This window comes from Rathayibacter sp. AY1D9, assembly GCF_002932395.1.
In the GTDB taxonomy this organism is placed as follows: domain Bacteria; phylum Actinomycetota; class Actinomycetes; order Actinomycetales; family Microbacteriaceae; genus Rathayibacter.
Window position 1 is genome coordinate 1 of the sequence record NZ_PSVQ01000018.1, and the last position, 54,832, is coordinate 54,832.

The window sequence follows — 54,832 nt, forward strand, 5'->3', positions numbered from 1 at the left end:
CGCGAACAGGTCGGCCTGCGTGGTGCCGGGCAGCAGCCCGAGGCTCGGCGGAGGAGTCACGAGCTCCCCGCCCGTCAGCAGCACGAGGTTCGAGGGCGGGGGGTTCCGAGTGTATCGACGCGGGCCGGGCGCCCGGTGGGAGCGCGCACCGCGTCGGCTCGGAACGCGCCGAGCGCCCAGCGGGGGAACGGGCGCCCGGCGGGGGTCAGTGCGCGAGCAGCTCGCGCACCCGCGGGATGACCTGCGTGCCGTAGAGCTCGATGTTGCGCATGATCGCCGGGTGCGGCAACGTCCCGGCGCTGTACTTGAGGTCGAAGCGGTCGATGCCCAGGGCCTCGACCGTTCGCGCGATCTTCCGGGCGACCGTCTCGGGCGAGCCGAGGTGGATGGCGCCGTCGGGGCCGGCCTCCTCCTCGAAGCGCTCGCGGGTCATCGGGGACCAGCCGCGCTCGCGGCCGATGGCGTCCATCATCGCCTTGTGGTGCGGGAAGTACAGCTCGCGCGCCTCCTCGTCGGTGTCGGCGACGAAGCCGGGCGAGTGCACGGCGACCGGGAGGCGGGGCTGCTCGAGCTGGTCGAGCGCGCGGCCGAAGAGGTCGACGTAGGGGCGGAAGCGGGCCGGCGAGCCGCCGATGATCGCCAGGACGAGCGGGAAGCCGTACCGGGCGGCGCGGACGACCGACTCGGGGCTGCCGCCGACGCCGATCCAGGTGCGGAGGGTGCCGTTGTCGAGGGTCGGGTAGACGCTCTGCTCGGTGAGCGCGGGGCGGGTCGTGCCCTGCCAGGTGACCGGGCCGCCCTGGATCAGGGCGTGGAAGAGGTCGAGCTTCTCCTCGAAGAGGACCTCGTACTGCGCGAGGTCGTAGCCGAAGAGCGGGAAGGACTCGGTGAAGGAGCCGCGGCCGAGGATGACCTCGGCCCGGCCGCCGGAGAGTCCGTCGAGGGTGGCGAAGCGCTGGTAGACGCGCACCGGGTCGTCCGAGGAGAGGACCGTCACGGCGGAGCCGAGGTGGATGCGCTCGGTGCGGGCCGCGATGGCGGCGAGCACGACATCCGGTGCGCTCACGGCGAAGTCGGCGCGGTGGTGCTCGCCGATCCCGAAGAAGTCGATGCCGACCCGGTCGGCCAGGACTCCCTCCTCGACCACGTCGCGGAGGACCTGGCCGTGCGGCAGCGGGGCGCCGTCGGGGCCGGCGGTGACGTCGCCGAACGTGTCGACGCCGAACTTGACTTCATGCATACTCATGGACTTCTGCAACCTCCGGGGGTCGACGGCTATTCCTGCGGGCGGGGTCCGACGTCCCCGGGCAGGAGCGCGTCGGAAGAGACGATCCCCGCCTCGAGCGCCGGCTCGCGGTAGGCGCGCCCGAGCGAGGCGACGGTGTCGTGCGCGTTCAGGCCGCTCGGGTTCGGCAGCACCCAGAGCGGCGCGCCCGCCACGTCCTCCTCCTGCCTGCCCTGCACCGCCCTGCGGCGTCCGAACGCGATCCGGTAGGCGGTGATGCCGACGACCGCGACGGCCCGGGGCCGCACCCGCTCCACGGTGGCGACCAGCCGCTGAGCGCCCTCGCGCAGCTCCTCCGCGGTCAGCTCGTCGGCGCGGGCGGTCGCCCGGGAGGCGAGATTGGTGATGCCGACGCCGCGGGAGACGAGCTCCGCGCGGTCCGCGGCGCTCATCCCCTCGGACACGCGCGGCGCGCGCTCGAGGATCCCGGCCGCGACGAGCGCCGGGTAGAAGCGGTTGCCGGGGTGGGCGAAGTGCGCGCCGGTGGCGGCGGTCCACAGTCCCGGGTTGATGCCGACGAAGAGGAGCCGGACGTCGTCGCCCAGCAGGTCCTCGACGGTGCGGTCCTGGAACGCTGCGAGCTCGGCGCGGGTGAACGGCATGCGACCATCCTGCCGCGGCGCAAGTCCTCTCGGCACGGGGTCGCCGGTGCCAGCATGGAGGCATGACAAACGCATCCCAGGACCACCCGATCCAGCACGGCAGCGACGACGCGCAGCTCGACGAGAAGCTGCGCGGCGTGCTGCTGCAGGTCGCCGGCGACGCCGAGCTGCGACCGGAGGAGGACGTCGAGACCCTGCTGCGCCAGCGCCTGCGCGACACGCGGATCTCGATCTCGGACGAGGCGATCCCGGGGCTCGCCAAGCGCATCCCCGGACTCATGCAGCGCGGGGGCGGCGACGTGAACCCCGGGGCGCACTAGCCCCGAGGGACGGGCGCGGGCCGAGCGGCCGCTCGGGCCGCGCCTCCTCGCGCTACTCGGGGACCGCCGGGCCCTTGCGGTGGTGGTCGAACACCAGGCTCGTGCGCGTCGAGGCCACCGCCGGGTTCGCCGAGAGGTTCGAGACCACGAAGTCCCGCACGTCGCTGGAGTCGCGGACCGCGACGTGGATGATGAAGTCCTCCGAGCCGCCGAGGAAGAACACCTGCACCACCTCGGGCAGCGCGCGGATCTCCTCCGCGAAGCGCGTGATCGCCTGGCGCTGGCCGACGCGGATGCTGACGCTGATCAGCGCCTGCAGGGTCAGGCCGAGCGCCGCCGGGTCGAGCTCGGCGGTGAAGCCGGTGATGACGCCGCGCTCGACGAGGCCCCGGACGCGTGCGACGCAGGTCGACGGGGCGATGCCGGCGCGCTCGGCGAGCCGGCTGTTGGGCGTCCGCGCGTCTGCGCGGAGGAGGCGCACCAGGGTCCGGTCGACCGGATCCAGGTCGTCGAGGTCGTGCAGATCCTTCGGTGGCATGCGCCCGCTCCCCCACTCCGCCGACGAACCTTCGGCCCGTGCGGTGACTTCCGACCGATTATGCGGAATTCCTCCGCCCCGGGCACGATCTTCGCACGATGGGGGCAGAGCCGGTGCAGGATCGGCGCCCACCGCCCGCCCCGCGGGCCGCAGCGAAGGAGCCGCCGTGCGCGTCGGGATCCCCACCGAGATCAAGAACAACGAGAACCGGGTCGCCGCCACTCCGGCCGGCGTCCACGAGCTGGTGCGCCGCGGCCACGAGGTCCTCGTCGAGGCCGGCGCGGGCCTGGGCTCGCGCGTGTCGGACGACGACTTCCGCCGCGCCGGCGCCCTCGTCGTCGACGGGCCCGACGAGGTCTGGGGCGAGTCCGAGCTGGTCCTCAAGGTCAAGGAGCCGATCGAGGCCGAGTACCCGCGGATGCGCCGCGACCAGGTGCTCTTCACCTACCTCCACCTCGCCGCCTCCCGCCCGTGCACCGATGCGCTGCTCGCGGCGGGGACGACCTCCATCGCCTACGAGACGGTCCAGCTGGACGACCGGCGGCTGCCGCTGCTCTCGCCGATGAGCGAGGTCGCCGGGCGCCTGTCGATCACGGTCGGCGCCTACCACCTCATGAGTGCCGTCGGCGGACGGGGCACGCTACTCGGCGGGGTCCCCGGCACTCCGAAGGCGAAGGTCGTCGTGATCGGCGGCGGCACGGCCGGCGAGCACGCCGCGGCGAACGCCCTCGGCATGGGGGCCGACGTCACGATCGTCGACCTCTCGCTCCCCCGCCTCGCGCAGCTCGAGAACCGCTTCCAGGGCGCGATCCAGACCCGTGCCTCCTCGGCCTACGAGATCGCCGCGCAGCTGGCCGACGCCGACCTCGTGATCGGATCCGTCCTCATCCCGGGCGCCAAGGCGCCCAAGCTGGTGACCGACGAGATGGTCGCCACGATGAAGCCAGGCTCGGTGCTGGTCGACATCGCGATCGACCAGGGCGGCTGCTTCGAGGGCTCGCGTCCGACCACGCACGACGACCCGGTGTTCCCCGTGCACCGGAGCGTCTACTACTGCGTCGCGAACATGCCCGGCGCCGTCCCCGAGACCTCGACCCGCGCGCTCACCAACGCGACGCTCCCCTACGCGCTCGCGCTGGCCGACCGCGGGTGGCGGGCCGCCCTGGCCGCCGACCCGGCGCTCGCCCGCGGCCTGAGCACCCACGACGGTCGGGTGACGAACACCGCCGTCGCCGCGGCCTTCGACCTCCCGGCCGTGCCGGTGGAGTCGCTGCTGCTCTAGGCGCCCGCGGGCGCGAGGCCGAGCCCCCCGAGGATCTCGGCGATCTCCTCCTCCGGAGCGCCGCCCACGTCGACCGTGACGTGGAGCTCGTCGTCGCCGAGGGGCTCGAGCGCCTCGAACTGCGAGTCGAGCAGCGTGGTCGGCATGAAGTGGCCGACCCGCGAGGCTAGCCGCCCGGCGATACGGTCCCTCGATCCCGCGAGGTGCGCGAAGACGAGGTCGTCGCGGCGCAGGACGTCGCGGTAGCGGCGGCGCAGAGCAGAGCAGGTCACGACGACCGAGCCGCCCGCGGCGATCCGCTGGTCCACCACGCGGGCGATCTCGGCCAGCCAGGGCGCCCGGTCCTCGTCGGTCAGCGGGATGCCGGCGTGCATCTTGTCGACATTCGCCTGCGGGTGCAGGTCGTCCCCCTCGAGGAACTCCCAGCCCAGTCGGCGCGCCAGGAGCGACGCGACGGTCGACTTGCCGCTGCCGGAGACGCCCATGACGACGACGGCGCGGACGGGGACGGTGGGAAGAGCGGTCATCAGATACCTCCTACGAAGAGACCGATCAGGAGGACCCCGGCGAGCCCGGTCACCGAGACCAGGCACTCCATCACGGTCCAGGTCTTGAGCGTCTGGCCGATGCTGAGCCCGAGGTACTCCTTCACCAGCCAGAACCCGGCGTCGTTGACGTGCGACAGGAACACCGAGCCGGCGCCGATCGCGAGCACCATGAGGGCGACCATCGGCCCGTCCATGGTCTCGGTCAGCGGCTGGAGGATCCCTGCGGCGGTCACGGTGGCGACGGTCGCGGAGCCGGTGGCGACGCGGATCACGACGGCCACGAGCCAGGCGAGCAGCAGCGCCGAGGCGCCGCTCCCTTCCGCGAGCTGGGCGACCACCCCGCCGATCCCGGTGTCGACGAGGACCTGCTTGAAACCGCCGCCCGCGCCGACGATGAGCAGGATGCCCGCGATCGGCGGCAGCGAGCTCGAGAGCGAGGCCTGCAGCTCGGTGCGGTTCATCCGGCCGCCGCGGCCGAGCAGGACCAGACCGGCCAGGAGCGCGATCCCCAGCGCGATGGTCGGCGTGCCGAGGAAGTCGAGGGCGCCCTTCCAGGCGTCCGTGGAGCCCGGGGCCGCGATGTCGGCGATCGCCTTGCCCAGCATCAGCACGACCGGCAGCAGGATGCTCGCGACGGCGGCGGCGAAGCCCGGGCGGTGCTCGCGCGTCTCGCCCGCGCCCTCGCCGAAGAGCGGCGGCGTCTCCACCGGCGCCCAGCGGGCGGCGACCCGGCCGAAGAGCGGGCCGGCGACGACGACGGTGGGGATCGCGACCAGGACGCCGAACGCGAGGGTCACGCCGAGGTTCGCGCCGAGTGCGTCGATCGCGACCAGCGGTCCGGGGTGGGGCGGGACGAGGCCGTGCATCACCGAGAGGCCGGCGAGCGTCGGGATCGCCACCTTCATCAGCGGCAGACCGCTCCGGCGGGCGACCAGGATCACGACCGGGATCAGCAGCACGAGCCCGACCTCGAAGAACATCGGCAGCCCGATCAGCGCGCCGACGAAGCCCATCATCCAGGGCAGCGCGCGAGTGCTCGAGCGGGCGATGAGGGTGTCCACGATGCGGTCCGCGCCGCCCGAGTCGGCGAGGAGCTTGCCGTACATCGCGCCGAGGCCGATGAGGATGCCGACGCCGCCCATGGTGTTGCCGAACCCCAGCGCGAAGCTGGCGACCGCGTCCGCCGCCGCCAGCCCCGCGATCAGGCCCGTCGTCAGCGCTCCGATCAGCAGGGAGACGAAGGGGTGCAGCTTCAGCCAGGTGATCAGCACGACGATCACGGCGATGCCGACGACGGCGGCGAGGATCAGCTGCCCCTGCCCGGCGGTGGTGGCGGGGGCGTCCCCGGCGGCGGCGCGGAGGGCGGGGAGGAGGGTCGGTGTCATGAGCGTCCTTGGTCGAGCCGACGGCCAGCGGCCGGCTTTTGTCCGACATAACCTGCGTGTGTCCCGATCATGCCCGAAGATCGGCCGGGACGCGACTCCGGCGATGGCAGGATGACCGCATGCCCGCGCCGACGCCCTCGCTGCACCACTCGGTGCTGGACGAGCTCGGCTCGCAGATCGTGCGCGGCGAGCTCGCGCCGGGCACCACCTTCAGCGCCGACGAGCGTGCGGAACGGCGCGGGGTCTCCCGCTCGGTGATGCGGGAGGCGGTGCGCGTCCTCGAGACGCTCGGGCTCGTGACGTCCCGCCGCCGCGCGGGGACGCGGGTCCAGCCTCCGGAGTGCTGGAACGCCCTGGACACGCGGGTCGTCGCGTGGGGACTGGACGGCCCGGACCGGCGGCGCCAGCTGCACCAGCTCAGCGAGCTCCGACTCGGGGTGGAGCCGCTCGCCGCCCGGCTCGCCGCGGCGAACGCGACCGAGGAGCAGCGGCGGGCGCTCACGGAGGCGGGCGACGCCCTCTCCACCCACTCCCGTGCAGCCGACCAGTCCGCCTACCTCGCCGCCGACACCGCCTTCCACCGCTCCCTCCTGGCCGCGTCCGGCAACCTGATGCTCGCGCAGCTGGGCGATCTGGTCGCCGAGGTCCTCGCCGGCCGCACCCGCAACGCGCTCATGCCGCGCGAGGCCGACTCCACCGCGGTGCGGCTGCACCGGGCGGTGGCCGCCGCCGTCGCCTCGGGCGACGCGGACGCTGCGGAGGCCGCGATGCGGGCGATCGTCGAGGAGTCGGACCGGGCGGTCCAGGAGAGCTGACGGGGTTGCACGCCCGCAGCGCCGCGCGCACAGTGGAGCGCATGGTCGAGGGATACACGTCCGCGCAGGTGCGGGCCGCCGAGGCTCCGCACCTGGCCCGGCGGGAGCCGCTGATGCAGCGCGCCGCCGACGGCCTCGCCCGCGAGCTTCGCCTCGTGCTCGCCGGGCGCTCCGACCGCTCCCGTCCGGGCTCGGTGCTCGTCCTGGTCGGTCCGGGCGACAACGGCGGTGACGCGCTCTACGCGGCCGCCGAGCTCTCCTCCTCCGGAACCGACGTCGTCCTCGTCCTCACGGCCGAGCGGGTGCACCGCCGGGGCCTCGCCGTGGCGCTCGACGAGGGCTGCGGGCAGGTGCCGGCCGACGACGCGCCCGGCCTCGCCGCGGCGGTGGCGCGGGCGGATGTCCTGGTCGACGGGATCCTCGGCATCGGAGCGACGGAGCCCGCGCTGCGGGGGCGGCCGCGCGTCGTCGTTGAGGCGGTGCTCGACGCGCTGGAGCGGCGGGCCGAGCGCCCGGTGGTCGTCGCGGTCGACCTGCCTAGCGGAATCCATCCCGACGACGGGTCGGTCCCCGATCCCACCGTGCTGCGCGCCGATGTGACGGTCGCCTTCGGCGCGATCAAGGCCGGTCTGCTGCTGCCTCCGGGCGACTCCTACGCGGGCCGTCTGCGCCTGGTCGACATCGGCCTCGGCCCGGACCTGGCCGGAGTGGAGCCCGCGGTCCGCGAGTGAGCGAGCGGCTCAGGAGGGAGCGAGGAGGTGCGCCTTCTCGGGGTGCTGCTCGAACCACTGCCCGACGTACCAGCACATCGGCACGACGCTCCGCCCGCCGGCGGCCTCGATGTCGTCGACGGCGAAGGAGACGAGCTCCCCTGCGAGCCCGCGGCCGCGGAAGGGCGGGGTCGTGAAGGAGCGGACGAGGGAGACGCTGCCGGGCGCCTCGCGGTAGTCGAGGACGCCCACCAGGGCGCCGTCGAGGTGGAGCTCGTAGCGCGACGCGTCGTCCGCCCGGCGGAAGTCCTTGGCCATGCCTCCAGAGTAGGACGGCCCGGACGGATCAGGCCTCGTCGCCGAGCATCTCGCCGTCGACGTAGAGCCAGCGCCCGTCCTCGCGCAGGAAGCGGCTGCGCTCGTGTACGAGGCCGGGGCCGGCGGGCGAGCGGTAGGAGGCGCGGAACTCGACCAGGCCCTCCTCGTCGCCCTCCCCGCCGAACGAGATGTCGACGATCTGGAGCCGGCGCCACTGGACGTCGGGATCGAGGTCGATGCGGCGCGGCCGGGTCGAGGGGTGCCAGCTCGCGAGCAGGTAGGGGGCGCTGCCGAGGACGTTCGCGCTGTAGCGGCTGCGCATCAGGCGCTCCGCCGTCGGCGAGGGCTCCTCGCCGAGGTGGGCGGGGCGGCAGCAGTCGGCGTAGTGGCGGCGGCTTCCGCAGGGGCAGGAGTCGGCGGGATGCATCCGGCCAGTGTGGCAGGCGATGCGGCGCCCCCGGCCCGGCGAGGCTCCGGCGAGCGCCGTGACTCCCCGGACCGTCCAGGTGTGCATCCCCTCCATATCCGCTCCGTCGCCTTGAGGGTGCCGCCGGATCCCGGCAACGTGGCCCCCTCATCGACCACGGACGGAAGGAACGACCCGATGCTCACGCTCACCGACAACGCCAGCACCGTCGTCAAGACCATCACCGGGCAGACCGAGACCCCCGTCGAGGGAGGCCTGCGCATCAGCGGCACCGATCTCGACGCCCGCAACTTCGCTGTCGCGGTCGCCGCGGCCCCCGAGACGACGGACGCCGTCGTGGAGCAGGACGGAGCGCGCGTGTTCCTCGACGTCGCCGCCTCCGTCGCTCTCGGCGACAAGGTCCTCGACGCGCAGGTGGACGAGGGCGGCTCCATCAGCTTCGGGATCGCTCCCCAGGGCTGACCCCGTCGACATCGGAGGCCGCCCCCACCGCAGTGCGGGAGGGCGGCCTCCGTCGTCCCAGGATCAGGAGAGGATGTCGCGGGTGGTGAAGCGGCCGATCGCGAGCGACCCGAACACGGCGACGTAGGCGAGCTGGAGCAGCGCGTTCTCGCCGAAGGAGCTCCACGCGATCGGGTCGCGCAGGAGGTCGGCGAAGTCGAACCACCGGTCGGTCAGCAGGAACGGGTGGAGGGCGTCCAGCTGCGAGAGCGAGCCGACGATCTGCGCCGCGATGGAGACGACGACGGTGGCCGCCATGGCGCCGACCGGCACATCGGTCAGCGTCGAGATGAAGAGGCCGATCGCCGAGAGCCCGACCAGCGAGAGCGCCGCGTACACGGCGATCGCCAGGGCGCGGCCGATCGCGTCGCCGAGCGGGACGGTGCTGCCGGAGAGCAGCGTCACCGGTCCCGCCGGGAAGAGTGCCAGGCCGATCAGGATCCCGACCACCATGACGGTGAGTGCTGCGGCGAGGCAGAAGGCGAGGGAGGCGGCGAACTTCACCGCGAGCAGCCGCACGCGGCCGACGGGGCTGACCAGCAGGTAGCGCAGCGTCCCGAGCGAGGCCTCGCCCGCGGTCGCGTCGCCGGCAACGACCCCGACCGTGAGCGGGAGGAACAGCGGGACGGCGACCGTGATGGCCGCGAAGCCGGTGAAGAGGCCGTTGCCGGCGATCGCGCCCACGAAAGAGGGCCCGCCTCCGTCCCCGCCCGAGAGCCGCACTGCGACGGCGAGCAGGATCGGGATGGCGGCCAGGGCCGCGAGCAGCGCCCAGGTGCGGCGCCGGCGGAAGAGCAGGGCGAGCTCGGAGGCGAGCAGGGACCCGATCCCTGCGCGGCGGACGGTCGCGTCAGCGCTCGACATCGAAGCCCTCCCCGGTCAGCTCGACGAAGCGCTCCTCGAGCGAGGGGCGGCGGACGGCGAACCCGCGGACGCGGACGTCGGCCCGCACGAGGTCGGCGACCAGCGCCTCGGCCGCGAGCCCGGGCGGCAGAGCGGCGACGACCAGCGGCGGATCGGCGGGGTGCGGGCCCGGCGCGGTGCGCGGCTCCAGACCCCGGGTGTGCAGGGCCACGATCGCGCGCTCGCGGTCGGGCGTCAGCAGCTCGACCGAGGCGGCGTCCCCGCGCAGCTCGTCCAGCCCGCCCTGGGCGACGAGGCGCCCGGTGCGCATGACGGCGGCGTGGGTGCAGAGCTGCTCGATCTCGGCGAGGAGGTGGCTGGAGACGAGGACGGTCGTGCCGTCCTGGTTCAGTCCGCGCACGAGAGCGCGGACCTCGCGGGTGCCCTGCGGATCGAGGCCGTTCGTGGGCTCGTCCAGCACGATCAGGTCGCGCGGCGAGAGCAGGGCGACCGCGATGCCGAGCCGCTGCTTCATGCCCAGGGAGTAGGAGCCGACCTTCTTGCGCGCCGCGGCCGAGAGACCGACGCGGGCGAGGGCCTCCTTCGCACGGGTGTCGCGGGTGCGGGACGAGGTGCCCGCCTCCGCGGCGTCGAAGCGCCGGAGGTTGGCCGCTCCGGAGAGGAACGGGTAGAAGCCCGGCCCCTCGACCAGCGCCCCCACCCGGGGCAGGACCTCGGCCGCGCGCCGGGGCATGGCCTGCCCGAGGACGGTGATGCTGCCCGCGGTCGGCGCGGCGAGGGCGAGCAGCATCCGGATCGTCGTGGTCTTGCCCGAGCCGTTCGGGCCGAGGAAGCCGAAGACGGCGCCGCGGGGAACGGCGAGGTCGAGACCGGAGACCGCCTCCTGGCGCCCGAAGCGTTTGGTGAGGCCCCGCGTCTCGACTGCGAGCTCGCCCGCCGTCACCGAGCGGAGGCCGCGTCGCGGAGCGTCTCGGCCGGGACCGCTCCGGCGAGGACGCGTCCGTCGTCGGTGACGAGGACGGTCAGCAGGGCGGAGGAGAGGATGCGGCCGCCGTCGACCGGCGTGGTGACAGCGTCGAGCGAGGAGAGCGCGTCGGCGTCACCGGCGGGCAGCTCGACGACGCTCGTCCAGCCGGAGCCCGTGGTGACGACGTCGGAGTGCTCGGCCGTGCCCGCGGCGGGCGCGTCGGAGGAGTCCGCCGCGTCGTCGACCGGAGCGGCCTGCTCCGTCACCTCGGCGCCGGCCGGGGGCGTGAAGGAGAAGAGGGACGCGTCGGGCGTCGAGAAGTCGATGCTCGTGTACGCGACGCTGAACGCGGGCGCGGTGCCCCCGCGGGCGGTCACGGCTACCCCGAGCGGGAGGCCCGTCTCGCCGTCGACCGAGACGGTCACGGAGCCCACGAGGGTGCCGCCGTCGCGGGGCGTGAGCACGAGCTCGTACGCGTCGCGCCCGGCGACGCTGACGTCCGAGCCGACCGCGACCGTGGTCGTCGGGTCGATCGCGGCGAGCAGCTGCTCGGCGGCGGACGACGGCGTGACGACCTGATCGCCCGGCGAGGCCTCGGGGGCTCCGCCCGCGGGAGGCACGAGGTGGGTGGCGGTGTTCGCGCTCGAGTCGTAGATCCAGACTCCGTCGGTCGTCGAGGCGACGACGTCGCGCTCGGCCAGCCGGTCGAGCACCTGGAGGCGCGCGCCCTTCTCGGCGTCGACGTACACGCGCGCCTGGTGCGAGCCCGTGGCGAGCTCGACGAGGGAGTCGGCGGGGTCGGCGGACGCCGAGCCGGCCGAGCCGCCGAGCGCCGAGAGGTCGGGCAGGCCGAGGTCCGAGGTCTGCCGGATCTCGCCGGAGAACGCCGTGGTGTCGCTCTCGGCGACGAAGGCGAGGAGGTCGGCGGCGGACTTCTCGGGGAGGTCTCCCGCGGCGCTCGCCGAGAGGGGGAGGGCGACGGCCGCGGCGACGACGACCGCGGGGACGACGGCGACGGGCGTCCAGCGCTTCCAGTCAATGCTCATGCCGGGAACGCTACGCCTCGAACCTCCGCGGCGGGCCGGGAACGTCCCGGTCCACAGCCTTCCGGAAGGGGGTGCGGTCCGAGACCGCGGCCCCTTCCGGAAGGGGGTGCGGTCCGAGACCGCGGCCGGGATGATCAGGGCATGGACCTCCCGTTCGCGCTCCCCGTCGCCCCGATGCTCGCCAAGGCCGTTCCTGCGGTGCCGGAGCAGACCGCCGTCGCGGGCGGATACTCCTACGAGCCGAAGTGGGACGGGTTCCGCGCGATCGTCTCGGTCTCCGGCGGGGAGTGCGAGATCGGGAGCCGCGGCTCCAAGCCGCTGACCCGGTACTTCCCCGAGCTCGTCGAGGCCTTCCTCCGGCTGCTCCCCGACGGCTGCGTGCTCGACGGCGAGATCGTCCTGGCGACCGGCGAGCCGGGTGCCCAGCGGCTCGACTGGGACCTGCTCTCGCAGCGCATCCATCCGGCCGCGAGCCGCGTGAGGATGCTGGCGGAGACCACCCCGGCGATGCTCGTCGCCTTCGACCTGCTCGCCGTGGACGGGCGCAGCATGCTCGAGGAGCCGTACTCGGCGCGGCGGGAGGCGCTCGCCGCGGTGATGGCCGGCGTCCCGCATCCGCTGCACCTCGGCCGCGCCACCGACGACGAGGCCCTGGCGCGCGACTGGCTGGAGCGCTTCGAGGGCGCAGGACTGGACGGCGTCGTGGCGAAGCCCCTGGCCGCGCCCTACTCCCCCGGGAAGCGCGCCGTGCTCAAGGTCAAGCACCACCGCACGGCCGACGTGATCGCGATCGGGTACCGCGAGCACGCCTCCAAGCCGGGCGTGGGCTCGATCCTGCTCGGCCTGCACGGCGACGACGGAGAGGTCCGCCAGGTCGGCGGGGCCTCGGCCTTCAGCGACGAGCGTCGCGTGCAGCTGCTGGAGGAGCTCGCACCCGCGGTCGAGCGCGACGCGGAGGGAGCACCGGTGCGCGGCGAGGGCGAGCGGAGCCGGTTCTCGAGCGGCCGCGACACCTCCTTCGTGCGTCTGCGTCCCGAGCTCGTGCTCGAGGTCCGCTACGACCAGCGCGAGGGCGACCGCTTCCGGCACACCGTGCAGTTCGAGCGCTGGCGCCCGGACCGCGACGCCGCCTCCTGCACCATGGAGCAGCTGGAGCAGCCGACCGCGTACGACCTCGGCGACGTCCTCGGCTAGGCCTTCTTCGCGCGGCTGGGCTGCACGCGGGGCGGCTCGCCCGGCATCTTGGGGAAGTCGGGCGGGAACGGCAGCTCGCCGAGGCCGGCGGCGATATCGCGCTCCCACCAGCCGAGCAGGGCGTCGAGGCGGCCGGGGGCGTCGTGCATCCGTGCCCACGGATCACCGCGCTCGGCGAGGCGCGCCGGGACCGTGCGGATCGTGAAGGCCCGCGGGTCGACGCCGTCGAGCTCGTCCCAGTCCAGCGGAGTGGAGACGGGAGCGTGCGCGAGTGGCCGCGGGCTGTAGGCACCGGCGATCGTCCGGTCGCGGTTGGCCTGGTTGAAGTCGACGAAGATCCGCTCGCCGCGCTCCTCCTTCCACCACGCCGTCGTGACCTGCTCGGGCATCCGCCGCTCCAGCTCGCGCGCCGCGGCGATCACCGCGTGGCGGACGTCGAGGAACTCGTGCTCGGCGACGATCGGCGCGAAGACGTGCAGGCCGCGGTTGCCGGACGTCTTCACGAACGGGTCGAGGCCGGCCTCCCGCAGGACCTCCCGCAGCGCGTGCGCGGCGACGACCGCGTCGGCGACGTCGGTGCCGGGCTGCGGGTCGAGGTCGATCCGGAGCTGGTCGGGCAGGTCGGGCGCATCGGCGCGGGACGCCCACGGGTGGAAGACGACGGTGTTCATCTGCGCCGCCCAGACGGCGGCCGCGGGCTCGTCGATCACGAGCTGCGGATGCACCCGCCCGCTCGGGTACGTCACCGGGACCGACCGGACGTACTCGGGCGCGCCCTTGGGCGGATTCTTCGAGAAGAACTGCTCGCCCTCGATCCCGGAGGAGAAGCGCTGCAGCGAGACGGGGCGGCCGCCGTTCGCCGCGACGAACGGCTCGCCGACGGCGATCAGGTACTCCGCGACCTCGCGTTTGGTGATGCCCGGCTCCGGGAAGAGCACTCGCTCAGGGCTCGAGATCCGCACCTCCCGGTCGCCGTGCGGTCCGGGGACGGTGAGGACGACGGCGTCGCTGCTGGGCATCTGCTGAGGCTAGCCCGCGGCGCCGCCCGGCGACAGGGGTCCGCCGGGGCGTCGCCGCAGCCGGATCGGGCCCTTCGCCCGCGAGGGGTCGACGACCTGTCCGCCCTGCACGATGTCGATCTCGCCCCGGTCGACCAGGCGGCGCGCGGCCCGGCGCACGGGCTCCATCAGCGGCCGCCACTCCTCGCCGCCGACCCGGCGCGCGACCTCGGACGGGCACGCCGTCGACGACGCCGCTCGCGCGAGCAGGACAGTGCGGATCTCCTCCTCGAGCCGCGCCTCCTCCGGACCGACTCCGCGACGGCGGCAGGCGTCCGAGCAGTAGCGGACGTCCTCCCAGTCCCGTGCCCACTTCGCGCGCCACTCGATCTCGCGACCGCAGGAGGCGCAGGTCTTGCTCTCGGGATGCGCGGTGGACGTGCGCTGACGGTGGGCCATGCCCTCGAGTCTGCGCGCAGACCGCGGCCGCAGCGACGGGTTGCGCTGAGGGCGAGCGACGGGCGCGCGGAGGCCGGCGCCGACGACGGGCACCCGATCCGGCGTGATCGGGAACAGGGAGCGGCGGATCGGCGTTCCCCGAGGTGGCGGCGTCATACTCCGCAATAGGGCGGCCCTCCCCCGGTCGGTGCGCCAGTCTGGAGGAGCCGTGCTGCGGCGCGACGGCGGGCCACCACCCCGTGCCGCACCCTCGATCGATCAGGAGTCTCCGATGAGCCGCGAGAACCTCGCCACCACCCCGGACCGCGAGCCGGAGCACCGCGCCTTCGCCGGACTCTCCCCGGAGGACTTCAAGCTCGCGTTCCGCAACCACGCCGCCGGAGTCGCGCTGATCACCGCGGACCCGGGCACCGGCCCGGTCGCCCTGACCGCGACCTCCGTCTTCTCGGTGAGCGCCGAGCCGCCGCTGTTCGTCTTCTCGCTCTCGTCCGCCTCGTCCAGCTCTCCGGCCATCCAGGCGTCCGAGACGCTGGTCGTGCACCTGCTCGGGGCGGAGCAGCTCGACCTGGCGCGTCTGGGCTCGACCAGCGGCATCGACCGCTTCGCCGACACGTCGCTCTGGTCGCGGCTGCCCACGGGCGAGCCGTTCTTCCCGGGCGCCGCCGCCTGGATCCGCGGCACGGTGATCAACCGCATGGAGGCGGGATCGTCCACGATCGTCGCCGTGCACGCCCTCGAGGCCCACGTGCCCGAGGACTCCGAGACCACGGCGCCGCTCGTCTACCACAACCGCACCTGGCACCACCTCGGCGAGCACTCGCGCCTGAGCTGAGCTCCGCGCGCGATCCGAAGAAGGCGCTTCAGGCCTCCGACCCGGTCGCCACCTTCCGGCCCGGCGTGCTCGACCACTGCGACCAGGAGCCCGGGTAGAGCGCCGGCGCGAAGCCCGCGAGAGTGAGCGCGACGACGTCGACCGCGGCCGAGACGCCGCTGCCGCAGTACACGCCGACGGGGGCGTGCTCCCGCACGCCGAGCGCCTCGAATCCGGCGCGCAGGTCGGAGGCGGGCCGGAACCGCCCCTCGGAGTCGAGCGCCGCGGACGCGGGAGCGTTCCGAGCGCCGGGGATGTGGCCCGCCCGCGGGTCGATCGGCTCGACCTCGCCGCGGTACCGCTCAGGGGCGCGGGCGTCGAGCAGGACGCCCGCCGAGGGCAGCGCCGCCGCCTCGTCGATGTCCAGCACCGGGAGCCGACCGTAGGCCAGCTCGACGTCGCCCCGCTCGCGAGGGACGTCGCCCGTCTCGAGCTCCCGCCCCGAGCGGATCCAGCCGGCGAGCGACCCGTCGAGCAGGCGGACGTCCTCCACTCCCGTCGCCCGCAGCAGCCACCAGGCCCGCGCGGCCGGGACGCTACGCGCGTCGTCGTACACGACGACGGACCGGCCCCGGCTGAGCCCCCAGCCGCGCGCCGCCTCCTGCAGCACCTCGATCGGAGGCAGCGGGTGGCGCCCCTCCTCCGGCTCGCCGTGGGCGGCCAGCTCGTGATCGAGGTCGACGTGCACCGCGCCGGGCAGGTGACCCGCGAGGTACTCCGGGCGGCCGTCGGGCCGGTCGAGGCGCCATCGCACGTCGAGGACGAGCGGCGGCTCGGTGGAGGCCATGAGCTCGGCGAGCTCGTCAGGGGTGACCAGCAGGCTCTCGCGGCTGGAGGGGGTCGTCGGGGTCATGGCGTCCTTCCGATCCGCGTCGTCGGCGGAGTCCTGCCCCAGCATGCCGGGTCGCCCGGCGGCGCGGGAGCTCGGGCGGCAGCGGAGCATCAGTGCGCGAGGCGCCTTGTCGATGGTCGTCCGCCGGAGAGCCACTCGCGCAGGCGGGTCGTGTTCACCACTCGAGACCCGCGGGCGCGGCCCGGAGGCCTGCAGGGGACCGCTCGGGCCTGGCCCCTCCGGCAGGGGCGGACCTACGCTGCCTTCAGTTGGACTCGCAGGCGAACCCGTCGTCGTCCCTGTCGAGCCCTGCGACATCGCCGTAGTACGGGTAGTACAGGTCGAAGTACCGCTGAGCTGAGGCCTGGTCCGGGAAGTCGTCGCAGTTCACAGCGTCGCCGGGATAAGCAGGTCGTCCCGGGCCGGGCGCCGGCGCCGGTGCCGCGGCCTGCGTGCTCGCCCAGAGTGCGCGGCCCTGCGGCGAGTAGATCACCAGGTTGCCGTCGTTCTGCATGACCATCCGGGAGCCCGGGCTGCCCGCCGTGCCGGACTGCCAGCGTGCTCCTCCGGAGCCCGCGTAGACCACGGCGTTGCCGTCGGACTGCATCTCGAGCCGGTTGCCGCCTCCGGACGTGCCGGCCGCCCAGCGGGCCGAGCCGCGCGAGTAGACGACGAGGTTGCCGTCGCCCTGCATGACCGCCTCGCTCCCTCCGTCGGAGGAGCGCAGCAGCTGTCCGGAGGTGAGCCGGCTCCCGGAGGAGAGGGTGTCCCGGACGGCGGGCGCGGGCGGCGCCGGAGGGGTGTCGCTCGCCCACAGCGCGCGGCCCGAGGCGGAGTAGACGACCAGGTTGCCGTCGTTCTGCATCTGCAGGCGGGATCCCGGGTTGCCCGCCGTACCCGAGGCCCAGAGGGGTCGGCCCGAGGCGGAGGTGACCACGGCGTTGCCGTCGGACTGCATCGAGAGCGTCTCGCCCTCGCCCTGGGTGCCGGCGCCCCAGCGGACGTCCCCCCGCGAGTAGACCGCGAGATTGCCGTCGCCCTGCAGGGAGGCGCGCGACCGGCCGTCCGGCGAGGTGAGCTGCTGTCCCCGGCTGAGCCGCGAGCCGGAGGAGAGGACGTCGCGGATCTCAGGCGCGCGCGAGGTCGAGCTCGCCCAGAGCGGCCGTCCGGAGGCGGCGGTGATCACCAGGTTGCCGTCGTTCTGCATCCGCATCCGCGCGCCCGGGTTCCCGGGCGTTCCCGCCTGCCAGCGCACGCCGGACCCGGCGGCCGAGACCACCGCGTTCCCGTCGGTCTGCATCGCGAGGCGGTTGCCCGCTCCGGAGGTGACGGAGCTCCAGCGCGGGGATCCGTCCACGGAGACGACGAGATTGCCGTCGCTCTGCATCGCGGCGCGCGAGCGGCCGTCGGAGGCGGTCAGCTGCTGTCCCGGAGAGAGCTCGCGCCCGCTGTCGAGGACGTCGGCGATCGGCTCCGGCTCGGGCTCCTGCTCGTCGGCCGAGGACCAGGCCGTGTCCCCGTTCGGGCGGACGAGCACGAGCTGCCCGTCGTCCTGGATGAGGGCGAGCGCGCCGGTCTCTCCCGCGGTCCCGGACGCCCAGACGGGCGTGCCGGAGCCGGTCACGACGACGAGGTTGCCGTCCTCCTGCATCCGCACCGTGGTCGCTCCGGTGCCCTGGGTCCTGGTGCTCCAGACGGGGCGGCGCCCGGCGTCGTAGATCACGGCGTTGCCGTCCGCCTGCATCTCGAAGCTCGCGGAGTCTCCGTTCGAGAAGATGCGCTCCCCCGCGTCGAGCGAGTCGCCGCCGAGGAGAGCGTTCGTGTAGGTCTGCGATCCGCGCGCCTCTGCGGGCGGAGTCTCCCCCGGGACGAAGGCGGTCGGAGTCTCGGCGACGGCCTGCGTCGCGAGGGCGGACGGCGCCAGAGCGGCGGAACCGCCCGCGGCGAGCAGGCAGGCGAGGGCCATCGCCGCGAGGCGATGAGGAGGTCGTGGCACGGAGAGCCCTTTCGGAGGCGGCGGCGGCGGAAGCCGGGGTCGAGCGGAGCCTGGCACGCGCTCGCCACGGCCGTCCATCCGGGCCGCGCGGAACCACTCAGCCGGAGCGGGCGATCCGCGCCGGCTGCGCGGGCGCCACCTCCGGACCACGGAGCCTCCGGCCGGCTCGCGCGCCCCGGTCGGGGGCGGCGGCGATCGACGCGGATCGACGGAGGACGTGCTCCCACGGCCGGAGCGCACTCCGCGCGGGCGCCCCGGGAGGCGGCTCGGACCTCCCGCGGCACGGAGGAGGTCCCCGTTCCTCCTAAAATCGGAGGCATGTCGAAAGTGTTGAGCAGTCTGCCCGTGGGCGAGCGTGTCGGAATCGCATTCTCGGGAGGCCTCGACACATCCGTCGCCGTCGCCTGGATGCGCGAGAAGGGCGCGGTGCCCTGCACGTACACGGCCGACATCGGCCAGTACGACGAGCCCGACATCGAGAGCGTCCCGTCCCGCGCGGCCCAGTACGGCGCCGAGATCTCGCGCCTCGTCGACGCGAAGAGCGCGCTGGTCGAGGAGGGGCTCGTCGCCCTGCAGTGCGGCGCTTTCCACATCCGCTCCGGCGGCAAGACCTACTTCAACACCACCCCCCTCGGCCGCGCCGTGACCGGCACCCTCCTCGTCCGCGCCATGCGCGAGGACGGCGTCGACATCTGGGGCGACGGCTCGACCTACAAGGGCAACGACATCGAGCGGTTCTACCGCTACGGCCTGCTCGCCAACCCCCGCCTGCGCATCTACAAGCCCTGGCTCGACGTGCAGTTCGTCAACGAGCTCGGCGGCCGCACCGAGATGTCGGAGTGGCTGGTCGCCCGCGGCTTCCCCTACCGCGACGCCACCGAGAAGGCCTACTCGACCGACGCCAACATCTGGGGCGCCACCCACGAGGCCAAGCGCCTCGAGGAGCTCTCCAGCGGCCTCGAGCTCGTCGAGCCGATCATGGGGGTCGCGTCGTGGCGTGACGAGGTCGAGATCGCCTCCGAGGTCGTCTCGGTGCGCTTCGAGGCCGGCCGCCCCGTCGCGCTGAACGGCGTCGAGTTCTCGGACGCCGTCGCGCTCGTGCTCGAGGCGAACGCGATCGGCGGACGCCACGGGCTCGGCGTCTCGGACCAGATCGAGAACCGGATCATCGAGGCCAAGAGCCGCGGCATCTACGAGGCCCCCGGCATGGCGCTGCTGCACATCGCCTACGAGCGCCTGCTGAACGCGATCCACAACGAGGACACCGTCGCCCAGTACCACTCGGAGGGCCGCCGTCTCGGCCGCCTGATGTACGAGGGCCGCTGGCTCGACCCGCAGTCGCTGATGCTGCGCGAGTCCATCCAGCGCTGGGTCGGCTCGGCCGTCTCCGGGGAGGTCACCCTGCGTCTGCGCCGCGGCGACGACTACACGATCCTCGACACGACCGGCCCCGCGCTGAGCTACCACCCGGACAAGCTCTCGATGGAGCGGGTCGGCGACGCCGCCTTCGGCCCCGAGGACCGCATCGGGCAGCTCACGATGCGCAACCTCGACATCGCCGACTCCCGCTCGCGGCTCGAGCAGTACGCGGCCGCCGGCCTCGTCGGCGGTCCGACCGCCGAGCTCGTCGGCGAGCTCGAGATCGGCGAGGCCGACGCGATCACCGAGGGCGGCGGGTCCGCAGCGGCCGATGCGCTCGGACGCGCCACCGACCTGGCCTCGGAGGGTGCGGCGTTCGACGCCGGAACCGACTGACCCCGTCCGACGCCCCCGCGCGCATCCGTCCCACCGGGACGCGAGGCGCACGGGGGCGTCGTGCTGTGCGGGCCGACCCGGCGCGCCGGCTGCGAGGGCGGGCCCGGCGCGAGAGCGGTGCTCCGGCGTTCGTCGCGACGGCCGTCAGAGCGCGGAGGATCGGACGAGCGCGAGCGCGGCGTCCACGGTGGCGAGCGACTGCGCCGGATCGACGCGGGCCAGCACGAGCGCGGCCACCAGGAGCGACACGAGGACGTCCGCCTGAGCCGACGCCCACGCCTGCGCGTCGGGCCAGCGGGCCAGCGCTCCGGCGCGCAGTGCGCCCAGCAGCTCGGCCCGGTAGTCGGCGATCACCTCGCGCACGGCGTCGTCGCGCGCGATCGGCGCGCCCGCGGCGTTGAGCAGCAGGCAGCCGCTCCTCGCGGAGAGCGTGCGAGAGTCGGCGAGCGCCGCCCGCAGCCCGGTGAAGTACTCCTCGAGCGCCGTCGGCGACGCCCCTCGCGGATCGACGAGCGGGGCGAGCCGGGGCCGCACCACCTCGTCGAGGTAGCTCTGCACGGCAGCGTCGAAGAGCCCACGCTTGCTGCCGAAGGCGTGGTAGAGGCTGGAGCGGCGCAGTCCGGTCGCGGACTCCAGGTCCGGGAGGGACGCCTCCTCGAAGCCGCTCTCCCAGAAGACGGCGCGGGCGGCGCGGACGACCTGCTCGGTGTCGAAGCCCTGCGTGCGACCCACGGTGCTCCTCCTGAGGGGTGACAGCTGCGGCGCCGCACTGGCGCGGACCGCTCGCTCCAGTATATTGTGGACTGGTCGTTACACAATCGGTGCGGAGCCCTCCGCACCACGACCATCGCCTGGAGGCCCGCCGTGATCGTTCTCGGACTGGTGCTCGCCGCTCTCGCCGCGGCGCTGCACGTCTACATCTTCGTGCTCGAGTCGGTCCTCTGGACGACCTCGCGCGCCCGAACGACGTTCGGCACGACCGCCGGCGAGGCGGAGGCGACGAAGGAGATGGCCTACAACCAGGGCTTCTACAACCTCTTCCTCGCCGTCGTCACCGTGGCGGGCATCGTCGCCGTCGCGATCGGCGCCACCGCCGTCGGCGCGGCCCTCGTCTTCGCCGGCGCCGGATCGATGGTCGCCGCAGCACTCGTCCTGCTCCTCTCCGCTCCGACCAAGCGCCGCGCCGCGCTGACCCAGATGACCCCGGGTCTGCTCGCGGTGATCGCGCTCGCCGTCGGCCTCTCACTCTGATCCCCTCCGATCCACCACCACGAAAGGTCCTATGAGCACCGTCACCAGCACCCAGATCCAGCTCGTCCGCCGCCCCGACGGCTGGCCCGTCGCCGAGGACTTCCGGACCGCGACCGTCGAGTACGGCGACCCGGCCGCGGGCGAGATCCGCGTCGAGAACGCCTTCCTCTCGGTCGACCCCTACATGCGCGGCCGCATGAACGACGTGAAGAGCTACACCCCGCCCTTCGCCCTCGGCGAGACCATGACCGGCGGTGCCGTCGGCCGGGTGACCGTCTCCGACGACCCCGCGTTCCCCGTCGGCAGCGCGGTCCTGCACCAGCTCGGCTGGCGCGACGTCGTGCAGGCCGAGTCGTCGCAGTTCCGCGTCGTCCCCGAGATCCCCGGAGTGCCGCTCTCGCTCCGCCTCGGCATCCTCGGGATGACCGGACTCACCGCGTACGTCGGGCTCACCGCCATCGCGGGCATGAAGGAGGGCGACACCGTCTTCGTCTCGGGCGCCGCGGGAGCCGTCGGCTCGGCCGCCGGTCAGATCGCGCGCCTCCTCGGAGCCGAGCGGGTCGTCGGATCCGCGGGCTCGGCCGAGAAGGTCGCCCTGCTCACCGAGAAGTACGGCTACGACGCCGCCTTCGACTACCACTCCGGCCCGGTCCGCGAGCAGCTGGCCGAGGCCGCGCCCGACGGGATCGACGTGTACTTCGACAACGTCGGCGGCGACCACCTCGAAGCGGCCCTCGACGCCTTCCGCGACGGCGGCCGCGCGGCGCTCTGCGGAGCGATCGCCGGCTACAACAGCACCGAGAAGACACCCGGCCCCGACAACATGGCGAACATCATCACCCGCGGTCTCACGCTGCGCGGATTCACGCTGTCCGGCTACCTCCACCACTCGCCGGAGTTCAACCGGCTGATGGCCGGCTGGTTCGCCGACGGAGAGATCGCCTACGACGAGACCGTCGTCGACGGCATCGACCACGCCGTGGACGCGTTCCTCTCGATGATGCGCGGCGGCAACACCGGGAAGATGGTCGTCCGCGTCTAGCGCCGACCCCGGTGCGGCGGGCGCGAGGAGGGGCACCTCCGGACGCCCGCCGCATCCGTCCTCCGCCTCCCTGACCGGGACCTCCGAGAATGCTCGCGGATCCGCGGGGCCGATCGGTCCGGGCGGTGGCAGACTGCGGACATGAGCACGTTCTCGCACCGGACCGGCGCCTCCGCGCTGGCAGCAGCAGCACTCGTCCTCGTCCTCACCGGCTGCGCGGGCAGCGGCGGAGCCCCGTCCGCGCGGACGCCGCTCCCGACACCGACCGCGACCGCGACCTCTTCGCCGACTCCCGCTCCGACGCCGACTCCCACCGTGACCGTGACGGTCACGGCGACCCCCGAGCCCTCGTCGACCGGTTCTCCCGCCGCGGATCCGGCGGCGGCGCGCTGCACGGGCTCCGACCTGACGATGGAGTACCGCCCCGACCCCGACGCGTCGGGTGCCGGGAACAGCGCCTTCGACCTCGTGCTCACCAGCACCTCCTCCTCGGACTGCGCTCTCGCGGGCATCCCCGGCGTCTACGCGACCGACGCCGACGGGAACCGGATCAGCGCGGTCGCCGACGCGTCCGGCCCGAACCCCGATGCTCCCGTGATCCTCGTCCCCGGCGCCCGGGCGGACGTCCGGGTCGCCTGGCACTCCCCCGGCGCCTACGGCTGCACGGTCGGGACCTCCGCGTACCTCGTCGCCGAGGTCCTCGACGCCCCGGACGGCGCGGTCCGCGCCCCCGCCGAGCTCCAGGTGTGCACCGACGGCACCGTGATGATGGACGCCTCCGCCTACACGCTGCTCTGAGCCCTCCCCGAGCGCGCACACCTTCCGCGCGGCCCGCTCACCGGGCGCGACCCCTTGACCGGGCGCGGCGCAGCCGGGACCCTCGCACTACACGTCCCCACCCCACCCCGGAGGTCACCATGAAGGTCGGCTCACTCGTTCTCCGTCTCGCCGTCGGCGGGCTCTTCGTCGGACACGGTCTGCAGAAGCTGCGGGGCTCGTTCGACGGCCCCGGCCTCGACGGCACCGAGCAGATGATGTCGAGCCTGGAGATGCACCCGGCCCGGCGCAACGCCGTCGCCGCAGCGGTGACCGAGACGGCCGGAGGCGCCGCTCTCGCTCTCGGCGCCGCGACTCCGCTCGCCGCCGCCGGACTCGTCGCCACGATGGTCACCGCCGTGCGCAAGGTGCACTGGAGCAACGGCCTGTGGAACGCGGGCGGCGGGTGGGAGTACAACGCCGTCCTCGTCGCGGCGACGGCCGCGATCGTCGCGGACGGCCCCGGCGCGCTCTCGTTCGACGCCCTGTTCGGCAAGCGCAAGTGGGGAGCCGGCTGGGCGCTGTTCGCCCTGATCGGCGGAGCGGCTGCGTCGACCGCCCTGATCGAGGCCGGGCGACGCGCCGCGCCGGTCGGAGCGGGCACCTCCGGCTCCGACGACGGCGAGTCGGACGACGACGGCGCCGACTCGACCGCCTCGTAGCCCCGCTCCCCGCACTGTGCGGGCGCGGTAGCGTCGGAGGCGTGACCGAGACACGCGCCTCCGACCCCGATCGCCCCGAGACCGACGCGCTCGCCCTCTGGCTCGCGGCGGTCGAGCGCCTCGACGCTCAGGACGACCCGGACGGCGTCGTCGAGCGGATGCGCGTCCTCGCAGCCCGCTATCCGGGACACGACGGAGTCGCCGCTTTCGAGCTGGGCGGCGCCCTCGACAGCGCGGGACACGAGGCGGAGGCGGCGGTCGAGTACGAGCGCGCCCTCGCAGCCGGCCTGGATGACGAGCGGCGGGCGCGGTTGACGATCCAGTACGCCTCGACACTCCGGAACCTCGGCCGCACCGATGAGGCGATCGACCTCCTCGCCGGCGCCGCCGCGCACCCCGCGGTGGGCTCCGCGCGGGAGGTGTTCTTCGCGCTCGCCCTGCACAGCGCCGGGCGCGTCGACGAGGCCCTGCGGATCGCGCTGGAGGCGCTGGCTCCGGGGCTCCCCCGGTACCAGCGCTCCGTCCGCGCCTACGCCGCCGCCCTCACCGACCCCGAGCAGTAGCGCGGAGGCTCGGCGCGGCGAGCGCCGAACCTCCATGGGCGCCGACTCAGTCCTCGAGCAGGATCGCGTCGATCTGCCCCATCGCCTGGCGGAGTCCGTCCTCCATGCCCATCTGGACCATCTGCTCGAGCTGCTCGACCGACTCGAAACGGCTGCTGAGGACCATCCGCGTGCGCCCCGGCTCGATCTCGTCGAGGGTGACCGTGGCCCGGGTGATCCCCAGCGCGTCGACCGGGTCGCCCCGCTCGTCGGCGAAGCCGTCCTCGAACTCGAACCGCGTCGGCTCCTCCACCCGGGTCACGCGCCACCAGCCGCGCGCCTGCTCGCCGTCCGGTCCCGTCATGACGTAGGCGCTCCGTCCGCCCTCGACCGGCTCGTGCCGCTCGAAGGTCGCCGGCCAGGTCGGCGGCCCCCACCAGCGCTCGAGGCGGCGCGGATCCGTCCAGAGGAGCCAGACGCGCTCGATCCCCGCGTCGAACTCGGCGGTCACGGTCAGGGTCAGTTCCTCGATGTCCTTCACGGACTGCAGCACGCTCATCGCGCCTCTCCCTCCAGCAGATCCCGCGCGCCGGTCGGCTCGCGGGTGTCACTCCTCGTCGAGGAGGTCCGACATGCGGTCGATCCTCCCCGCCCACAGCTGCTCGTAGGCGTCGAGCAGGCGCGACGCCCGCCGCACTGCGGCGACCTCGCCCTGCACCAGCTGCTCCCGCCCCCTCCTCCGCTTGCGGACGAGTGCCGCCCGCTCGAGGACGGCCACGTGCTTCTGCACCGCCGCGAACGACATCTCGTAGCGCGCCGCGAGTGCGGAGACGGACTGCTCGCCGACCAGCACCCGGGCGACGATGTCGCGGCGGGTGCTGTCGGCCAGCGCCCGGAAGAGCAGGTCGATGTCGGCGTCCATTCGTACAACCATGTGGTTGCACATTAGGGCCGTCCCCTCCCCCGCGCAAGAGCATCCGTCTCCGGGCGAGCGCACCGGCCCGCGCCCGACCTCAGGCGCTCGCGGCATCGAGGGCCTCGGCAGCGGCCGCGAGCACCCAGTCCGGCAGGGGGCGGGCCGCGAACAGCGAGGCGTAGAGCCGGGCCATCGAGTCGTCGGGGTCGAGCCGCAGCGCCTCGTCGAGGTGGAGCCCCGCGAGGCTCGAGACTCCCCTCGCCCACCAGCACCACGCGAGAACGGTGAGCACGGAGGAGCGCGCCTCCTCCGGCGCCAGCGCGGCGGCGCGGGCGAGGAGCCCGGTCGCCCGCGCCAGACGGCCGCGCTCCGGAGCACGCCCGCTGCCGAGCAGCAGGGCCGACAGCTCGAGGTCGTGGTCGTCGTCCGTTCCGGCGCGGGCGTCGCCCACCGCGCCGGGCGGCACTCCCACTCCTGCCTGCGGGCTCCGCGCGATCTGCACGGTCACCCGGTCGCGGAGGGGCGGCGACTGCAGGGTCCGCACGATCAGTCCTTCGCGGCGGACGTCCCGCGGTCCGCTGAGCCAGCGCTCGACGAGCCGTTCCGTGTCGCCGACCAGGGGCGGCCGGCGGAGCACCTCCGCGACGAGCGCGCGATCCTCCTCGGCGACCGGCGGCAGCACGGAGAGCGCGTCGATGTCCAGTGGCTCGTCGGCCACCGCTCGGGCGAGGACGCCGGTCTCGCTCCGCTCGATCTCGAGGAGCGGACGTGGCCTGCGGCACTCCTCGGCGTCCGTGTAGCGCCCCCACCCGTCGGCGGCGATGCAGGCCACGGCGATGATGTCCAGGCGCGTGCGCTCCAGGCGCCGGAGCACCGCGTGGCCGAGGTCGAGATGCGGGATCCCCCGCTCCTCGGCGTAGCCCGCACGGGTGCAGACCACCACCAGCACACCGGTGGCCCGCGGCATCGTCTCCATCATGGCCGCGCAGCCGCCCGCCAGCGCCTCCGCCTCCATCCCGCGCAGCGTCTCCGGGAGCGGGATCCGGAAGCCGCCTCCGGCGCGCGTGCCGAGGAACGGCACCACCACGACGGACTCCTCCGGACGGATGCCGATGATGGAGGGGACGGCCGCCAGGAGGTCCTGGATCGCGCTCGCCCGCAGGACTTCGGGATCGCGGCGACGGGACGGAGGAGCAGGGGTTCGCTGTGTGAATGTCATGTCCGACACCCTGCTCGCGTCGCCGGCGGCGCGAGATCCCGCCGGCCCGGACCGGGGAGAACCGGAGCGGATCGGCGCCTGTGGAGGAGCGCCCGGGGCCGGCGGCTCAGCCGGCCGCGGGAGCCCGCAGCACCTTCGCCATCGGCCGTCCCTTCGCGATCTCGTCGATCAGCTTGTCGAGGTACCGGATGCGCTGCATCAGCGGATCCTCGATCGTCTCGACCCGCACGCCGCAGATCACCCCCGTGATCGCCGAGGCCTGCGGAGGCAGGCGCGCCGCCGCGAAGAACTCCTCGAAGGTCGTCCTGCTCTCGAGGTGCCGGGCCAGCTCCTCGTCCGAGAAGCCGGTGAGCCAGCGGACCGCCTCGTCGACCTCCTCCCTCGTCCGGCCCTTGCGCTCCGCCTTCGCCACGTAGAGGGGGTGCACGTCGGCGAACGCCACGGAGAAGATCCTGCTCATGGCCGGGAAGCGTACTCGCGCGACGCCCGGCGCGGCAGAGGCGCCCGCCCCGCTATCCTCCCCAGTGGCCCTCGCGCCTCCACCCCGCAGCCCACAGAGAGAACCACCGTGAGCCTCCTCCGCACCAAGTCCGTCGAGCAGTCGATCGCCGACACCGATGAGCCCGAGTACAAGCTCAAGAAGTCGCTGACCGCGCTCGATCTCACGGTCTTCGGCGTCGGAGTCGTCATCGGCGCCGGCATCTTCACCCTCACCGGCCGCGCCGCCCATGACATCGCCGGACCGGCGATCGTCCTGAGCTTCGTCGTCGCCGCCTTCGCCTGCGCCCTCGCGGCCATGTGCTACGCCGAGTTCGCCTCCACGGTCCCGGTGTCGGGCTCCGCCTACACCTTCTCCTACGCCTCCCTCGGCGAGCTCTTCGCCTGGATCATCGGCTGGGACCTGATCCTCGAGCTGTTCCTCGGAGCGAGCGTGGTCGCGCAGGGGTGGAGCGCGTACCTCGGGTCGCTGCTGCAGCAGCTGGGAGTGACCCTCCCGCCGGCGCTCACCTACGGCGGCGTGGTCGACGTGCCGGCGATCCTGCTCGTCCTCGTGCTCGGCGCGCTGATGACCTTCGGGATCAAGGAATCGCTGCGCGTCAACCTGGTGCTCGTCGCGATCAAGCTGTTCATCGTCCTGTTCGTCATCATCGCGGGCCTGCAGTTCGTCAACACCGCCAATTACACGCCGTTCGTCCCCGCCGCCGAGCCCTCGCAGTCCGCGTCCGGTCTGACCCAGCCGCTGCTCCAGTTCCTCTCGGGCATCGAGCCGGCCACGTTCGGGGTCGGCGGCATCATCGCCGGCGCCTCCCTGGTGTTCTTCGCCTACATCGGGTTCGACGTCGTCGCGACGACCGCGGAGGAGACCCGCCGCCCCCAGCGCGACCTGCCCATCGGCATCATCGCCTCGCTGATCATCTGCACGGTCCTGTACTGCGCCGTCGCCCTCGTCGTGACCGGCATGGTCCCCTACCGCGAGCTCGACCCGTCGGCCGCGCTCGCCAACGCGTTCGCCTACCACGGGCAGACCTGGATGGCGACGGTCATCTCGGCCGGCGCCGTCGCCGGTCTGACCACCGTCGTGCTGACGCTGCTGATCGGAGCGACACGCATCATCTTCGCGATGGCGCGCGACGGACTCCTCCCCCGGCGCCTGGCCACCGTCCACCCGCGCCTGCGCACGCCGTGGTTCACCTCCGTGGTCGTGACCATCGTCGTCGCGCTGCTCGCCGGGCTCACTCCGATCGGCGTGCTCGAGGAGATGGTCAACATCGGCACGCTCTCGGCGTTCGTGCTGGTCTCGGTCGGCGTCGTGGTGCTGCGCCGCAAGCGGCCCGACCTGAAGCGCGGCTTCCGGGTCCCGCTGAACCCGTGGCTCCCGCTGCTCTCGGCCCTGATCTGCACCTACCTGATGCTCAACCTCTCGATCGAGACCTGGCTGCGCTTCCTGATCTGGCTGGCCGTGGGCTTCGCGATCTACTTCGCCTACTCGCGCAGCCACGCGAAGATCGGCGAGCAGCCCTAGGGGGCCAGGCCCACCTTCGGCCTGGCCCAGGAGCGTCCGCGCGTGTCCTTGAGGATGTCGTACTCCACCTCGACGTGCGGCTCGATCGCGCTGTACTTGTCGTTCGGGGCACCGATCACGAGCTGGAAGCCGAGACCGCGCCACGCACCGATCGCCCGCTTGGTGAAGTGGGCGTCGGCCTTGATCAGCGCCTCGTCCATGAAGACCGGGGCGTACCGGGGACGGTCGGCTCCCGCGTCGCCGAGCTGGTAGCGCAGCGCTGCTCCGACGATGAAGGCGATCAGCTCCTGCGACTCCCCGCCGGACTTCTCGCCGATGTGGTCGTACAGCGCCACGTGCGCTCGGGTGACGGCGTCCACGCGCTCGGCGCTGACCCGGACGTGGTTGCGGACGTCGACGAGGTCGCCGAAGTCGGGCGCGGTGCGCCGCAGCCGCTGGATGAGCCGGGACATCCGCCGGTAGACCTGCTCGCGCTCCTCCTCCGCGGACACGGCCTGGATCTGCGCGCGCACCTCGCGGAGCTCGCGGCGGAAGCGACGGCGCACCTCCGACTGGTTCTCGCGCGTCGTGATCTGCAGGCGGTGGCCGTCGTTGTAGAACGGCAGGTCCTGCATGATCACGTTGATCGGCTCGATCCGCTCGCGGATCTCGCGCAGCGAGCGGCCGAGCGTGGAGTCGAAGCTCGTGAGGTCGTTGCCGGAGAGCGTGAGCAGGCTGTCGCGCCACTCGGTCTCGAGCCGGTGCAGGCCGCTGGTCTCGAGGGCGTCGAGCAGCCGCTCGAAGTCGCCCGCGGACGCCTCGGGGTCCGCGAGCAGGTTGGGATTCGGCCAGCGGTCGAGGAAGCCGGCCATGATCCGGCCGGCGCTCTCGCGCTGCTGCTCGTGCGCCTCGGCCGCGGAGCGGCGGTCCTCCGCCAGTCGCTGCGCCGCCGTGGCGAGTGCTGCGTCGAAGCGGACCAGGACGTCCGAGGCGCTGCCGGACGCCGCGGCCTCGGTCAGCGTGAACCGGGCGTCCAGGAAGGCGCGCTGGTCGTCGTCGAGCTCGCGTCCTGCGCGCTCCGCCGCATCGAGAACCGCCTGGCTCGCGTCGACGTCGTCGACCACGACGGCCCACTCCGCCTCGATCCGCTCGCGCTCCACACCGGCGCGCGCGATCTCCTGGCGGAGGCGCTCGAGGCGGCCGCGCAGCCCGTCGATCTGCTCCTGCAGGCCGGCGAGCTCGGGGTTCGCCTCCGCCGCCTCGGCGCCGACCGCCTCCCAGCGCTCCTGCTCGGCGAGCAGCGACTCGACGTCGACCGTCTCCCAGCTCACCAGCGCGAGGCGGGCGTGGCGCGTCATCCGGTCGTCGAGCGCATCGAGGGCCTCCTCCGCCGCCGACGCCGCCGAGACGGCCGCCGCGCTGCGGGCCCGGGCCGCCTCGACCAGGGCGTTCAGCTCGCGGAGTCGACGGGAGTTGGAGAAGCCGAGGACGTTCGCGGCGCCGTGGCCGCCGTGCGCACCGCGCTGCCCCTGCGAGAGCTGACCGGTGAGGGTCAGGGCGAGCCGGTGGCGCCCGAGCTCCGCAGCGCTGTCGACGCACACGTAGCCGAAGCGGTCCTCGAGCCGGTCCTGCAGCCAGCCGGTGAAGGCGGTGGCGCGGTAGTCGAGGCGCCCGGGCAGCGTCTGCGGGTCGAGGCCCCGCACCTCCTCGAGCCCGGTCTCCACGCCCTCGTAGCGGAGCCGGACCGGGAGCCGGAGGGAGTCGATGGCGCGGCGGAAGCGGTCGAGGTGGGCGGAGTCGATCATCAGCGTCGTCGCGAAGCCGCCGAGGGCGAGCGTGAACGCCTCGCGCCAGGGCTCGAACTCGGCACGCACCTCGACCAGCTCGCCGACGAAGGGCAGGTCGTCGGCGGTGAGGCCGGCTGCCTCCGCGATCCGCTCGCGCGCCTCGTGCAGAGGCCGGGGGATGCTGTCCCGACGGTCCGAGGCCGAGCGCTGCTCCGCCTCGAGCTCGGCGAGATCGCGCGCCGCGGCCTTCCGCTCGGCGACCGCGTCCGACCAGGCCGCACGGGTGCTGCGCTTGGCGTCGGCCGCGCTCGCCGCCCGGGCGAGCACCGCCTCGAACCGCTCGCGGGTGGTCTCCGGCTCGCCGAGAGCGCGCAGGTCCTCCTCGAGCCGGGCGCGGTTCTCGCGCGCCGCGCCCAGCCGCCGCTCCACCTCGCGGAGCTCGCGCTGGGCCGTCTCGAGGCGGTCGCCGCCGGAGGCCCGCAGCACCTCGGCGAGCCCGTCCCGCTCCGACTCCGCCGCCTCGGCGAGGGCCCGCTTCTCGCGGAGCACGGCGTCGACGGCGCGGGTGCGCTCGCGCAGCTCGACCTCGACGTCGCGCAGCAGGCCGAGGCGCTGCTCAGCGCGCCACAGGGCCGCCGGCGACACCGGGGCGTCGAACTCCCCGAGCGCGTCGATGAGGCGCACGCGCTCCGCGGACGCGGCGATGCGCAGGCGCAGGCCCCGCAACGGCTCGAGTGCCGCGACCTGCTGGCGCGCGGTGAGCATCCGCTGCCGGGTGCTCTCGAGCTCGTCGAAGTGGGCGACGACCGCGTCGGCGGAGGCCAGGGTCTCGGGCTCCTCGAGCACGAGCCGCTTGTAGAGGTCGTCGACGGTCGTGATCTGCTGACCGGCCTGGATGCGGGCGAGCAGGCTCATCGCCTTCGATCCGGCTCCCGCCGCTCCGATGCCGAGCACCGCGTGCAGACGCGCCGAGAACTCGCGGTCGGTGCCGAGCGGATCCAGGCCCGCCGCGCGCAGCGACGCGTCGGAGAAGCGGTGCGCCGCCGCCCGGTCGAGCGCGGCGAGGTCGACCGGGCCCTCGGCGCTCGCGCGGATCCGCACGGTCTCCTCGAGCACCCGGGAGCCGGCCGGGACGTACCAGGCGCGGACCGCGCTGAAGCGCGAGCCGTCGTGGTCGACCCAGGTCATCGCGACGGCGGTCCAGGTGTCGACTCCGTCGCCGCGCAGGACGCGCATGGTCGTGCCCTCGTCCGTGCGCGACTCGTCGAGCTTGCCGCGCGCGTAGGAGAGGATGTTGCGCTGGTCCTCGCCGCGCGGACGGCCCGTCACTCCGCCGTTCGAGGCGCCGTTGAACGGCGTGGTGTGCGGCATCATCAGGGCGATGTAGGCGTCCATCAGCGTGGACTTGCCGGAGCCGGAGCCGCCGCAGAGGAGCGTGGCGCCGGGCGAGAAGCGGACCTGGTGCGCGCCGTCGTAGCCGCCCCAGTTGACCAGCTGCAGGTCCTCGGCGAGCCACTGCTGACCGCGGGAGGCGGCGGGGATCAGGCCGAAGAGGGTGTCGAGCATCGTCATCGGGGGTCGTCCTCCGGGTCGGGGGTGTCGTCGTCGGTCGGCTCGTCGTCCAGCGGCTCGTCGTCGGCCGGCTCGTCGTCCGCGACATCGGTCCCGGGCAGGACGCCGTCCGTGGGCGGGTCCGCGTCCTCGTCGAGGCCGTCGTCCTCGAGCGCGTCGTCGTCCGCCTGCTCCGGATCGTCCGAGCCGGGCTCCTCGGCGGGCGCCGCTTCTGCGACCACCGAGGAAGCGTCTTCGCCCGCCCGCCCGCGCAGCCAGTCGCTCAGCTCCCGCAGCTTCGGCGCGCTCAGCACGATCTCCACGATCGGGCTGATCCGGTACCGCCCTGCGGACTCCTCGTCGACGATGCCGTCGCGGCCGAGCCGCTCCAGCGCCTTGCGGACCATGCGCTGCCGGCGGGCGGTGTCGCGCTCGGCGTCGGCGAAGTAGCTGAGCACCGTCTGCTCGACCTCCTCGACGTCCACGCGCGCCGACGCCTCGCCGGCCGCCGACTCCCGCTGATGGACCGTGCGCAGGTGCACCAGCACCAGCGTCTCGGCGCGGGTGTAGGGGAGGTCGCGCAGCAGCACCGGCATCTCCACCTCGTCGGAGCGCACCTGCTGCTTGTAGGCGACCCCGCGCTCGTGGTCGACGACGAGCCGCACGAACAGGTCGTTCAGCCGCGACTCGATCAGCTGCCGGTGCTCCTGGAGCACGGCCCACTGCTCGCGGTGGCGGTCGGCGAGGAGGAAGCGGCGCTGCAGCACGTGCACGAGCACCCGGCGCACCTCGGTGTCGAGGACGCCGCGGTCGCCGGGGAAGAGCTCGTCGGGGTCCTCCTCCATCGACACGGGCGCGATGAACGGATCGGCGGCGGTCCCGTCGGTCGCCAGGGTGTCACTCATCGTCGGTCTCCTCCTCGGTGCGGGCGGTCACGGATCCGAAGGCGAAGCGGCGCACGGTCCCGTCGGGTCGGCGCGTGCTCACGACGGAGTAGCCGTCGCGGTCGACGAGGCCCGTCCGGTGCGCGATCTCGAGCAGCCCGAGCAGGTCGACGGGCCGTCGCGTGTCCTCCGGAGCCGCGCTGAACGCGTCCGCCAGATCGAACTCGTCGCCGAGCTCCGCCACGTAGGCCTCCAGCTCCGCGTAGCGGGGACCGCCCCAGGCCCGGCTGTCGTCGCCGACGAACTCGGCGTCGCCGTCGTCTCCGGCCAGGGGCGCCGGCCCGCCGGCCGGACGCACGTCTCCCAGGGTCTGGCGCAGGTGGCCGATCCCGGCGACGGGCAGGTGCCGCAGCGGCGCGACCGGCGCGTCCGGCGAAATCCCGCCCGTCCACTCCTGGAGCCCCGCCATCACGTCGCGCAGCAGCTCGTCCACCTGGCGGTCGCGAGCCGGGTCGTGGGTGCGGACCTGGCCCGTGATGACGTGGGACGCGCGGCGCTGCGCGGTCAGGACCTCCTGCACGCCCAGCTCCACCCGGCGGCCGATCGCGGCCAGCTCCGCGCGCTGGGCGGGGTCCATCAGGCGGGAGAACGGCTGCACGAGCACGGTGTGCAGCTGATCGGCGAGCGCGTCGATCCGCTCGGGGTCGCCCAGGAGGCGGAGGGCTCCGGCGAACGCACGGCCCTCGCTGGTGGCCTGCATCACGTGCTGACCTCGCTCGAGGTACTCCCGCAGCACCTCGCCGGTCGGGCGGACGTCGCGGCGCAGGTCCGCGACCACGTCGCGCTGCATCGCCTTGATCGACTCCGCCACCCGCGCGAAGTCGGCCGGCAGCTCGCGGGCGAGGTGCACCACGTTCTCGGCCTCCTCCAGGAGCTGCTCGTCGTCGGCCGGCTCGAGACCGGCGCCCTCCTCGAGTGCGGCGATCTCGGCGTCCAGGCGCGCCCGCTCCTCGCGGAGCCGCGAGAGGCGGGCCTCCGGGTCGGGATCGACGTCCGCGGCCAGCCGCTCGACCGCCTCCAGCAGGGTGCGCACCCGCGAGTTCGAGACGCGCGTGCGTCCACCTCCGGTGCGCCCGGTGATCTCGAGGGCGCTCACGGCGTGGGCGCTCAGCCGGTAGACCTCGGCCTCGCCCTCGATCTGCGGCACGAGCCAGCCGACGCGGACCCAGTAGCGGCACACCTCGCGCGCCGTGCCGCTCGGCAGCGCGCGCTCGCCCTCGTCGTACCCGGCCGAGCGCAGCTCCTCGAGCAGCTCCCCCACCTCGGCGTGCGCGTCAGCGACGGCCACCACCTGCCGGTCGACGGTGAACACGAGCGACAGGGCGGCGACGACGAACGGGGCGTACCGGCCGTGGAGGAGATCCAGGGTCGGCGTCCGGAAGGCGCCGAGGGAGCGCAGGTAGGCGGCCTCGGCGCGGGAGTTCGACATCGCCCTCAAGGATAGGCGGCGGGTCGGGCGCCCGAGGACGGCCGCGCCTGGGCCGCAATCCGACCAGCGCCTTCAGGCGCCGTCGGGGCGGAAGCCTTTGTAGAGCGTGAGCGCGAGGGCGGTGCGGTCGCGGAGGCCGAGCTTGCGCAGCAGCGCCGAGACGTGGTTCTTCACGGTGCCCTCGGCGAGCACGAGGGCGGCCGCGATCTCCCTGTTGTTCCGCCCTTCGGCCACCAGCTCGGCGACCACCCGCTCGCTCCGCGTGAGCAGCGTCAGCGGGCTCTCGCCGGTGCGACCCGGCTGGACGGCCGGCCGGGCGACGCGCGGATCGATCACCATCCCGCCGGCGATCACCGCGTCGAGGGCCACGACGAGACCCTCCACCGAGGTGTCCTTCAGGAGGAATCCGGAAGCGCCGGCCGAGAGGGCCGCCTGCACGAGCGCGTCGTCGTCGAAGGTCGTCAGAAGGAGGACGGGCAGACGCGGATGGAGCTGCGCACACTCGGCGGCGAGCTCCACGCCGCCCATGACCGGCATCCGCGCGTCGGTGACGACGACGTCCACCTCCGTCGTGCGCAGAATGTGCAGAGCAGCCTGTCCGTTCTCGGCCTGGGCCGAGACCACGACACCCTCGACCGTCGAGAGGAGCATGACCAGCCCACGGCGGATCATCTGCTGGTCCTCCACCAGCAGCACTCGCCTCGGTGTCGTCTCCGTCACGAGGCGCGGCTCTCCCGTTCCCCGTCGGCGCCTCCGAGAGGGATCGAGAGGCGCAGGAGGAACCGGTCGCCGATGCGCCGCGCCGTCAACCGACCTCCGCGAGCCGTCGCGCGATCGTCGAGGCCGCGCAGCCCGAACCCCAGCACAGGCTCGCCGTCGCTGATCCCGTTGCTCCTTCCCGCGCCGATGTCGCTGAGCAGCGAGAGCTCGAGCCGGACGTCGTCCGTCTCGATATCGATGCGGACTCTGCGGGCAGCGCCGTGCCGCAGAGCGTTCGTCAGCCCTTCCTGCACGCCTCGGTAGACGACGAGCGCGGTCTCATCGTCGCTGGTGAGCACACGGTCCGACGCCTCGTCGCCGACCACATCCACGGTCACGCCCGTGCCGCGGAAGGACTCCGCGATCAACTCCAGCGCAGCCAGGCCGCGGGCGCCCGCGTCCCGGAAGGGACTGAGCGCTCGTACCCACATCCGCATGTCCGCGAGAGCCTCGCTCGACGTGGATCGGGCCGTGCGGACCTCGGCCCACGCCTGCTCGGCATCGGCGGAGCGCAGGCGATCAGCGAGCTCGAGACTCATCGAGACGAGGGTCAGCTTGTACCCGAGGCCGTCGTGGAGCTCGCGTGCGCTCCGGGCGCGCTCGTCCGACAGCAGCAGCTCCTTCTCCGTCTCGGAGGCGCGATGCAACCGCCTGATCACACGCTGGTCGGCGGATCGCTCGCTCTCGAAGCCGCGAAGAGAGAGTCCCAGGGCGATCCCGAAGCACATCAGCACGGCCACGGGCACCACGTTGAGCAGACCGTCGAGCACTCCGGAGAGCAGCGCCCTCCCCGAGCCGACGGCGCCCCCGACATGGAGGGCCAGTCCGACGGAGGCGATCCAGATCATCGCGTGCGCCCCTGCGCGGAGCGAGACGTCGACCACCGCGAACGCCACGACGAGGAGGAGGACCGGGATCGTGAAATCGAGCCGGCCGAAGACGACGACCGGCGTCGCCGCGACGATGGACACCGTCGTCACGGCGACCCCGTGTCCCGCTCGGATCAGTCGGGGCCGGACGGCCCAGAGCCCGGCGATCACAGGCACCAGCGCGAGCCATGTGACCGCGACCGCTGCACCCGTGCCTCTCTGCGCGGAGTCCACGACGCCCAGGATCCCTGCCAGGACGAGGCAGCACAGGGCGATCGCCTGAAGTGCGATGACGGTCCTGTCCACGGTGCTCGACAGGGACGGCGCGACCGCGACCCGCTCGTGTCCTGCCGCTGACGGCGCGGAGATCTCCGCCGCCGTCTCCGGAGTTGAGCCCATGTCGACAACTGTAGCTCCGACTCCGGGATGCCGACCCGTGACCGCAGTCACGCCCTCACCGTGACTCCGGTCATCCTCATCCGTGACTTCGGCGGGAGGTGGTCGACTGCGGACCTTCCTAGCCTCGAAGTCAGCGCCGGGAGCCGCATCCCGCACCGCGAGACAAGTCGGACAGGAAAGGGAAGCGATGCCGCTCGACCTCGAATATCTCCGGTACTGCCGCCCGGGCAACCCGTTCTACGCGGTCGCCGAGGAGGGGGACGACATCGATGGCGACGCCTTCGACGTCGCGTCCTTCGCTCCGGAGGACTGGCAGGTGAGGGAGTCGCGGCCGTGGCGGAACTGGATGCCGGACGGTTGCCTCCTCCCTCGTCAGGGATGGAAGCTCCACCTCTCGTCGACACTCGATGACGCGGAGAAGGTCCTCGCCGCTGCTGCACGCTACTGCTTCGCCTCCCGACTGCCTTTCAAGCATCTCTCGACCACCTCTCACCTTCTGATGCAGAACGGCAAGTACGCCGATCGAGCGGGAGCTGGGAAGTTCATCACCGTGTATCCCGGTTCGGACGACGAGTTCGCCCGAGCGCTGGAGGACCTCGACGTCCGTCTTCGCGGGTTCAGAGGCCCGTACGTACTGTCCGACCGGCGGTGGAAGTCCGGGCCTGTGCACTTCCGTTACGGCGCCTTCGTCCCGTCCGAGACGGAGAGCGGCTTCGTCTCGACGGTGCTCGACCCGGACGGGAACGAGGTGGAGGACGTCCGGCGGCCGACGTTCACACCTCCCCCGTGGGCTTCACTACCGGAGTCCGTCACTGTCGGGGCGGAGAACGAGGAAGAGGTCGCCTTCGGCTTCACGATGCTCTCAGCGCTGCACTTCTCGAACGGTGGTGGTGTCTATCTCGCTGAAGCGACGACCGACGAATTCGTGCCGATCGGGACGATCGTGGTCCTCAAGGAGGCGCGCCCGCACGCCGGGTTGGACGCCGACGGAGTCGACGCCGTGACTCGCCTGGCTCATGAGGAGGAGGTGCTCGTCGATCTGCAGTCCCTGGACTGCGTACCCGTCTTCTACGGATCCTTCACGGCCTGGGAGCACCGATACCTGGTCATGGAGTACATCGAGGGGAACGATCTGAAGCGCGAATGGATGACGAGGACTCCGCTGCTCCGACCAGCACCGTGGCGCGTCGGTGACCCTGCATACACCTCCTGGCTGACCACGACCGTCGCTCGCCTCGACGTTGCTCTCGCCTCCGTGCACCGCGCAGGATGGCTGCTCGGCGACATCCACCCGAAGAACGTCATCATGCGGAACGGCACGCACCCGTGCTTCCTCGACTTCGAGTTCGCGCATCGAATGGATCCGGAGTGGCGTTGTCGCCAGGGAGCGCCCGGCTACGAGCCCCTGGAAGGCCTGAAGGGGACGGAAGCGGACGAGTGGTCGCTCGGCATCCTCGAACTCGATCTCCTCTTCCCTCAAGCGACGATCGCCGACCAGGGCAACGTCGCGAAGATCGAGCAGCTCCTCCGAGCAGCCGCAGACGATCTCGCGGTTCCGCCCGCCGTGCTGCGGTCGATCAGGACCTCCACCCTCGACGTACTCCCCGCCTCCGGTCAGAGGTCGATCGACGAAGACGTCGGTCGACTCGCCGCCCTCTCGGACGACCAGCTGCGCGGCCAGATCGCCCGCGGTGTCGCATCGGTGCTTCAGTGGACGGACGACTCGCCGGTCGTTCCCGGAGACATCCCTGTCCTCGCCCGCGACAGCGCGGACCACCGTGCCGGATTCCCCTACGGCGCGGCTGGAGTCGTCGCTGTCTTAGGACGATCCGGAGATGTCGACCTCGAGGCCGCCGATCACTGGCTCGCCGCTCGCGTGGCCCAGGTGCGGTCGCGTGGTCTCTGCGGACGCGAGGGAATTCGCTACGCGGCTCGCCAGGCAGGACTCGCGCGCACACTCGAGGTCCTCGACCGCAGGCCCTCGGCCGCCCCTTCAGGTCCGACGCTGTGGTCGGGGTGGGCCGGTGCAGGGCTCGCCGAGCTCGCAGACGGAGGGGACCCGTCGGAGGCGGCCCACCATCTCACCACGCTGCTCGATGAGGACGTCCGAGGAGCCTCCGTCGGCCTCCTGCACGGATGGTCTGCGGCCGCGATCCTGTTCGCCCGACTCCACGAAGCCACTGGCGACGACTTGTACATCACGCTCGCGATACGAGCCGTCGACGCCGATCTGGCGCGCTGTGCGATCACCCGGAACAACACTCTCGAGTTCGATGAGGGATGGAGGACTCTTCCTTACCTGGGGATCGGCTCGACCGGGCCCGGCCTGGCGATCCTGGAGCTGCGGCGGGTCACGGGCGAGGAGCTCTTCGCCGATCCCCTCGCGTCCATCGACGCCGCCGCGTCCTACCAGCAGTGCGCGCAGGCCTCACTCGCCCACGGTCTGTCCGGATTCCTCGTCTACCTCCGCCGCCGCGTACTGCACCGCCCGAGCGCGGAACTCGAGGAGGTCCTCCGCTCGCACGTCCGGTCGCTGCGCCTGCACGCCGTGCTCGACGACACCGGCGTCTTCTTCCGCGGCAACCAGAACCTCCGACTCTCGTCGGACTTCCTGACCGGCTCGCTCGGAGTGCTCGCAGCGCTCGACGAGCTCGAGACCGGACGCTCCGCCCTGCCGTTCGGACTCTGACCGAGTCGGCCCGAGACGAGGAGAGGAGGTGATCACATGAACCGGATCCTCGATTTCCAGACCCTCGAAGGTGAGGCCGACGCGCACGACGCCGCGCGCGTCAGCACCTTCAGCGTCATCTCGCCGTGCCCGGGCTGGCCCAGCTCGATCACATGGGGCAACTGCTGATAGTCGCTACCGGGCGCCCGCGATCCAGCATGACGTGGATCGCGGGCGTCTCACGAGTAAGACGTCCCCACCTTCGTCGAGGAGAAACGCTCATGATCCCCACCCTCCAGGCTCGAGCCGTCGAGCAGGTCATCACCGTAGGCCGGCAGCGGACGACCGTCCTGCGGGGCTGCGACATCGATCTGGAAGGGGGCGGGCTCACCGCTGTCGTCGGCCGCTCCGGCTCCGGCAAGTCCTCTCTCCTGATGTGCCTCAGCGGACTGGACCGGCCGACGTCCGGCGTCGTCGAGGTCAACGGCCGGGACGTGAACAGGCTGTCAGCGGCCGATCGCGCTCGCATGCTCCGCGCCCAGATCGGGTTCGTGTTCCAGCAGTACAACCTCGTGCCCTTCCTCGATGTCGAGGAGAACATCGCGCTCCCCTTCAGGCTCGACCGATCACCCGTGCCGCACGATCTGATCGGTGGACTCGTGGAATCGTTCGGCCTGCGCGACCGGCGCCGTGCGCCGGCGCGAACGCTCTCGGGAGGTGAGCAGCAGAGGACCGCTCTCTGCCGCGCCCTTGCACGGCGGCCCGGCATCGTCTTCGCCGACGAGCCGACCGGCGCCCTCGACTCGCAGAGCTCGCGGGTCGTCCTGTCGACTCTGAGGACGATGGCGGACGAGGGCCAGATGATCGTGATGGTCACGCACGATCTCGACGCCGCAGCCCTCGCGGACACGGTCGTGGTGATGCACGATGGTCGGACCGTGCGGACGACCGGACGCTGCACCAGCCATGAGCTGCTGAGCATCCTCGAAGAGGCCGGGGCCTGACTCGTGTCCCGTTACGTCGTACGCCTGTTCGCCGACGAGTGGCGCCGATGGTCTCCCGCGATCGCTGTGGTCGCCCTGATGGCGACGCTGATCGGGTTGTGCGTTCAGCAGTTCGCCTGGACCGGCGACCCCGCATTCACCGCCGCTGTCACGGAGGCCGGCGTCGCGCTCGGGGAGTTCCGGATCCTCTCGATCACGATCTACACTGTCGTGGCGCTCGTCGGCTGGGTCGCCCTGACGATCGTCGGCCGAGCGAGCGTTCTGGCCACAGGACGCACGCACGCGCTCTGGCTCCTGCTGGGCGCCTCCCGAGCCCAGGTGTTCGTCGTCACTCTCCTCGTGCTCGGCATCGTGAGTCTCCTCGGCGCCGGCATCGGAGCGCTCCTCTCGACACTGCTGGCGTTCTGGGCGGTTCCCGCATTCAACGGTGCCGTCTCGTCCGAGGTCGATCTTCCGAGCTTCTCGCTCGCGCCCTGGGCTCCGGTGGTCACGCTGGCGCTCGGCACGCTCACCGCTCTGGCGGGCGGAGTCCTGCCCGCGCGCCGCGCCGCCCGCACGCCGCCGAGCGCCGCGCTGCGTGAAGTCAGGAGCGGTCGACCGGGTACGGCGATGCGCGCGGTGCGGATCGGCTGCGGCATCGCCCTCCTCCTCATCGCCTCCGGCCTTGTCACGGCATCCGCCTCTGCTCGAGAACTCGGAGCGACCGGACCGGCGCCGATGTTCAACCTGGCCGTCGACGTAGGAGGCAGCGTCCTCGTGGCCGTCTACCTCCTCTGCCCGGAGGTGATCGCGCTCGTCTTCCGGGCTCTGCACGCGCTCTCCGCCCGATCGGGTCTCGTCGTCGCGGCTCTCGGAATCCGCGCGGCAGCAGCCCGGGTGCAGGTCAGCACCGCCACGATCGCGCCGCTCGCGGCAGGGCTGGGGGCGATCGCCGTGCTCCTGTGCGCGGTGGAGTCCGTCGTCGCCATGACGACGGCGGTCCGGCCCGGGACCCGCGCCGATCTCACCGATGTTCTGACGATCGTCGCAGTCGTAGCCGTGTCGATGCTCGCCACCAGCGCCACTGTCGTCGCTCTCTCTGCGCAGAACCGCGAGCGCGAGATCGCCCTGCTCCAGGCAGCGGGCCTGCAGCGCCGACAGATCATCGGGCTCGTCGTCTCCGAGAGCCTCGCGATGTCCCTCGCCGCTTCCACAGCAGCTGCCGCACCCGTCGCCGCCACCGGCGCGGTCTGCTGGCTCGTCAGTCGCGCAGCACTGGGCGAAGGGGTAGTGATCTGGCCGGTCCCGAGCGTCGTTCTCGGCCTCATCGGCTCGTGGATCGTGCTCTCGCTGATCCTCCTGATTCCCGCGCAGGCTCGGCTTCGCCGTCCCCCTGGACCGAGGTTGCGTGAGCAGGGTGTCTGACGTGATCACGGGTCGCGACGCACTGCCGCCTCGGGTTTCTGCGATCGCCGGACGGCTGCGACATCTCGCAGCTCTGCAGCCGTCGAGCGCAGCCGCGGAGCCGACAGGCCCCCGGCAGGTGCTCCTCCGGGATCCCGACGGGCGCCCCGTGCAGCACACCCTCGTCATCGCACCGCAGGAGTCTCTGGTGCTCTCGCCGGGCGCCGCCGCTTTCGCACTTGTGAGCGATCAGGACGGTGATGAGCATCACCGCATCCGCGTCGCCGTCGCGACCATGAGCGGAGCCGTCGAGATCGTTCAGGACGAGCGCCCCGTCTCCCCGCGCATCCGATCGTTCTCGGACGGATTCCTCTGGATAAGGCGGAACGACGCGGGTCGGCCCTGGCAGGCGGTCTGGTGGCATCGCAGCCTGACGACTCCCCACGTGCTGCTCGAAGAGCCCGATCAGGCTCGGAGGCTCGATCTGCGCAGCGTCGCCGGGGCGATCGCCGTACTCGCATCGAGAGGGGCGCGCGACTCCCGGTACTGGGTGCTGACCGGAGAGGAGAGCAGTCCCCCGACGTGCCGTCGCCTCGACCTCGGCACGGAGAACGCGGATGTCTCCGCCTGCAGGGGCGGCCTCGCGGTCCTGTATCGACGGCACGGAGTCGTCCGGATGACCGGCTCGACGCGTCCTCTCGAGGTTCCCGTTCCGAAGGCCCTTCAGGCGGAGCACCTGCAGGAGGCCCAGGGTGAGCTCTTCGTACTCGGTCGGTCGTCCGGCAGGAGAGCGGTGTGGCTGCCCGGCGGCGGGGCAGACGCGCTCTGGCTCGCGCCGGCGGCCGGGACCCTTGTTCCCGCCGTCGATCCGATCACCCGCCACCCGATCATGCTCGTCTCCTCCCCTGCTCACCGCGCCCACTGCGTCACCCCTGTACCGGGTAAGGCACTCGCCACCGAGGTCACAGAACGGATGAAGGTCACGTCACTCACTGCGCCGAGCCGGGACGGCACCCTCGTCCCGCTCACCCTGATGACTCCTGACGGCGCCGACAGCTGTCCCGTCGTCGTCCACGTCTACGGCGCCTACGGCATCAGCCTCGAGGGGCCGTTCGATCCCTTCACGGACGACCTCCTCGCGCGCGGAGCCGCGATCGCCTACTGCCATGTCCGCGGGGGCGGAGAGAACGGCCCGGAGTGGCATCGGCAGGCGACCGGCCTCGGCCGCGAGCGCCCGATCGAGGACCTCCTCGCCTGCCTGGCGTTGCTTCGTGAGCTTCCAGGGATCGACTCGCACCGGCTCCTTCTCACCGCGGCGAGCGCGGGCGCGCTGGTCGCTGCGACGGTCTGCCTCCGTCGCCCCGCAGAACTCCGTGGCCTCCACCTCGTGCATCCCTTCCTCGATCCCGTCGGCGCGCTCGATGATCGCTCCGCAGCCGCGGCGGCGTCCGACCGTGAGGAGTTCGGTGACCCTGACTGGATCCTCGCGAGCGGGCTCTCTCCACTCGCGACGATCGCCACAATGGTGGGGCGGAGCCGACCGCTTCCGCGCGCGTGGATTCGAGCCGGTCTCCGCGATGCCCGAGTCGACGCGTCGGCGATCGCGGAATTCGCAAGCGCCTACCGGGCAGTGGCTGAGCGCGACGATCCCGCGCACGTCGTCCTCCGTGCGACCTCGGGCGGTCACCTCAGCGGACTGACGCCCGAGGAGTCCCACCAGGAGAACGTCCTCGCTCACGCCTGGACGCTCGACCTCCTCGGCCTGGCCTGACCCGTCGAGCGCAAGGACGAGGGCGATCGTTCCGGCGGGAGCCGATCTCGTCCAGGCGAGAACTGCCCTACGGCGTCACTGGCCGGCACCCGACACCCCGCCCGCCGAGCCGTGCGGCATCGCCACGCACCGCCACAACGAGAACCCGGTGACCGCGGAGGCGTGCTCTCCCGACTCCGTCGCCGCCGGCCCCCACTCCTGCAGCTGTGTGCATCCGTCCGCCACCACGGCCTTCCGCACCGACTCGGTCGGTGGCGCCGAGTTCTTCAGAACCAGCAGAGGCGTGCGTCCTGCCGCGATCATCCCGGCGACGTCCTGCTCGGTGAAGACCCGCGCCTGGCCGGAGTAGCCGCCGTCGGTGAGCACGCTCGCGCCGGTCGCCGTGATGATCGGCGCCGAGATCGCCCAGGAGTCGGTGAGGAACAGGGGCGCTCCGTCCACCCCGCTGCCGGCGGCACGAGCAGCGGCGACCAGTGCGGTCTCGTCGGCGGTCATCGAGTCGTGCCCGCCGACCGCGTCCGGCGACGAGACCGCGAACGGAGCCGAGGTCTCGGCCCTCTGCGGGAAGCGCAGGCCGACGAGCGCGTCCCCGCCCGACCCGTCGAGGGACGCGTCGAGCACCTGGAGGCTGAACGCGATCGGCCCTGCCAGGATCACGACGGCCGCTGCGAGCGCGATCGAACGATGCCGGGCCGCGCCTCTGCTCGCCGCCGCACCGCCCCTACTCCACCGGGCCGCCACCGCGACCACGACGAGCCCTGCTCCGGCGAGCGCCGCGAGCGGCAGGCCCAGCACCGACGGCAGCTGCCCGCCCACGGCGAGCGCCGCGCTCCACGCCGTCTGCCCGACCAGGAGGAGCGGCAGCACCAGCCGCGCGCCGACCCGGGGCGACGCGAGCAGCCGCACCCCCTCCGCCCAGCCCAGCGCGGCGAGGAGCGCCAGCTGCACGCCGATCGCCGCGACGTACGCCATGTGCGGCACCGTCGCCACCGAGAGCACGCCCGCCGCTGTCACCAGCCACACCGCGAGGCAGACCAGGAGGGCGAAGGCACCGCGGGCACCTCCCCGCCTCCCCCGCCGCGGCCACCAGCGCACGGCGCCGAGCACCAGCCCGGCGAGCGCCGCGGGATACAGCCAGCCGACCTGCGTCGCGTACTGCGCCAGCAGCAGCTTGGCCGGCGAAGACCCCGCTGCTCCGCCCATCGTCGCCACGTGGGCGGAAGCGACGACGGCGCCGGGCACCGCTCCCGGGATCAGCCGGTCGAGCCCGTTGAACCCGAACACCATCGCGAAGACGTCGTTCCCCGTCGACCCGTCGATGTAGGGCCGGTCCCCTGCCGGCACCGCCTGCATCGCGACCATCCACGCCACCGAGGCGCCCACCGCGACGGCCAGGAGCCCGCCCGCACAGGCGAGCGCTCGGCGCCACCCGCGCACCCCGACGAGAGTCGCCACCACCAGCGCCGGCAGGACGAACCAGGCCTGCATCATCTTCGCCTGGAAGCCGATCCCGATGGACAGCCCGGTCATCAGCAGCGGCCACCACCGCTCCGTCAGCACCGCGCGCTGCCACCACACCAGCGCCACGGCGAGTGCCGCCGTGAGCAGCCCGTCCTCCATCGGGTGCCCGAACATCGACACGAGGATCGGCGTGCTCGCCGCCGCTGCCGCCGCGACCAGCCCGAGCCCCCGGCCGCCCCACCGGAGCCCGACGACCGAGCACGCCGCGACCGTGATCAGCCCCTCGATCAGCTGCGGCAGCGCGATCGACGACGTCGACATGCCGAACAGCCGGATGCTCAGCGCCTGCGGCACCGCGAACCCCGCCAGCTTGTCCAGCGTCACCGTGGCGGCGGGATCGAAGGCTCCGAACGCCAGCGCGTGCCACGACTCCGACATCGACCGTGCCGCCGCCTCGTAGAAGACGGCGTCTCCGCCCCGGGCGAGATTCCAGCCGGTGAGGGCCGTCGAACCGCACAGGATCGCGAGGAGGGTGAGCCGCGCCCACCAGCGTTCGCGCCACCAGCGGGCGAGCGGAGCGGAGTGGGTCACGTCCACCGACGCTAGGGAGCCGGCCTGCCGCCGCCCTTGCGGGCGGTCGGGGAGACGCCGTGCATGCCGCTCCGGCCTCTCAGTCCGGACGCCGCCGGCACGGCCGACGACCAGGAAGGGTGCCGCGCCGCCCCGGTCACCCTCTAGGGTGCGGACATGCCCCGCTCCATGGCCGACCTCTCCTTCCGCCGCGCCCAGTGGGAGCAGCGCTACGCACCGCACGTGGCTCCCGTGAACCGCTGGGTCGACGAGCTGCGGAACCCCTACGGACGCGGCTGGCTGCCCTACGTCGCGCCCCTGCACGGCGGAGTGGAGGCGCGCGTCCTCAGCGTCCTCCGCGATCCCGGCCCCGCCACTCAGGACGGCATCGGAAGCGGCTTCCTCTGCACCGAGAACGACGACCCGACGGCGGAGCTCATGGCCGGGCTGATGGACGAGGTGGGCCTCGCCCCCGCCGACCTGCTGCCGTGGAACGCCTACCCCTGGTACATCAACCGGGCCCCGAACGCCGAGCAGCTCGACGCCGGCGTCGAGACCGTCCTGCATCTGCTCGCGCTCGCCCCCGACGTCGAGGTGGTCCTCCTGCAGGGCGGCGACGCCGATCACGGCTGGCGGCGCCTCCTCAGGCGGCACCCGGCGATCGAGCGCGAGCGCGGCCTCACGGTGATCCGCACCTTCCATCCGTCGCGACAGGCGCTCTGGGCACGGGATCCCGCCGAGCGGGAGGCGCGCTCCGCTCGACGTCGCGTGGCTTTCGCCGAGGTCGCCGCAGCGCTCCGGTGAGCGGTCCGCAGCGTCACGACGAGGCCCGGAAACGACGGAAGCCCTGACGACGACCAGTGGTCTCATCAGGGCTTTCCGTCGGGCTGACAGGATTTGAACCTGCGACCCCTTGACCCCCAGTCAAGTGCGCTACCAAGCTGCGCCACAGCCCGTGGCAGACCGGGCCGAGGCCCGGGCAACTCGACTACCTTAGCGGATGCCGACGCCGGAAGTGAAAACGAGCGGGCCCCGTAGACTCGCTGGGCGGAACGCGTCGGCACGGGTCGACGCGCCGTCGGCAGCTCGGGAGGCGTCAGCAGTGGATGCGCGGCAGAAGCGATCACAGGTGGCCCTGCACCGGGCGATCGTCGAACTCGCGACCGGCCGCGACGTCGCCACCCTCACCGTCTCCGAGATCACCGATCTCGCCGGCGTGAACCGCTCCACCTTCTACGCCCACGCCTCGTCCGCCGCGGAGCTGCTCTGCGCCGCCCTGCAGGACGAGCTCGACGCGATCCGGGAGGGCTACCTCCAGCAGCTCCGGAGCGGTGCCGCGACCGACGCGAGCATCCGCGAGGGCACCTCCCGCGTCCTCGGCCACCTGGACGGCCACCGCGACCTCTACCTCCGCGCCTTCGACGCCCCCGGCGGGGACTCGGGCCTCCGCGCGATGCTGGCAGGGCACTTCCGCACCGCCGTCTCCGCGACGCTCGACACGGGGATCCTCGACGTCCCGGCCGCGGACGCACCGCTCGGCTTCCTCGAGGACGCGACGGCCTCGTTCCTCGCGGCGGGCTCCGTCGGCCTGATGGAGCAGTGGCTCCGTCTGCCCGCGCCCCGCGATCCCGGCAGCTACCTCGCCGCCTACCGACGGCTCCTGCCGCCGTGGTGGCCCTTCGCCACCGGCGACTGACCGGCCTCCCGGCCCTGCCGACGCCCGCTCGGAGAGACGACCGCCCGGTTCGAGGGAGGCCGCTGGGCCTTCGGCAGCACCGCGCCGCCCGTCATTCCCGCTCGCGACGAGGCCGACCCGCTCGATCGAGCCGCATCGGAGTGGCATCCGCCCCTCGACTCGACGACCGCTCCTCCCGGAGACGCGGACGGCCCGCGGGAGGAGCTCCCACGGGCCGAACACGGTGCGGCTGCGCTCAGCGCGCGCGCTTCTCGCGGACGCGCATGTTGACGTTCACCGGCGACCCCTGGAAGCCGTAGATCTCGCGCAGGCGGCGCGCGATGTAGCGGCGGTAGCCCGGGTCGAGGAACCCGGTCGTGAAGAGGACGAATGTCGGCGGGCGCGACGAGGCCTGCGTGCCGAAGAGCACGCGGGGCTGCTTGCCTCCGCGGAGGGGGTGCGGGTGCGCCGCGGTGAGCTCGGCGAGGAACGCGTTGAACTTGCCCGTCGGGATGCGCGTGTCCCACGACTCGAGGGCGAGCTCGAGCGCCGGCACGAGCTTCTCGAGGTGTCGGCCGGTGCGGGCCGAGATGTTGACGCGGGGCGCCCACGCCACGTGGGCGAGGTCGGTCTCGATCTCGCGCTCGAGGTAGCGGCGGCGCTCGTCGTCGAGGAGGTCCCACTTGTTGAAGGCGAGCACGAGCGCCCGGCCCGACTCCAGCACCAGGTCGATGATGCGGACGTCCTGCTCCGAGATCGGCTGCGAGACGTCGAGGACGACGACGGCGACCTCCGCCTTCTCGAGCGCGGTCGAGGTGCGCAGCGACGCGTAGAAGTCGGCGCCCTGCTGGAGGTGCACGCGGCGGCGGATGCCCGCGGTGTCGACGAAGCGCCAGACCTTGCCGGCGATCTCGACCTGCTCGTCGACCGGGTCGCGGGTGGTGCCGGCGAGCTCGTTGACGACGACCCGCTCCTCCCCCGCCGCCTTGTTGAGCAGGCTGGACTTGCCGACGTTCGGGCGGCCGAGGATCGCGACGCGGCGCGGTCCGCCGACCTCGCGCTTGGCGACGGCCGACTCCAGAGGGAGCTTCTCGAGCACCGCGTCGAGCAGGTCGGCGACGCCGCGGCCGTGGACCGCCGAGACGGGGCGGGGCTCGCCCAGGCCGAGCGACCACAGCGAGGCGGCGTTCGGCTCCTGGCGGGCGTCGTCCACCTTGTTGGCGGCGAGGAAGACCGGCTTCTTCGTCTTGCGCAGCAGCTTCACGACGTGCTCGTCGGTCGCGGTCGCGCCGACGTTCGCGTCGACGACGAAGATGACGGCGTCGGCGAGGTCGATGGCGATCTCGGCCTGCATGGCGACGGAGGCGTCGATGCCGCGGGCGTCGGGCTCCCAGCCGCCGGTGTCGACGATGGTGAACGCCCTGTCGATCCACTCCGCCTTGTAGGACACGCGGTCGCGCGTGACGCCCGGGGTGTCCTCGACGACGGCCTCGCGGCGGCCGAGGATGCGGTTCACCAGCGCGGACTTGCCGACGTTGGGGCGGCCCACGATCGCCACGACCGGGAGGGCGGGGAGGTAGCGGACCTCGTCCGAGTCCTCCCCGGCGAACTCGAGGAGGTCGAGGTCCTCCTCGTCGAGGTCGTAGTCCTCGAGTCCGCTCCGGAGCGCCTGCGCGCGTGAGGAGGCGAGCTGCTCGTCGAGGTCGCCGAGGCGCTCGACGAGGTCGTCGTCTCCGAAGTTCAGCTCGTCGTCACCGACGTGCGTATCCTGTGCCATGACCGGCCCTTGCTCTCGAAGTTCGGACCTCGGCGACGACCGCGTCGACGGTCTGCTCGAAGTCGAGATGAGTGGAGTCGAGAAGAGTGACTCCTTCTGCGGCGTTCATGAAGTCGACCACCTGCGAGTCGGCGCGGTCCCTCGACCGCAGCGCCTGACCCGTCGCCTCGGCGGATTCCGTGGTGACCTCGCGCGAACGCCTGGCCATTCTAGCCTCTTCGCTCGCCGTCAGCAGGATCCGGACCGGAGCGGTCGGTGCGACGACCGTCGTGATGTCGCGGCCCTCGACGATGATGCCCTCCCGGCGCGTCTCGCCGATGATCCTCCGGAACAGCAGGGTGATCCTCCGACGGACCTCGGGGACCTTCGCCACGGCCGAGACCCGCGCGGTCACCCGGGGCTCGCGGATGGCGGCGGTCACCTCGGTCGGACCGACCCACACCGAGTACGACTCGGGGTCGGTGCCGATGGAGTAGTCGAAGCCGTCGAGCGCGTCGACGATCGCGTCCTGGTCCTCGAAGTCGAGGCCGCGGTCGAGCCCGTGCCAGGCGAGCGCGCGGTAGGCCGCTCCCGTGTCGAGGAACTCGAAGTCGAGGCGGCGGGCGGCAGCCCTCGACACGCTGGACTTGCCGCTGCCGGCCGGGCCGTCGATGGCGACCACGACGGCCTCGCCGAAGTCGCCCTGCTCGGCGGCCTCGGAGCGCGCCTCGCGCTCGGGAGCCGCGCCCCCGTCCTCCGGGATGCTCTGCTGTGCCCGGCGGGCGGGCGTCATCCTGTTCAGGCCGCCCTCCTGCCTGTTCTGCTCGGTGCTCATCCGGCGATCCTCCAGCCGCGTATGGTCAGTTCTTCGGTCAGCGGCGTGACCGCTTCGGGCACCACCGAGATCTCGGCGAGACCCACTCGGCGCCCCTGCGCGTGCTCGAGGCGCACGTCCTCGAGGTTGACGCCCGCCTCGCCGATCTCGACCAGGAGTCGCGCGAGGGTTCCGGGAGAGTCGTCGACGAGGACGATCAGGGTCGAGAAGCGCTGGTCCTGGCCGTGCTTGCCGGGCAGGCGCGCCACTCCGGCGTTGCCCGCGGCCAGGTGCTCGGCGAGCACGCGGCGCGAGCCGGGCGCCTCGAGGTCGCGGAGAGCGTCGGCGACCGCGGCGACGTCGTCGCGGAAGGCGTCGAGCACCGCGACGACGTGCTCGCGGTTCGCGGCCAGGATCTGCATCCAGAGCTCGGGGGCCGAGGCCGCCAGGCGCGAGACGTCGCGGACGCCCTGCCCGGCGAGGCGGAGCGCCGCGTTCGGGGCGTCGAGGAGGCGCTGGCCGAGCAGTGACGAGATCACCTGCGGGGCGTGCGAGACGAGGCCGACCGAGAGGTCGTGCTCCTCCGGGTCCATCTCGACGATGGTGCCGCCGAGGTCGAGAGCGAGGCCCTCCACCCGCGCGAGCGCGTCGGGCGCGGTCTCGCCGTCGCGGCAGATCACCCAGGGCCGACCGACGAAGAGGTCCCCCCGCGCGGCGACCGGTCCGCCGCGCTCGCGGCCGGCCATCGGGTGCGAGCCGATGTAGCGGGCGAGGTCGACGCCGCGGGAGCGCAGCTCGCGCAGCGGCTGGGTCTTGACGCTCGCCACGTCGGTGACGACGGCTCCGGGGTGCGCCGCGAGCTCGCGCTCGACGACGCTCGCGGTGACGTCAGGGGGGACGCAGACGACGACGACGGAGGGCCGGTCGTCGGCGGAGGCGGCGCGGCCGGCCCCGTAGTCGATGGCGAGGGAGAGGCTCGCGGGCGAGGCGTCGTCGAGGACGACGTCGATCCCGCGGGAGGCGAGGCCGAGGCCGATGGAGGCGCCGAGTAGTCCGGAGCCGACCACCCGCACCGTCCCGGTCGTCCGCATCGCGGGCGGCGCGGGGTGCAGGAGCTCGTTCACCCCGACAGCCTAGCGATCGGCGCGGCGCTGCTTGTCGGCGCCGGACCGGCGCGGAGGACCGTCGCTCCGCCCGCCGCCGGCGGAGGAGCCGCCGCGATCGGACGACCGTCCCGCCGAGCCGCCGCGGTCGGACGACCGTCCGGACGATCCGCCGCGATCCGAGGATCGCCCGGCCGAGCCGCGCTTTGCCGGGGCGACGCGCTCGCCGCTGTCAGGCCGGGGCCGCCGCGCACCCGCGCTCACCTTCTTCGAGGGGACCGCGGGAGCGGCCGCCACCGCCTCGCCGCCCTGCCGCGCGATCGTGAGCAGCGCGCCCAGCTCCTCCCGGGTCAGGTCGCGCAGATCGCCCGAGCGCAGGGTGCCCAGGTGCAGCGGCCCGAACTGGCGCCGGACGAGCTCGATCACCGGGTGGCCGACCGCCGCCATCATCCGGCGGACGACCCGGTTGCGACCGGAGTGCAGGGTGATCTCGACGAGCGAGGCGTTCGAGCGGCCCTCCGGCCGGCCGAGGAGACGCGCCTTGTCGGCGGCCACCGGTCCGTCGTCGAGCTCGATCCCGGTGGTCAGCGTCGCGATCGTCTGCGGGAGCACCTGCCCGTGCACCTTCGCGATGTAGGTCTTCGTCACTCCGAACGACGGGTGCGCGAGGACGTGGGCGAGCTCGCCGTCGTTGGTCAGCACCAGCAGGCCCGAGGTCTCGGCGTCGAGACGCCCGACGTTGAACAGCCGCTCCTCGAAGTTCTTCGTGTAGAGGCTGAGGTCGGTGCGTCCGTTCTCGTCCGCCAGCGAGCTGACGACGCCGATCGGCTTGTTGAGCATGACGTAGCGGCGCGAGGTGTCCAGCTGCACCGCGACCCCGTCGACCTCGATCCGGTCGGTCGCCGGATCGATGCGGCGGCCGAGCTCGTCCGCCACCTCGCCGTTGACGCGGATCCGCCGCGCCACGATCATCTCCTCGACCACTCGTCGGGAGGCGACCCCCGCTGCCGCGAGGACCTTCTGCAGTCGTTCGCCGTCGGGGCCGCTGTCAGGCGCGCTCATCGAATCCGTCTCTTCCGTCGCTCAGTAGGGGGGAGATCTTCGGCAGCTCGTCGAGCGAGGTGAGGCCGAGGTGCACGAGCAGCTGCTCGGTGGTGCCGTAGAGGACCGCGCCCGTCTCGGGGTCGTGGCCGACCTCCGCGATGAGGCCGCGGCCGAGGAGGGTGCGCGCGACGGAGTCGACGTTGACCGCGCGGATCTGCGCGACCTGACCGCGCGAGACCGGCTGCTTGTAGGCGATCACGGCGAGCGTCTCGAGCGCCGCCTGCGAGAGCCGCGTCGGGTTCTGCGTCAGGACGAAGTCCTTGACCACCGGGTCGTACTCGCGGCGCACGTAGATCCGCCAGCCGGCACCGACCTCGCGCAGCTCGAAGCCCCGGCGGATCGCCCCGTCGGCGCCGTCGTAGTCGGCGACCAGGCGCTCGATCGACTGGCGGACCACGGCGATCGGCCTCGACAGCGCGGTCGCGAGGGAGGCGAGCGGCTGCGGCTCGTCCGCGACCATCAGGATCGCCTCGACCGCCCGGTCGATCTCGAACGCGACGGTCCCGGGGCCGGCGTCAGGAGTCATAGTCGGCTCCGAGCGCGGCGAGGCTCGCATCGCTCCACTGCTCGGCGACCCAGCGCAGCGTGAGCTCGCCGAGCGGCTCCGGCTGGTCGAACGAGATCGCGGCGTGCCGGTAGAGCTCGAGCACGGCCAGGAACCGCGCGACGATCACGCCCTTCTCGTCGGCGTCCGCGATCAGCTCGCCGAAGGTGGCCCTCCCGCGGGCGCGCAGCATCGCCACGACGTGCGCGGCCTGCTCCCGGATGCTGATCTGCGGGGCGTGCAGGTGGTCCAGGCCCACCGTCGGCAGCTCGCGCGGAGCGAGGGCGACGGTCGCGAGGGCGGCGAAGTCGGCGGGCGACAGGGTCCAGACGAGCTCCGGCTTCGCGGACCGGTACTCCTCCTCCAGAGGCACGTCCCGCACGTGGCGGGCGGTCTCGATCGCGATCCGCTCGGCGAACCACGACGACACCTGCTTGAAGGCGCGGTACTGCAGGAGCCGGGCGAACAGCAGGTCTCGCGCCTCCAGCAGCGCCGCGTCCTCCGCGTCCACGAGCTCGCCCTGGGGCAGGAGTCCGGCGATCTTCAGGTCGAGGAGCGTCGCGGCGACGACGAGGAACTCCGACGCGCGGTCCAGCCCCTCGAGCGAGTCGATCCCGTGCAGGTACGAGAGGAACTCGTCCGTCACGGCGCTCAGCGCGATCTCGGTGATGTCGACCTGCTGCTTCGCGATGAGGCTCAGCAGGAGGTCGAACGGACCCTCGAAGTTGGTCAGCGCGAGGTGGAACCCGGTGGGAGCGGCGCGCTCCTCGAGGAGGACCTCAGGCGACCGCGCCACGCGAGATCAGCTCCCTGGCGAGCTTGCGGTACGCCTTCGCGGCGTTGTGCTCGGGCGCGAACTGGGTGATCGGGACGCCGGACACGCTGGCGTCCGGGAACTTCACCGTGCGGCCGATCACCGTTTCGAGCACGCTGTCGCCGAAGGCGTCGACCACCCGGTCGAGCACCTCCCGCGAGTGCAGGGTGCGGGAGTCGTACATCGTGGGCAGGATGCCGTCGAGCTCGATCACCGGGTTGAGCCGGTCGCGGACCTTGTCGATCGTCTCGATCAGCAGGGCGACGCCGCGCAGCGCGAAGAACTCGCACTCGAGCGGGATGAGGACGCCGTGGCTCGCGGTGAGCGCGTTGACCGTGAGCAGGCCCAGCGAGGGCTGGCAGTCGATCAGGATGACGTCGTAGTCCGCGCTCACCTTGCGGAGCACCCGGGCGAGGATCTGCTCGCGCGCGACCTCGTTGACGAGGTGGACCTCGGCGGCGGAGAGATCGATGTTGGCCGGGATGACGTCCAGGCCCGGCACGCGGGTCCTCCGGATCGCCTCGGCCGGGTCCTTCACGGTGCCGAGGAGCAGGTCGTAGATCGTGATGGCGTCGTAGGTGGTGACCCCGAGGCCGGCCGAGAGGGCGCCCTGCGGGTCGAAGTCGATGGCCAGCACGCGGCGGCCGTACTCGGCGAGGGTCGCGCCCAGGTTGATGGTCGTCGTCGTCTTGCCGACGCCGCCCTTCTGGTTGCAGAGCGAGATGATCCGAGCGGGGCCGTGACCGGTGAGCTCCACCGGCAGCGGGAAGTCGCGCAGGGGGCGGCCGGTCGGGCCGAGCGTCGGGGCTTCGAGACCGGTGAGCTCGGCCTTGTCGTCCGTCTTGCGTGTCACCTGCGTCGTCCTCGCTTCCGTGGCGGCGTGCGCTCCCGCGCGGCCTCCGACGAGTGTACCGGCGCCCCGCTCCCCGGCCGCCGCGCCCCGCCGCGCGGGGCCGCGGCTCTAGCGCCGCGCTCGCGGGTGCGCGGACGTGTAGACGTCCCGGAGCGTGTCCGCCGTCACCAGCGTGTAGATCTGCGTCGTCGCCACCGAGGCGTGCCCGAGGAGCTCCTGCACCACGCGGACGTCGGCGCCGCCCGCGAGCAGGTGGGTCGCGAAGGAGTGCCGGAAGGTGTGCGGCGAGATCTCCCGGTCCAGCCCGGCCTTCTCGGCGACGGCGCGGATGACCAGCCAGGCGCTCTGCCGCGACAGGCGGCTCCCGCGGACCCCCAGGAAGAGCGCCGGCGTCGCGCGTCCCCTCCGCGAGAGCTCGGGCCGCGCACGCACGAGGTACTCGTCGACCGCCTCGCGGGCGAAGCGGCCGAGCGGCACCATCCGCTGCTTGGACCCCTTGCCCGTCAGCCGCACCACCTCCGCGGCGACCACGTCGTCGACGTTCAGGTCCACCGCCTCCGAGATGCGCGCGCCCGTCGCGTAGAGCAGCTCCAGCAGGGCCCGGTCCCGCAGGTCCGCGAGCTCCTCGCCGCGCGCCGCGTCGAGCAGTGCCGCCATCTGCTCGACCGTGACCGCCTTCGGCAGGGTCATCGGGACCTTCGGCGGCATCACGTCCCGGGCAACGTCGTCCGCGACGACCCCCTCCTCGAGGGCGAAGCGGTGCAGCCCTCGGACGCTCGAGAGGATCCGTGCGCGCGAGCTCGCCGCGAGCGGCCGCTCCGGGCGTGCGGCCAGCCAGGAGGAGAACTCCCCCAGGTCGACCCGTCCGAGCTGCGCCAGATCGACGGTCCCGCGCTCCTCGAGCCAGCCGAGGTAGAGCTCCAGGTCGCGCCGGTAGGCCGCGAGCGTGTGCGCCGAGAGCCCGCGCTCCACGCTCGCCTGCCGGAGGTACGCCTCGGCGCAGGCGCGGGGGCTCACCCCCGGGGGTGGCGGACCCGCGGGTGGCGCGTCCACGGCGAGGACGCGTCGCCCAGCCCGTCCCAGTCGCGCGAGCGGAACGCGTGCGCCGCGAGCACCGCGATCGTCAGCGAGGGGTTCTGCACCCGGCGGGCGAGGACCGCCTCGACCGCCTCGTCCAGCGGCACCCACCGCAGCTCCATGTCCGCCTCCTCCGCCTCGCGGTCGAAGGCGGAGCCGGTGGACGAGAGCCCGCGGGCCAGGTAGATCCGGATGACCTCGTCGCTGCCGCCCGGCGAGGTGGCGAACTCCGAGAGCAGGTCCCAGCGCTCGGCCTGCAGGTCCGTCTCCTCGCCCAGCTCCCGCTGAGCGGCGACCAGGGGATCCTCGCCCTCGACGTCGAGCAGGCCGGCCG

Annotated in this window: 54 protein-coding genes, 1 tRNA gene and 1 pseudogene (1 of these 56 cut by a window edge); 21 read left to right on the forward strand and 35 right to left on the reverse strand. The window is 73.0% G+C overall.

Annotated features, from left to right (window positions below; translation table 11 throughout):
* Positions 1-205: 205 nt before the first annotated feature.
* Positions 206-1,240 carry an LLM class flavin-dependent oxidoreductase gene (locus C5C50_RS09190; RefSeq protein ID WP_104225389.1) on the reverse strand — a complete coding sequence of 345 codons (1,035 nt, stop codon included), beginning with the start codon at positions 1,238-1,240 and terminating at the stop codon, positions 206-208.
* Positions 1,241-1,275: 35 nt separating this feature from the next.
* Positions 1,276-1,887: a mismatch-specific DNA-glycosylase gene (locus tag C5C50_RS09195; protein ID WP_104222562.1), complete on the reverse strand. Its 612-nt coding sequence runs from the start codon at positions 1,885-1,887 to the stop codon at positions 1,276-1,278.
* 62 nt (positions 1,888-1,949) lie between these two features.
* Between C5C50_RS09195 and C5C50_RS09200 the strand changes: the two genes are divergently transcribed.
* Positions 1,950-2,207 (forward strand): hypothetical protein, encoded by a 258-nt coding sequence (locus C5C50_RS09200; protein WP_104222561.1) that lies wholly within the window; start codon positions 1,950-1,952, stop codon positions 2,205-2,207.
* A 52-nt stretch (positions 2,208-2,259) separates the two neighbouring features.
* On the opposite strand, the gene C5C50_RS09205 is transcribed toward C5C50_RS09200, so the two are convergent.
* The gene (locus C5C50_RS09205) at positions 2,260-2,745 is read right to left on the reverse strand and encodes an Lrp/AsnC family transcriptional regulator (protein ID WP_104222560.1); all 486 of its coding nucleotides are present in this window, start codon (positions 2,743-2,745) and stop codon (positions 2,260-2,262) included.
* A 166-nt stretch (positions 2,746-2,911) separates the two neighbouring features.
* On the opposite strand from C5C50_RS09205, the gene ald reads away from it, so the two are divergent.
* Positions 2,912-4,027 carry an alanine dehydrogenase gene (gene ald, locus C5C50_RS09210; protein ID WP_104250738.1) on the forward strand — a complete coding sequence of 372 codons (1,116 nt, stop codon included), beginning with the start codon at positions 2,912-2,914 and terminating at the stop codon, positions 4,025-4,027.
* On the opposite strand, the gene C5C50_RS09215 is transcribed toward ald, so the two are convergent.
* Positions 4,024-4,554 carry a gluconokinase gene (locus tag C5C50_RS09215; protein ID WP_104225392.1) on the reverse strand — a complete coding sequence of 177 codons (531 nt, stop codon included), beginning with the start codon at positions 4,552-4,554 and terminating at the stop codon, positions 4,024-4,026. The two genes, ald and C5C50_RS09215, sit on opposite strands and share 4 nt — an antisense overlap.
* Positions 4,554-5,960, reverse strand: a complete 1,407-nt coding sequence (locus C5C50_RS09220; RefSeq protein ID WP_104273301.1) for a GntP family permease — start codon at positions 5,958-5,960, stop codon at positions 4,554-4,556. Before C5C50_RS09220 ends, C5C50_RS09215 begins: the two co-directional genes overlap by 1 nt.
* 119 nt (positions 5,961-6,079) lie before the next feature.
* Between C5C50_RS09220 and C5C50_RS09225 the strand changes: the two genes are divergently transcribed.
* Together C5C50_RS09225 and C5C50_RS09230 are read left to right on the forward strand one after the other, a co-directional pair.
* The gene (locus C5C50_RS09225) at positions 6,080-6,775 is read left to right on the forward strand and encodes a FadR/GntR family transcriptional regulator (RefSeq protein ID WP_104233364.1); all 696 of its coding nucleotides are present in this window, start codon (positions 6,080-6,082) and stop codon (positions 6,773-6,775) included.
* 41 nt (positions 6,776-6,816) lie between these two features.
* Positions 6,817-7,506, forward strand: coding sequence for an NAD(P)H-hydrate epimerase (locus C5C50_RS09230; protein ID WP_104273302.1), 690 nt, complete (start codon positions 6,817-6,819; stop codon positions 7,504-7,506).
* A 9-nt stretch (positions 7,507-7,515) separates the two neighbouring features.
* Here the strand turns inward: C5C50_RS09230 and C5C50_RS09235 are convergent, their stop codons facing one another.
* Both C5C50_RS09235 and C5C50_RS09240 read right to left on the reverse strand, forming a co-directional pair.
* Complete coding sequence (locus C5C50_RS09235) at positions 7,516-7,803, reverse strand: GNAT family N-acetyltransferase (protein ID WP_104222554.1); 288 nt, start codon at positions 7,801-7,803, stop codon at positions 7,516-7,518.
* 28 nt (positions 7,804-7,831) lie between these two features.
* Positions 7,832-8,230, reverse strand: coding sequence for a YchJ family protein (locus tag C5C50_RS09240; protein WP_104233402.1), 399 nt, complete (start codon positions 8,228-8,230; stop codon positions 7,832-7,834).
* Between the two features lie 177 nt (positions 8,231-8,407).
* Here C5C50_RS09240 and C5C50_RS09245 point away from each other — a divergent pair, with 177 nt between their 5' ends.
* The gene (locus C5C50_RS09245; protein WP_104273303.1) at positions 8,408-8,692 is read left to right on the forward strand and encodes a hypothetical protein; all 285 of its coding nucleotides are present in this window, start codon (positions 8,408-8,410) and stop codon (positions 8,690-8,692) included.
* A 63-nt stretch (positions 8,693-8,755) separates the two neighbouring features.
* Here the strand turns inward: C5C50_RS09245 and C5C50_RS09250 are convergent, their stop codons facing one another.
* From C5C50_RS09250 to C5C50_RS09260, 3 genes are read right to left on the reverse strand one after another with little or no spacing between them, the layout of a single operon-like run.
* Positions 8,756-9,595, reverse strand: coding sequence for an ABC transporter permease (locus tag C5C50_RS09250; protein ID WP_104273304.1), 840 nt, complete (start codon positions 9,593-9,595; stop codon positions 8,756-8,758).
* A complete protein-coding gene (locus C5C50_RS09255; protein ID WP_104269166.1) occupies positions 9,582-10,538 on the reverse strand; it encodes an ABC transporter ATP-binding protein in 957 nt (318 codons plus the stop codon). The genes C5C50_RS09250 and C5C50_RS09255 overlap by 14 nt, the downstream gene beginning before the upstream one ends.
* The gene (locus C5C50_RS09260; protein WP_104273305.1) at positions 10,535-11,608 is read right to left on the reverse strand and encodes a DUF2092 domain-containing protein; all 1,074 of its coding nucleotides are present in this window, start codon (positions 11,606-11,608) and stop codon (positions 10,535-10,537) included. The genes C5C50_RS09255 and C5C50_RS09260 overlap by 4 nt, the downstream gene beginning before the upstream one ends.
* A 141-nt stretch (positions 11,609-11,749) precedes the next feature.
* Between C5C50_RS09260 and C5C50_RS09265 the strand changes: the two genes are divergently transcribed.
* A complete protein-coding gene (locus C5C50_RS09265; protein ID WP_104225401.1) occupies positions 11,750-12,802 on the forward strand; it encodes an ATP-dependent DNA ligase in 1,053 nt (350 codons plus the stop codon).
* Here the strand turns inward: C5C50_RS09265 and ligD are convergent.
* Both ligD and C5C50_RS09275 read right to left on the reverse strand, forming a co-directional pair.
* Positions 12,799-13,821 (reverse strand): non-homologous end-joining DNA ligase, encoded by a 1,023-nt coding sequence (gene ligD, locus C5C50_RS09270; RefSeq protein WP_181133909.1) that lies wholly within the window; start codon positions 13,819-13,821, stop codon positions 12,799-12,801. The genes C5C50_RS09265 and ligD overlap by 4 nt on opposite strands.
* 9 nt (positions 13,822-13,830) lie before the next feature.
* Positions 13,831-14,259 (reverse strand): DUF2256 and DUF3253 domain-containing protein, encoded by a 429-nt coding sequence (locus tag C5C50_RS09275; RefSeq protein ID WP_104233370.1) that lies wholly within the window; start codon positions 14,257-14,259, stop codon positions 13,831-13,833.
* A gap of 271 nt (positions 14,260-14,530) precedes the next feature.
* Between C5C50_RS09275 and C5C50_RS09280 the strand changes: the two genes are divergently transcribed.
* Complete coding sequence (locus C5C50_RS09280; protein ID WP_104222547.1) at positions 14,531-15,091, forward strand: flavin reductase family protein; 561 nt, start codon at positions 14,531-14,533, stop codon at positions 15,089-15,091.
* Between the two features lie 28 nt (positions 15,092-15,119).
* Here C5C50_RS09280 and C5C50_RS09285 read toward each other — a convergent pair whose 3' ends face one another.
* Both C5C50_RS09285 and C5C50_RS09290 read right to left on the reverse strand, forming a co-directional pair.
* Entirely contained in the window at positions 15,120-15,983 is an 864-nt protein-coding gene (locus C5C50_RS09285; RefSeq protein ID WP_104273326.1) for a sulfurtransferase, read from the reverse strand.
* Between the two features lie 244 nt (positions 15,984-16,227).
* Complete coding sequence (locus C5C50_RS09290) at positions 16,228-17,928, reverse strand: excalibur calcium-binding domain-containing protein (protein ID WP_181133910.1); 1,701 nt, start codon at positions 17,926-17,928, stop codon at positions 16,228-16,230.
* A gap of 348 nt (positions 17,929-18,276) precedes the next feature.
* Between C5C50_RS09290 and argG the strand changes: the two genes are divergently transcribed.
* On the forward strand, positions 18,277-19,713 hold the full coding sequence (gene argG, locus C5C50_RS09295; RefSeq protein WP_104222545.1) for an argininosuccinate synthase: 1,437 nt from the start codon (positions 18,277-18,279) through the stop codon (positions 19,711-19,713).
* A 144-nt stretch (positions 19,714-19,857) separates the two neighbouring features.
* Here argG and C5C50_RS09300 read toward each other — a convergent pair whose 3' ends face one another.
* Positions 19,858-20,445 carry a TetR/AcrR family transcriptional regulator gene (locus C5C50_RS09300; RefSeq protein WP_104273307.1) on the reverse strand — a complete coding sequence of 196 codons (588 nt, stop codon included), beginning with the start codon at positions 20,443-20,445 and terminating at the stop codon, positions 19,858-19,860.
* A gap of 132 nt (positions 20,446-20,577) precedes the next feature.
* Between C5C50_RS09300 and C5C50_RS09305 the strand changes: the two genes are divergently transcribed.
* The 5 genes from C5C50_RS09305 (at position 20,578) to C5C50_RS09325 (ending at position 24,047) form a co-directional block, all read left to right on the forward strand.
* The gene (locus C5C50_RS09305) at positions 20,578-20,964 is read left to right on the forward strand and encodes a DUF1304 domain-containing protein (RefSeq protein WP_104261131.1); all 387 of its coding nucleotides are present in this window, start codon (positions 20,578-20,580) and stop codon (positions 20,962-20,964) included.
* A gap of 31 nt (positions 20,965-20,995) precedes the next feature.
* Positions 20,996-22,006, forward strand: a complete 1,011-nt coding sequence (locus C5C50_RS09310; protein ID WP_104273308.1) for an NADP-dependent oxidoreductase — start codon at positions 20,996-20,998, stop codon at positions 22,004-22,006.
* 141 nt (positions 22,007-22,147) lie between these two features.
* Positions 22,148-22,804 carry a DUF4232 domain-containing protein gene (locus C5C50_RS09315; protein ID WP_104273309.1) on the forward strand — a complete coding sequence of 219 codons (657 nt, stop codon included), beginning with the start codon at positions 22,148-22,150 and terminating at the stop codon, positions 22,802-22,804.
* Positions 22,805-22,923: 119 nt separating this feature from the next.
* A complete protein-coding gene (locus C5C50_RS09320; RefSeq protein WP_104273310.1) occupies positions 22,924-23,484 on the forward strand; it encodes a DoxX family protein in 561 nt (186 codons plus the stop codon).
* Between the two features lie 41 nt (positions 23,485-23,525).
* Positions 23,526-24,047 (forward strand): tetratricopeptide repeat protein, encoded by a 522-nt coding sequence (locus C5C50_RS09325; protein ID WP_258067720.1) that lies wholly within the window; start codon positions 23,526-23,528, stop codon positions 24,045-24,047.
* Between the two features lie 46 nt (positions 24,048-24,093).
* On the opposite strand, the gene C5C50_RS09330 is transcribed toward C5C50_RS09325, so the two are convergent.
* The 4 genes from C5C50_RS09330 to C5C50_RS09345 all read right to left on the reverse strand — a co-directional run bounded on the left by C5C50_RS09330 (position 24,094) and on the right by C5C50_RS09345 (position 26,621).
* Positions 24,094-24,585: an SRPBCC domain-containing protein gene (locus C5C50_RS09330; protein ID WP_104273311.1), complete on the reverse strand. Its 492-nt coding sequence runs from the start codon at positions 24,583-24,585 to the stop codon at positions 24,094-24,096.
* 48 nt (positions 24,586-24,633) lie between these two features.
* On the reverse strand, positions 24,634-24,960 hold the full coding sequence (locus tag C5C50_RS09335; protein WP_104222609.1) for a metalloregulator ArsR/SmtB family transcription factor: 327 nt from the start codon (positions 24,958-24,960) through the stop codon (positions 24,634-24,636).
* A 79-nt stretch (positions 24,961-25,039) separates the two neighbouring features.
* Positions 25,040-26,161 carry a DUF4192 family protein gene (locus tag C5C50_RS09340; RefSeq protein ID WP_104315584.1) on the reverse strand — a complete coding sequence of 374 codons (1,122 nt, stop codon included), beginning with the start codon at positions 26,159-26,161 and terminating at the stop codon, positions 25,040-25,042.
* Positions 26,162-26,267: 106 nt separating this feature from the next.
* Positions 26,268-26,621 carry a DUF2200 domain-containing protein gene (locus C5C50_RS09345; protein ID WP_104225408.1) on the reverse strand — a complete coding sequence of 118 codons (354 nt, stop codon included), beginning with the start codon at positions 26,619-26,621 and terminating at the stop codon, positions 26,268-26,270.
* A gap of 108 nt (positions 26,622-26,729) precedes the next feature.
* On the opposite strand from C5C50_RS09345, the gene C5C50_RS09350 reads away from it, so the two are divergent.
* Entirely contained in the window at positions 26,730-28,184 is a 1,455-nt protein-coding gene (locus C5C50_RS09350; RefSeq protein ID WP_104222535.1) for an amino acid permease, read from the forward strand.
* Here C5C50_RS09350 and C5C50_RS09355 read toward each other — a convergent pair.
* The 5 genes from C5C50_RS09355 to C5C50_RS09375 all read right to left on the reverse strand — a co-directional run bounded on the left by C5C50_RS09355 (position 28,181) and on the right by C5C50_RS09375 (position 35,901).
* Positions 28,181-31,522, reverse strand: coding sequence for an ATP-binding protein (locus tag C5C50_RS09355; protein WP_104273313.1), 3,342 nt, complete (start codon positions 31,520-31,522; stop codon positions 28,181-28,183). The two genes, C5C50_RS09350 and C5C50_RS09355, sit on opposite strands and share 4 nt — an antisense overlap.
* Positions 31,519-32,406 (reverse strand): DUF4194 domain-containing protein, encoded by an 888-nt coding sequence (locus C5C50_RS09360; RefSeq protein WP_104247173.1) that lies wholly within the window; start codon positions 32,404-32,406, stop codon positions 31,519-31,521. Before C5C50_RS09360 ends, C5C50_RS09355 begins: the two co-directional genes overlap by 4 nt.
* Positions 32,399-33,874 carry a DUF3375 domain-containing protein gene (locus tag C5C50_RS09365; RefSeq protein WP_104273314.1) on the reverse strand — a complete coding sequence of 492 codons (1,476 nt, stop codon included), beginning with the start codon at positions 33,872-33,874 and terminating at the stop codon, positions 32,399-32,401. Before C5C50_RS09365 ends, C5C50_RS09360 begins: the two co-directional genes overlap by 8 nt.
* Before the next feature lie 72 nt (positions 33,875-33,946).
* The gene (locus tag C5C50_RS09370; RefSeq protein WP_258063688.1) at positions 33,947-34,594 is read right to left on the reverse strand and encodes a response regulator transcription factor; all 648 of its coding nucleotides are present in this window, start codon (positions 34,592-34,594) and stop codon (positions 33,947-33,949) included.
* Positions 34,591-35,901 (reverse strand): sensor histidine kinase, encoded by a 1,311-nt coding sequence (locus C5C50_RS09375; RefSeq protein ID WP_104222531.1) that lies wholly within the window; start codon positions 35,899-35,901, stop codon positions 34,591-34,593. The genes C5C50_RS09370 and C5C50_RS09375 overlap by 4 nt, the downstream gene beginning before the upstream one ends.
* Before the next feature lie 187 nt (positions 35,902-36,088).
* On the opposite strand from C5C50_RS09375, the gene lanKC reads away from it, so the two are divergent.
* From lanKC to C5C50_RS09395, 5 genes are all read left to right on the forward strand, one after another.
* A complete protein-coding gene (gene lanKC / locus C5C50_RS09380) occupies positions 36,089-38,590 on the forward strand; it encodes a class III lanthionine synthetase LanKC (RefSeq protein ID WP_104273315.1) in 2,502 nt (833 codons plus the stop codon).
* Between the two features lie 36 nt (positions 38,591-38,626).
* Positions 38,627-38,758, forward strand: coding sequence for a hypothetical protein (locus C5C50_RS17290; protein ID WP_258059251.1), 132 nt, complete (start codon positions 38,627-38,629; stop codon positions 38,756-38,758).
* Positions 38,759-38,850: 92 nt separating this feature from the next.
* Complete coding sequence (locus C5C50_RS09385; protein ID WP_104225415.1) at positions 38,851-39,573, forward strand: ABC transporter ATP-binding protein; 723 nt, start codon at positions 38,851-38,853, stop codon at positions 39,571-39,573.
* 3 nt (positions 39,574-39,576) lie between these two features.
* Complete coding sequence (locus C5C50_RS09390; RefSeq protein ID WP_104273316.1) at positions 39,577-40,977, forward strand: FtsX-like permease family protein; 1,401 nt, start codon at positions 39,577-39,579, stop codon at positions 40,975-40,977.
* Between the two features lie 148 nt (positions 40,978-41,125).
* A complete protein-coding gene (locus tag C5C50_RS09395) occupies positions 41,126-42,727 on the forward strand; it encodes a prolyl oligopeptidase family serine peptidase (protein ID WP_146085879.1) in 1,602 nt (533 codons plus the stop codon).
* 75 nt (positions 42,728-42,802) lie between these two features.
* On the opposite strand, the gene C5C50_RS09400 is transcribed toward C5C50_RS09395, so the two are convergent.
* Positions 42,803-44,779, reverse strand: a complete 1,977-nt coding sequence (locus C5C50_RS09400; RefSeq protein ID WP_104273318.1) for a glycosyltransferase family 39 protein — start codon at positions 44,777-44,779, stop codon at positions 42,803-42,805.
* 156 nt (positions 44,780-44,935) lie between these two features.
* Between C5C50_RS09400 and C5C50_RS17295 the strand changes: the two genes are divergently transcribed.
* A complete protein-coding gene (locus tag C5C50_RS17295; protein ID WP_104273319.1) occupies positions 44,936-45,562 on the forward strand; it encodes a uracil-DNA glycosylase in 627 nt (208 codons plus the stop codon).
* 78 nt (positions 45,563-45,640) lie between these two features.
* On the opposite strand, the gene C5C50_RS09410 is transcribed toward C5C50_RS17295, so the two are convergent.
* Positions 45,641-45,714 (reverse strand) — tRNA-Pro (locus C5C50_RS09410).
* A 173-nt stretch (positions 45,715-45,887) separates the two neighbouring features.
* Between C5C50_RS09410 and C5C50_RS09415 the strand changes: the two genes are divergently transcribed.
* Positions 45,888-46,454, forward strand: a complete 567-nt coding sequence (locus C5C50_RS09415) for a TetR/AcrR family transcriptional regulator (protein WP_104225419.1) — start codon at positions 45,888-45,890, stop codon at positions 46,452-46,454.
* Between the two features lie 235 nt (positions 46,455-46,689).
* Here the strand turns inward: C5C50_RS09415 and der are convergent, their stop codons facing one another.
* The 9 genes and pseudogenes from der to C5C50_RS09460 form a co-directional block, all read right to left on the reverse strand.
* Positions 46,690-48,210 (reverse strand): ribosome biogenesis GTPase Der, encoded by a 1,521-nt coding sequence (der, locus tag C5C50_RS09420; protein ID WP_104222506.1) that lies wholly within the window; start codon positions 48,208-48,210, stop codon positions 46,690-46,692.
* On the reverse strand, positions 48,185-49,024 hold the full coding sequence (gene cmk, locus C5C50_RS09425; RefSeq protein WP_258063687.1) for a (d)CMP kinase: 840 nt from the start codon (positions 49,022-49,024) through the stop codon (positions 48,185-48,187). Before cmk ends, der begins: the two co-directional genes overlap by 26 nt.
* Positions 49,021-50,094 carry a prephenate dehydrogenase gene (locus tag C5C50_RS09430; protein ID WP_104273329.1) on the reverse strand — a complete coding sequence of 358 codons (1,074 nt, stop codon included), beginning with the start codon at positions 50,092-50,094 and terminating at the stop codon, positions 49,021-49,023. The genes cmk and C5C50_RS09430 overlap by 4 nt, the downstream gene beginning before the upstream one ends.
* Before the next feature lie 315 nt (positions 50,095-50,409).
* A pseudogene (locus C5C50_RS09435) lies at positions 50,410-51,168 on the reverse strand (pseudouridine synthase); the annotation flags it as partial.
* On the reverse strand, positions 51,155-51,736 hold the full coding sequence (gene scpB, locus C5C50_RS09440; protein WP_104225420.1) for an SMC-Scp complex subunit ScpB: 582 nt from the start codon (positions 51,734-51,736) through the stop codon (positions 51,155-51,157). The gene scpB and the pseudogene C5C50_RS09435, both read right to left, overlap by 14 nt.
* On the reverse strand, positions 51,726-52,550 hold the full coding sequence (locus C5C50_RS09445; protein WP_104267431.1) for a ScpA family protein: 825 nt from the start codon (positions 52,548-52,550) through the stop codon (positions 51,726-51,728). The genes scpB and C5C50_RS09445 overlap by 11 nt, the downstream gene beginning before the upstream one ends.
* Positions 52,534-53,421 carry a ParA family protein gene (locus tag C5C50_RS09450; protein ID WP_104222502.1) on the reverse strand — a complete coding sequence of 296 codons (888 nt, stop codon included), beginning with the start codon at positions 53,419-53,421 and terminating at the stop codon, positions 52,534-52,536. Before C5C50_RS09450 ends, C5C50_RS09445 begins: the two co-directional genes overlap by 17 nt.
* A 108-nt stretch (positions 53,422-53,529) precedes the next feature.
* Positions 53,530-54,438, reverse strand: a complete 909-nt coding sequence (gene xerD, locus C5C50_RS09455) for a site-specific tyrosine recombinase XerD (RefSeq protein WP_104273321.1) — start codon at positions 54,436-54,438, stop codon at positions 53,530-53,532.
* Positions 54,435-54,832, reverse strand: partial view of an NUDIX hydrolase gene (locus tag C5C50_RS09460; RefSeq protein ID WP_104273322.1) — the 3' portion only. 238 nt of this gene lie beyond the right edge of the window; 398 of the gene's 636 nt are visible here — the last part of the coding sequence; the start codon falls outside the window, past its right edge; the stop codon is at positions 54,435-54,437. Before C5C50_RS09460 ends, xerD begins: the two co-directional genes overlap by 4 nt.

Excerpts from the sequence above, each read along its gene's own strand:
- C5C50_RS09190 (WP_104225389.1), bottom strand. The coding sequence starts at position 1,240 with ATGCATGAAGTCAAGTTCGGCGTCGACACGTTCGGCGACGTCACCGCC.
- C5C50_RS09195 (WP_104222562.1), bottom strand. The coding sequence starts at position 1,887 with ATGCCGTTCACCCGCGCCGAGCTCGCAGCGTTCCAGGACCGCACCGTC.
- C5C50_RS09200 (WP_104222561.1), top strand. The coding sequence starts at position 1,950 with ATGACAAACGCATCCCAGGACCACCCGATCCAGCACGGCAGCGACGAC.
- C5C50_RS09205 (WP_104222560.1), bottom strand. The coding sequence starts at position 2,745 with ATGCCACCGAAGGATCTGCACGACCTCGACGACCTGGATCCGGTCGAC.
- C5C50_RS09215 (WP_104225392.1), bottom strand. The coding sequence starts at position 4,554 with ATGACCGCTCTTCCCACCGTCCCCGTCCGCGCCGTCGTCGTCATGGGC.
- C5C50_RS09220 (WP_104273301.1), bottom strand. The coding sequence starts at position 5,960 with ATGACACCGACCCTCCTCCCCGCCCTCCGCGCCGCCGCCGGGGACGCC.
- C5C50_RS09225 (WP_104233364.1), top strand. The coding sequence starts at position 6,080 with ATGCCCGCGCCGACGCCCTCGCTGCACCACTCGGTGCTGGACGAGCTC.
- C5C50_RS09230 (WP_104273302.1), top strand. The coding sequence starts at position 6,817 with ATGGTCGAGGGATACACGTCCGCGCAGGTGCGGGCCGCCGAGGCTCCG.
- C5C50_RS09235 (WP_104222554.1), bottom strand. The coding sequence starts at position 7,803 with ATGGCCAAGGACTTCCGCCGGGCGGACGACGCGTCGCGCTACGAGCTC.
- C5C50_RS09240 (WP_104233402.1), bottom strand. The coding sequence starts at position 8,230 with ATGCATCCCGCCGACTCCTGCCCCTGCGGAAGCCGCCGCCACTACGCC.
- C5C50_RS09245 (WP_104273303.1), top strand. The coding sequence starts at position 8,408 with ATGCTCACGCTCACCGACAACGCCAGCACCGTCGTCAAGACCATCACC.
- C5C50_RS09250 (WP_104273304.1), bottom strand. The coding sequence starts at position 9,595 with ATGTCGAGCGCTGACGCGACCGTCCGCCGCGCAGGGATCGGGTCCCTG.
- C5C50_RS09260 (WP_104273305.1), bottom strand. The coding sequence starts at position 11,608 with ATGAGCATTGACTGGAAGCGCTGGACGCCCGTCGCCGTCGTCCCCGCG.
- C5C50_RS09265 (WP_104225401.1), top strand. The coding sequence starts at position 11,750 with ATGGACCTCCCGTTCGCGCTCCCCGTCGCCCCGATGCTCGCCAAGGCC.
- ligD (WP_181133909.1), bottom strand. The coding sequence starts at position 13,821 with ATGCCCAGCAGCGACGCCGTCGTCCTCACCGTCCCCGGACCGCACGGC.
- C5C50_RS09275 (WP_104233370.1), bottom strand. The coding sequence starts at position 14,259 with ATGGCCCACCGTCAGCGCACGTCCACCGCGCATCCCGAGAGCAAGACC.
- C5C50_RS09280 (WP_104222547.1), top strand. The coding sequence starts at position 14,531 with ATGAGCCGCGAGAACCTCGCCACCACCCCGGACCGCGAGCCGGAGCAC.
- C5C50_RS09285 (WP_104273326.1), bottom strand. The coding sequence starts at position 15,983 with ATGACCCCGACGACCCCCTCCAGCCGCGAGAGCCTGCTGGTCACCCCT.
- C5C50_RS09290 (WP_181133910.1), bottom strand. The coding sequence starts at position 17,928 with ATGGCCCTCGCCTGCCTGCTCGCCGCGGGCGGTTCCGCCGCTCTGGCG.
- argG (WP_104222545.1), top strand. The coding sequence starts at position 18,277 with ATGTCGAAAGTGTTGAGCAGTCTGCCCGTGGGCGAGCGTGTCGGAATC.
- C5C50_RS09310 (WP_104273308.1), top strand. The coding sequence starts at position 20,996 with ATGAGCACCGTCACCAGCACCCAGATCCAGCTCGTCCGCCGCCCCGAC.
- C5C50_RS09315 (WP_104273309.1), top strand. The coding sequence starts at position 22,148 with ATGAGCACGTTCTCGCACCGGACCGGCGCCTCCGCGCTGGCAGCAGCA.
- C5C50_RS09320 (WP_104273310.1), top strand. The coding sequence starts at position 22,924 with ATGAAGGTCGGCTCACTCGTTCTCCGTCTCGCCGTCGGCGGGCTCTTC.
- C5C50_RS09330 (WP_104273311.1), bottom strand. The coding sequence starts at position 24,585 with ATGAGCGTGCTGCAGTCCGTGAAGGACATCGAGGAACTGACCCTGACC.
- C5C50_RS09335 (WP_104222609.1), bottom strand. The coding sequence starts at position 24,960 with ATGGTTGTACGAATGGACGCCGACATCGACCTGCTCTTCCGGGCGCTG.
- C5C50_RS09340 (WP_104315584.1), bottom strand. The coding sequence starts at position 26,161 with ATGACATTCACACAGCGAACCCCTGCTCCTCCGTCCCGTCGCCGCGAT.
- C5C50_RS09345 (WP_104225408.1), bottom strand. The coding sequence starts at position 26,621 with ATGAGCAGGATCTTCTCCGTGGCGTTCGCCGACGTGCACCCCCTCTAC.
- C5C50_RS09355 (WP_104273313.1), bottom strand. The coding sequence starts at position 31,522 with ATGACGATGCTCGACACCCTCTTCGGCCTGATCCCCGCCGCCTCCCGC.
- C5C50_RS09360 (WP_104247173.1), bottom strand. The coding sequence starts at position 32,406 with ATGAGTGACACCCTGGCGACCGACGGGACCGCCGCCGATCCGTTCATC.
- C5C50_RS09365 (WP_104273314.1), bottom strand. The coding sequence starts at position 33,874 with ATGTCGAACTCCCGCGCCGAGGCCGCCTACCTGCGCTCCCTCGGCGCC.
- C5C50_RS09375 (WP_104222531.1), bottom strand. The coding sequence starts at position 35,901 with ATGGGCTCAACTCCGGAGACGGCGGCGGAGATCTCCGCGCCGTCAGCG.
- lanKC (WP_104273315.1), top strand. The coding sequence starts at position 36,089 with ATGCCGCTCGACCTCGAATATCTCCGGTACTGCCGCCCGGGCAACCCG.
- C5C50_RS17290 (WP_258059251.1), top strand. The coding sequence starts at position 38,627 with ATGAACCGGATCCTCGATTTCCAGACCCTCGAAGGTGAGGCCGACGCG.
- C5C50_RS09385 (WP_104225415.1), top strand. The coding sequence starts at position 38,851 with ATGATCCCCACCCTCCAGGCTCGAGCCGTCGAGCAGGTCATCACCGTA.
- C5C50_RS17295 (WP_104273319.1), top strand. The coding sequence starts at position 44,936 with ATGCCCCGCTCCATGGCCGACCTCTCCTTCCGCCGCGCCCAGTGGGAG.
- der (WP_104222506.1), bottom strand. The coding sequence starts at position 48,210 with ATGGCACAGGATACGCACGTCGGTGACGACGAGCTGAACTTCGGAGAC.
- cmk (WP_258063687.1), bottom strand. The coding sequence starts at position 49,024 with ATGAGCACCGAGCAGAACAGGCAGGAGGGCGGCCTGAACAGGATGACG.
- C5C50_RS09430 (WP_104273329.1), bottom strand. The coding sequence starts at position 50,094 with ATGCGGACGACCGGGACGGTGCGGGTGGTCGGCTCCGGACTACTCGGC.
- scpB (WP_104225420.1), bottom strand. The coding sequence starts at position 51,736 with ATGACTCCTGACGCCGGCCCCGGGACCGTCGCGTTCGAGATCGACCGG.